This window comes from Streptomyces sp. NPDC097595 (assembly GCF_044761525.1).
Classification (GTDB): Bacteria; Actinomycetota; Actinomycetes; order Streptomycetales; family Streptomycetaceae; genus Streptomyces; species Streptomyces drozdowiczii_A.
In genome coordinates, this window is record NZ_JBIWCN010000004.1 from 225,551 (window position 1) to 279,912 (window position 54,362).

The 54,362-nt window shown below is 70.7% G+C and carries 63 protein-coding genes, 4 tRNA genes and 1 pseudogene (2 of these 68 running past the window's edge); 31 read left to right on the forward strand and 37 right to left on the reverse strand.

The window, feature by feature from the left end; all coding sequences use genetic code 11:
* From rplK to ACIQZN_RS08185, 4 genes are all read right to left on the reverse strand, one after another.
* A protein-coding gene (gene rplK, locus ACIQZN_RS08170; RefSeq protein ID WP_018101261.1) for a 50S ribosomal protein L11 crosses the window boundary here: on the reverse strand, positions 1-351 show its 5' portion. Its footprint begins 84 nt before the window's first position; 351 of the gene's 435 nt are visible here — the first part of the coding sequence; the start codon lies at positions 349-351; the stop codon falls past the left edge of the window.
* A gap of 175 nt (positions 352-526) precedes the next feature.
* A complete protein-coding gene (gene nusG, locus ACIQZN_RS08175; protein WP_018101262.1) occupies positions 527-1,369 on the reverse strand; it encodes a transcription termination/antitermination protein NusG in 843 nt (280 codons plus the stop codon).
* A gap of 71 nt (positions 1,370-1,440) precedes the next feature.
* Complete coding sequence (gene secE, locus ACIQZN_RS08180) at positions 1,441-1,728, reverse strand: preprotein translocase subunit SecE (RefSeq protein WP_018101263.1); 288 nt, start codon at positions 1,726-1,728, stop codon at positions 1,441-1,443.
* A 106-nt stretch (positions 1,729-1,834) separates the two neighbouring features.
* Positions 1,835-1,907: transfer RNA gene (locus ACIQZN_RS08185), tRNA-Trp, on the reverse strand.
* A gap of 225 nt (positions 1,908-2,132) precedes the next feature.
* Between ACIQZN_RS08185 and ACIQZN_RS08190 the strand changes: the two genes are divergently transcribed.
* Positions 2,133-3,359: a pyridoxal phosphate-dependent aminotransferase gene (locus tag ACIQZN_RS08190; protein ID WP_026171281.1), complete on the forward strand. Its 1,227-nt coding sequence runs from the start codon at positions 2,133-2,135 to the stop codon at positions 3,357-3,359.
* A 124-nt stretch (positions 3,360-3,483) separates the two neighbouring features.
* Positions 3,484-4,506 carry an adenosine deaminase gene (locus ACIQZN_RS08195; protein WP_403989489.1) on the forward strand — a complete coding sequence of 341 codons (1,023 nt, stop codon included), beginning with the start codon at positions 3,484-3,486 and terminating at the stop codon, positions 4,504-4,506.
* Positions 4,507-4,509: 3 nt separating this feature from the next.
* Here the strand turns inward: ACIQZN_RS08195 and ACIQZN_RS08200 are convergent, their stop codons facing one another.
* The gene (locus ACIQZN_RS08200) at positions 4,510-5,109 is read right to left on the reverse strand and encodes a TetR/AcrR family transcriptional regulator (RefSeq protein ID WP_403989491.1); all 600 of its coding nucleotides are present in this window, start codon (positions 5,107-5,109) and stop codon (positions 4,510-4,512) included.
* An 87-nt stretch (positions 5,110-5,196) separates the two neighbouring features.
* Between ACIQZN_RS08200 and ACIQZN_RS08205 the strand changes: the two genes are divergently transcribed.
* Positions 5,197-5,832, forward strand: coding sequence for an NAD(P)-dependent oxidoreductase (locus tag ACIQZN_RS08205; protein WP_403989493.1), 636 nt, complete (start codon positions 5,197-5,199; stop codon positions 5,830-5,832).
* 26 nt (positions 5,833-5,858) lie between these two features.
* Here the strand turns inward: ACIQZN_RS08205 and ACIQZN_RS08210 are convergent, their stop codons facing one another.
* The 8 genes from ACIQZN_RS08210 to ACIQZN_RS08245 form a co-directional block, all read right to left on the reverse strand.
* Positions 5,859-6,914 (reverse strand): UDP-N-acetylmuramate dehydrogenase, encoded by a 1,056-nt coding sequence (locus tag ACIQZN_RS08210; protein ID WP_403989495.1) that lies wholly within the window; start codon positions 6,912-6,914, stop codon positions 5,859-5,861.
* A 71-nt stretch (positions 6,915-6,985) separates the two neighbouring features.
* Entirely contained in the window at positions 6,986-8,440 is a 1,455-nt protein-coding gene (locus ACIQZN_RS08215) for an MFS transporter (protein WP_403989497.1), read from the reverse strand.
* A gap of 77 nt (positions 8,441-8,517) precedes the next feature.
* Positions 8,518-9,066 carry a TetR/AcrR family transcriptional regulator gene (locus ACIQZN_RS08220; protein WP_403989907.1) on the reverse strand — a complete coding sequence of 183 codons (549 nt, stop codon included), beginning with the start codon at positions 9,064-9,066 and terminating at the stop codon, positions 8,518-8,520.
* 139 nt (positions 9,067-9,205) lie between these two features.
* On the reverse strand, positions 9,206-9,634 hold the full coding sequence (locus ACIQZN_RS08225; RefSeq protein WP_403989499.1) for a MaoC family dehydratase: 429 nt from the start codon (positions 9,632-9,634) through the stop codon (positions 9,206-9,208).
* The gene (locus ACIQZN_RS08230; RefSeq protein ID WP_018101272.1) at positions 9,634-10,086 is read right to left on the reverse strand and encodes a MaoC family dehydratase N-terminal domain-containing protein; all 453 of its coding nucleotides are present in this window, start codon (positions 10,084-10,086) and stop codon (positions 9,634-9,636) included. The genes ACIQZN_RS08225 and ACIQZN_RS08230 overlap by 1 nt, the downstream gene beginning before the upstream one ends.
* 133 nt (positions 10,087-10,219) lie before the next feature.
* Complete coding sequence (gene rpmG, locus ACIQZN_RS08235; protein WP_003956487.1) at positions 10,220-10,384, reverse strand: 50S ribosomal protein L33; 165 nt, start codon at positions 10,382-10,384, stop codon at positions 10,220-10,222.
* Positions 10,385-10,472: 88 nt separating this feature from the next.
* Positions 10,473-10,545 (reverse strand) — tRNA-Met (locus ACIQZN_RS08240).
* Positions 10,546-10,589: 44 nt separating this feature from the next.
* A tRNA-Thr gene (locus ACIQZN_RS08245) sits at positions 10,590-10,662 on the reverse strand.
* A gap of 214 nt (positions 10,663-10,876) precedes the next feature.
* Here ACIQZN_RS08245 and ACIQZN_RS08250 point away from each other — a divergent pair.
* The 4 genes from ACIQZN_RS08250 (at position 10,877) to ACIQZN_RS08265 (ending at position 14,943) form a co-directional block, all read left to right on the forward strand.
* A complete protein-coding gene (locus ACIQZN_RS08250; protein ID WP_403989501.1) occupies positions 10,877-12,136 on the forward strand; it encodes an amidohydrolase family protein in 1,260 nt (419 codons plus the stop codon).
* A 34-nt stretch (positions 12,137-12,170) separates the two neighbouring features.
* Positions 12,171-12,827 (forward strand): SDR family oxidoreductase, encoded by a 657-nt coding sequence (locus ACIQZN_RS08255; RefSeq protein ID WP_403989503.1) that lies wholly within the window; start codon positions 12,171-12,173, stop codon positions 12,825-12,827.
* 629 nt (positions 12,828-13,456) lie between these two features.
* Positions 13,457-14,197, forward strand: coding sequence for an SLATT domain-containing protein (locus tag ACIQZN_RS08260; protein ID WP_403989505.1), 741 nt, complete (start codon positions 13,457-13,459; stop codon positions 14,195-14,197).
* 71 nt (positions 14,198-14,268) lie between these two features.
* Positions 14,269-14,943, forward strand: coding sequence for a hypothetical protein (locus ACIQZN_RS08265; protein WP_403989507.1), 675 nt, complete (start codon positions 14,269-14,271; stop codon positions 14,941-14,943).
* A gap of 90 nt (positions 14,944-15,033) precedes the next feature.
* Here ACIQZN_RS08265 and ACIQZN_RS08270 read toward each other — a convergent pair whose 3' ends face one another.
* The gene (locus ACIQZN_RS08270; protein ID WP_403989509.1) at positions 15,034-15,666 is read right to left on the reverse strand and encodes an AAA family ATPase; all 633 of its coding nucleotides are present in this window, start codon (positions 15,664-15,666) and stop codon (positions 15,034-15,036) included.
* A 41-nt stretch (positions 15,667-15,707) separates the two neighbouring features.
* Positions 15,708-16,466, reverse strand: coding sequence for a GntR family transcriptional regulator (locus ACIQZN_RS08275; protein WP_403989511.1), 759 nt, complete (start codon positions 16,464-16,466; stop codon positions 15,708-15,710).
* A gap of 434 nt (positions 16,467-16,900) precedes the next feature.
* Between ACIQZN_RS08275 and ACIQZN_RS08280 the strand changes: the two genes are divergently transcribed.
* The 12 genes from ACIQZN_RS08280 (at position 16,901) to ACIQZN_RS08335 (ending at position 26,246) form a co-directional block, all read left to right on the forward strand.
* Positions 16,901-17,167 (forward strand): DUF6284 family protein, encoded by a 267-nt coding sequence (locus ACIQZN_RS08280; RefSeq protein ID WP_403989513.1) that lies wholly within the window; start codon positions 16,901-16,903, stop codon positions 17,165-17,167.
* Positions 17,164-17,769: a hypothetical protein gene (locus tag ACIQZN_RS08285; protein ID WP_403989515.1), complete on the forward strand. Its 606-nt coding sequence runs from the start codon at positions 17,164-17,166 to the stop codon at positions 17,767-17,769. Before ACIQZN_RS08280 ends, ACIQZN_RS08285 begins: the two co-directional genes overlap by 4 nt.
* Positions 17,766-18,056, forward strand: a complete 291-nt coding sequence (locus ACIQZN_RS08290; RefSeq protein ID WP_403989517.1) for a DUF6303 family protein — start codon at positions 17,766-17,768, stop codon at positions 18,054-18,056. The genes ACIQZN_RS08285 and ACIQZN_RS08290 overlap by 4 nt, the downstream gene beginning before the upstream one ends.
* A complete protein-coding gene (locus tag ACIQZN_RS08295; RefSeq protein ID WP_403989519.1) occupies positions 18,053-19,054 on the forward strand; it encodes a DUF2637 domain-containing protein in 1,002 nt (333 codons plus the stop codon). Before ACIQZN_RS08290 ends, ACIQZN_RS08295 begins: the two co-directional genes overlap by 4 nt.
* Positions 19,051-19,380 (forward strand): RRQRL motif-containing zinc-binding protein, encoded by a 330-nt coding sequence (locus ACIQZN_RS08300; protein WP_403989521.1) that lies wholly within the window; start codon positions 19,051-19,053, stop codon positions 19,378-19,380. The genes ACIQZN_RS08295 and ACIQZN_RS08300 overlap by 4 nt, the downstream gene beginning before the upstream one ends.
* 15 nt (positions 19,381-19,395) lie before the next feature.
* Positions 19,396-19,869 carry a hypothetical protein gene (locus ACIQZN_RS08305; protein WP_403989523.1) on the forward strand — a complete coding sequence of 158 codons (474 nt, stop codon included), beginning with the start codon at positions 19,396-19,398 and terminating at the stop codon, positions 19,867-19,869.
* Positions 19,870-20,130: 261 nt separating this feature from the next.
* Complete coding sequence (locus ACIQZN_RS08310; RefSeq protein WP_403989525.1) at positions 20,131-21,900, forward strand: MarR family transcriptional regulator; 1,770 nt, start codon at positions 20,131-20,133, stop codon at positions 21,898-21,900.
* Between the two features lie 87 nt (positions 21,901-21,987).
* Positions 21,988-22,902: a bifunctional DNA primase/polymerase gene (locus ACIQZN_RS08315; RefSeq protein WP_403989527.1), complete on the forward strand. Its 915-nt coding sequence runs from the start codon at positions 21,988-21,990 to the stop codon at positions 22,900-22,902.
* A gap of 158 nt (positions 22,903-23,060) precedes the next feature.
* Positions 23,061-23,252, forward strand: a complete 192-nt coding sequence (locus tag ACIQZN_RS08320; RefSeq protein ID WP_403989529.1) for a hypothetical protein — start codon at positions 23,061-23,063, stop codon at positions 23,250-23,252.
* Positions 23,249-24,406 (forward strand): DUF3631 domain-containing protein, encoded by a 1,158-nt coding sequence (locus ACIQZN_RS08325; RefSeq protein ID WP_403989531.1) that lies wholly within the window; start codon positions 23,249-23,251, stop codon positions 24,404-24,406. Before ACIQZN_RS08320 ends, ACIQZN_RS08325 begins: the two co-directional genes overlap by 4 nt.
* Before the next feature lie 205 nt (positions 24,407-24,611).
* The gene (locus ACIQZN_RS08330; protein ID WP_403989533.1) at positions 24,612-24,800 is read left to right on the forward strand and encodes a helix-turn-helix transcriptional regulator; all 189 of its coding nucleotides are present in this window, start codon (positions 24,612-24,614) and stop codon (positions 24,798-24,800) included.
* 66 nt (positions 24,801-24,866) lie between these two features.
* Positions 24,867-26,246 carry a tyrosine-type recombinase/integrase gene (locus ACIQZN_RS08335; protein ID WP_403989535.1) on the forward strand — a complete coding sequence of 460 codons (1,380 nt, stop codon included), beginning with the start codon at positions 24,867-24,869 and terminating at the stop codon, positions 26,244-26,246.
* A gap of 173 nt (positions 26,247-26,419) precedes the next feature.
* Here ACIQZN_RS08335 and ACIQZN_RS08340 read toward each other — a convergent pair.
* Positions 26,420-26,501: transfer RNA gene (locus ACIQZN_RS08340), tRNA-Tyr, on the reverse strand.
* 191 nt (positions 26,502-26,692) lie between these two features.
* Between ACIQZN_RS08340 and ACIQZN_RS08345 the strand changes: the two genes are divergently transcribed.
* From ACIQZN_RS08345 to ACIQZN_RS08355, 3 genes are all read left to right on the forward strand, one after another.
* A complete protein-coding gene (locus ACIQZN_RS08345; RefSeq protein ID WP_403989537.1) occupies positions 26,693-27,181 on the forward strand; it encodes a YajQ family cyclic di-GMP-binding protein in 489 nt (162 codons plus the stop codon).
* Positions 27,182-27,325: 144 nt separating this feature from the next.
* Positions 27,326-27,832, forward strand: coding sequence for a methylated-DNA--[protein]-cysteine S-methyltransferase (locus tag ACIQZN_RS08350; protein WP_403989539.1), 507 nt, complete (start codon positions 27,326-27,328; stop codon positions 27,830-27,832).
* 13 nt (positions 27,833-27,845) lie between these two features.
* Complete coding sequence (locus ACIQZN_RS08355) at positions 27,846-28,505, forward strand: alpha-ketoglutarate-dependent dioxygenase AlkB family protein (RefSeq protein WP_403989541.1); 660 nt, start codon at positions 27,846-27,848, stop codon at positions 28,503-28,505.
* A gap of 2 nt (positions 28,506-28,507) precedes the next feature.
* On the opposite strand, the gene ACIQZN_RS08360 is transcribed toward ACIQZN_RS08355, so the two are convergent.
* From ACIQZN_RS08360 to ACIQZN_RS08425, 14 genes are all read right to left on the reverse strand, one after another.
* Entirely contained in the window at positions 28,508-28,780 is a 273-nt protein-coding gene (locus ACIQZN_RS08360) for a GlsB/YeaQ/YmgE family stress response membrane protein (RefSeq protein ID WP_403989543.1), read from the reverse strand.
* Between the two features lie 90 nt (positions 28,781-28,870).
* The gene (locus tag ACIQZN_RS08365) at positions 28,871-29,263 is read right to left on the reverse strand and encodes a YccF domain-containing protein (RefSeq protein WP_073964479.1); all 393 of its coding nucleotides are present in this window, start codon (positions 29,261-29,263) and stop codon (positions 28,871-28,873) included.
* Complete coding sequence (htpX, locus tag ACIQZN_RS08370; protein WP_403989545.1) at positions 29,260-30,123, reverse strand: zinc metalloprotease HtpX; 864 nt, start codon at positions 30,121-30,123, stop codon at positions 29,260-29,262. The genes ACIQZN_RS08365 and htpX overlap by 4 nt, the downstream gene beginning before the upstream one ends.
* A gap of 194 nt (positions 30,124-30,317) precedes the next feature.
* A complete protein-coding gene (locus tag ACIQZN_RS08375) occupies positions 30,318-30,782 on the reverse strand; it encodes an MscL family protein (RefSeq protein ID WP_403989547.1) in 465 nt (154 codons plus the stop codon).
* A 116-nt stretch (positions 30,783-30,898) separates the two neighbouring features.
* Positions 30,899-32,416, reverse strand: a complete 1,518-nt coding sequence (locus ACIQZN_RS08380) for an NADH-quinone oxidoreductase subunit N (protein ID WP_403989549.1) — start codon at positions 32,414-32,416, stop codon at positions 30,899-30,901.
* Positions 32,413-33,963, reverse strand: coding sequence for a NuoM family protein (locus ACIQZN_RS08385; protein ID WP_403989909.1), 1,551 nt, complete (start codon positions 33,961-33,963; stop codon positions 32,413-32,415). The genes ACIQZN_RS08380 and ACIQZN_RS08385 overlap by 4 nt, the downstream gene beginning before the upstream one ends.
* 27 nt (positions 33,964-33,990) lie before the next feature.
* Complete coding sequence (locus ACIQZN_RS08390; protein ID WP_403989551.1) at positions 33,991-35,991, reverse strand: NADH-quinone oxidoreductase subunit L; 2,001 nt, start codon at positions 35,989-35,991, stop codon at positions 33,991-33,993.
* A complete protein-coding gene (gene nuoK, locus ACIQZN_RS08395) occupies positions 35,988-36,407 on the reverse strand; it encodes an NADH-quinone oxidoreductase subunit NuoK (protein WP_403989553.1) in 420 nt (139 codons plus the stop codon). Before nuoK ends, ACIQZN_RS08390 begins: the two co-directional genes overlap by 4 nt.
* Positions 36,407-37,003 carry an NADH-quinone oxidoreductase subunit J gene (locus tag ACIQZN_RS08400; protein ID WP_403989555.1) on the reverse strand — a complete coding sequence of 199 codons (597 nt, stop codon included), beginning with the start codon at positions 37,001-37,003 and terminating at the stop codon, positions 36,407-36,409. Before ACIQZN_RS08400 ends, nuoK begins: the two co-directional genes overlap by 1 nt.
* Complete coding sequence (locus tag ACIQZN_RS08405) at positions 37,000-37,629, reverse strand: NuoI/complex I 23 kDa subunit family protein (protein ID WP_403989557.1); 630 nt, start codon at positions 37,627-37,629, stop codon at positions 37,000-37,002. The genes ACIQZN_RS08400 and ACIQZN_RS08405 overlap by 4 nt, the downstream gene beginning before the upstream one ends.
* On the reverse strand, positions 37,629-38,597 hold the full coding sequence (locus ACIQZN_RS08410) for an NADH-quinone oxidoreductase subunit H (protein WP_403989559.1): 969 nt from the start codon (positions 38,595-38,597) through the stop codon (positions 37,629-37,631). The genes ACIQZN_RS08405 and ACIQZN_RS08410 overlap by 1 nt, the downstream gene beginning before the upstream one ends.
* Positions 38,594-39,394, reverse strand: coding sequence for an NADH-quinone oxidoreductase subunit C (locus tag ACIQZN_RS08415; RefSeq protein WP_403989561.1), 801 nt, complete (start codon positions 39,392-39,394; stop codon positions 38,594-38,596). The genes ACIQZN_RS08410 and ACIQZN_RS08415 overlap by 4 nt, the downstream gene beginning before the upstream one ends.
* Positions 39,391-40,011: an NADH-quinone oxidoreductase subunit B gene (locus ACIQZN_RS08420; protein ID WP_403989563.1), complete on the reverse strand. Its 621-nt coding sequence runs from the start codon at positions 40,009-40,011 to the stop codon at positions 39,391-39,393. The genes ACIQZN_RS08415 and ACIQZN_RS08420 overlap by 4 nt, the downstream gene beginning before the upstream one ends.
* Positions 40,002-40,424 (reverse strand): NADH-quinone oxidoreductase subunit A, encoded by a 423-nt coding sequence (locus tag ACIQZN_RS08425; RefSeq protein WP_376455720.1) that lies wholly within the window; start codon positions 40,422-40,424, stop codon positions 40,002-40,004. The genes ACIQZN_RS08420 and ACIQZN_RS08425 overlap by 10 nt, the downstream gene beginning before the upstream one ends.
* A gap of 244 nt (positions 40,425-40,668) precedes the next feature.
* Between ACIQZN_RS08425 and ACIQZN_RS08430 the strand changes: the two genes are divergently transcribed.
* The 8 genes from ACIQZN_RS08430 to ACIQZN_RS08465 all read left to right on the forward strand — a co-directional run bounded on the left by ACIQZN_RS08430 (position 40,669) and on the right by ACIQZN_RS08465 (position 49,974).
* Positions 40,669-41,868, forward strand: coding sequence for a sensor histidine kinase (locus tag ACIQZN_RS08430; protein WP_403989565.1), 1,200 nt, complete (start codon positions 40,669-40,671; stop codon positions 41,866-41,868).
* 125 nt (positions 41,869-41,993) lie between these two features.
* Complete coding sequence (locus tag ACIQZN_RS08435; protein ID WP_403989567.1) at positions 41,994-43,349, forward strand: sensor histidine kinase; 1,356 nt, start codon at positions 41,994-41,996, stop codon at positions 43,347-43,349.
* 147 nt (positions 43,350-43,496) lie between these two features.
* A complete protein-coding gene (locus tag ACIQZN_RS08440; protein WP_026171285.1) occupies positions 43,497-44,156 on the forward strand; it encodes a response regulator transcription factor in 660 nt (219 codons plus the stop codon).
* Positions 44,157-44,394: 238 nt separating this feature from the next.
* Positions 44,395-46,350 carry a 2-oxoacid:acceptor oxidoreductase subunit alpha gene (locus ACIQZN_RS08445; protein ID WP_403989569.1) on the forward strand — a complete coding sequence of 652 codons (1,956 nt, stop codon included), beginning with the start codon at positions 44,395-44,397 and terminating at the stop codon, positions 46,348-46,350.
* The gene (locus ACIQZN_RS08450; protein WP_403989571.1) at positions 46,343-47,401 is read left to right on the forward strand and encodes a 2-oxoacid:ferredoxin oxidoreductase subunit beta; all 1,059 of its coding nucleotides are present in this window, start codon (positions 46,343-46,345) and stop codon (positions 47,399-47,401) included. Before ACIQZN_RS08445 ends, ACIQZN_RS08450 begins: the two co-directional genes overlap by 8 nt.
* A gap of 144 nt (positions 47,402-47,545) precedes the next feature.
* Positions 47,546-48,406: an SDR family oxidoreductase gene (locus ACIQZN_RS08455; RefSeq protein ID WP_403989573.1), complete on the forward strand. Its 861-nt coding sequence runs from the start codon at positions 47,546-47,548 to the stop codon at positions 48,404-48,406.
* A 117-nt stretch (positions 48,407-48,523) separates the two neighbouring features.
* Entirely contained in the window at positions 48,524-49,528 is a 1,005-nt protein-coding gene (gene rarD, locus ACIQZN_RS08460; protein ID WP_403989575.1) for an EamA family transporter RarD, read from the forward strand.
* Positions 49,516-49,974, forward strand: coding sequence for a VOC family protein (locus ACIQZN_RS08465; protein ID WP_403989577.1), 459 nt, complete (start codon positions 49,516-49,518; stop codon positions 49,972-49,974). The genes rarD and ACIQZN_RS08465 overlap by 13 nt, the downstream gene beginning before the upstream one ends.
* Before the next feature lie 49 nt (positions 49,975-50,023).
* Here the strand turns inward: ACIQZN_RS08465 and ACIQZN_RS08470 are convergent, their stop codons facing one another.
* From ACIQZN_RS08470 to ACIQZN_RS08495, 6 genes and pseudogenes are all read right to left on the reverse strand, one after another.
* Positions 50,024-50,647 (reverse strand): peptidoglycan-binding protein, encoded by a 624-nt coding sequence (locus ACIQZN_RS08470; RefSeq protein WP_403989912.1) that lies wholly within the window; start codon positions 50,645-50,647, stop codon positions 50,024-50,026.
* A gap of 24 nt (positions 50,648-50,671) precedes the next feature.
* A pseudogene (locus tag ACIQZN_RS08475) lies at positions 50,672-50,929 on the reverse strand (peptidoglycan-binding protein); the annotation flags it as partial.
* 39 nt (positions 50,930-50,968) lie between these two features.
* Positions 50,969-52,048, reverse strand: coding sequence for an N-acetylmuramoyl-L-alanine amidase (locus ACIQZN_RS08480; RefSeq protein ID WP_403989579.1), 1,080 nt, complete (start codon positions 52,046-52,048; stop codon positions 50,969-50,971).
* A gap of 32 nt (positions 52,049-52,080) precedes the next feature.
* Positions 52,081-52,551: a peptidoglycan-binding protein gene (locus ACIQZN_RS08485; RefSeq protein ID WP_403989581.1), complete on the reverse strand. Its 471-nt coding sequence runs from the start codon at positions 52,549-52,551 to the stop codon at positions 52,081-52,083.
* 160 nt (positions 52,552-52,711) lie between these two features.
* Positions 52,712-53,113 (reverse strand): peptidoglycan-binding protein, encoded by a 402-nt coding sequence (locus ACIQZN_RS08490; RefSeq protein WP_403989583.1) that lies wholly within the window; start codon positions 53,111-53,113, stop codon positions 52,712-52,714.
* 231 nt (positions 53,114-53,344) lie between these two features.
* Positions 53,345-53,497, reverse strand: coding sequence for a hypothetical protein (locus tag ACIQZN_RS08495; RefSeq protein WP_403989913.1), 153 nt, complete (start codon positions 53,495-53,497; stop codon positions 53,345-53,347).
* On the opposite strand from ACIQZN_RS08495, the gene ACIQZN_RS08500 reads away from it, so the two are divergent.
* Positions 53,427-53,654: a hypothetical protein gene (locus tag ACIQZN_RS08500; protein WP_403989915.1), complete on the forward strand. Its 228-nt coding sequence runs from the start codon at positions 53,427-53,429 to the stop codon at positions 53,652-53,654. The two genes, ACIQZN_RS08495 and ACIQZN_RS08500, sit on opposite strands and share 71 nt — an antisense overlap.
* Before the next feature lie 299 nt (positions 53,655-53,953).
* Here ACIQZN_RS08500 and ACIQZN_RS08505 read toward each other — a convergent pair whose 3' ends face one another.
* Positions 53,954-54,362, reverse strand: the final stretch of a protein-coding gene (locus tag ACIQZN_RS08505; protein WP_403989585.1) for an IS200/IS605 family accessory protein TnpB-related protein. The gene runs 1,220 nt beyond the window's last position; only the last 409 of its 1,629 coding nucleotides appear in the window; the start codon falls outside the window, past its right edge; the stop codon is at positions 53,954-53,956.

Consider the following 54,362-nt stretch of genomic DNA (forward strand, 5'->3'; position numbering starts at 1 on the left):
GGGGAGCTTCGTCGTGGCGATCTCGCGGACCTGGGCAGCCGTCAGCTTGGCGACCTTGGTCTTGTGCGGCTCGCCGGAGCCCTTCTCCACACCCGCGGCCTTGAGGATCAGCTTGGCGGCCGGCGGAGTCTTGGTGATGAAGGTGAAGGAGCGGTCCTCGTAGACCGTGATCTCCACCGGCACGACCATGCCACGCTGCGACTCGGTCGCGGCGTTGTAGGCCTTGCAGAACTCCATGATGTTGACGCCGTGCTGACCCAGTGCGGGGCCGACCGGCGGGGCCGGGTTCGCCGCACCGGCGTTGATCTGGAGCTTGATAAGCCCCGTGACCTTCTTCTTCTTGGGAGGCATGTGCTCTCTCCGGGTCCTAGTGAGAGTTTTCGCCTTCATCCGGTCATCCGGATGCAGGCATACCGCACAACGATAACGGGTATAGCCGTGCGACCAAAAACCAAGCAGGTCAGACCGGCTGCGAGAGCCTGTCTGACCTGCTCGGTAGGCATGTGTCCAGAAGCGGGCGGAAAGCTCAGTTCTTCTGGATCTGGTCGAAGCTCAGCTCGACCGGGGTCTCGCGACCGAAGATCTCGACCAGGCCCTTGACCTTCTTCGAGTCGGCGTTGATCTCGTTGATCGTCGCCTGCAGCGTCGCGAACGGGCCGTCGGTGACGGTGACCGAGTCGCCGACCTCGAAGTCGAGGACCTCGACGGTGACCTTGCGGGCCGGAGCCGGCTTGCCCTCGGCCTCGGCGGCCTCACGGGCGGCCTTCTCCTCGGCCTCCGGAGCGAGCATCTTGACGATCTCGTCCAGCGTCAGCGGGTACGGGTCGTAGGCGTTGCCCACGAAGCCGGTGACGCCGGGGGTGTTGCGGACGACGCCCCAGGACTCGTTCGTCAGGTCCATGCGCACCAGGACATAGCCGGGGAGCTTGTTCTGGCGGACGTTCTTGCGCTCGCCGTTCTTGATCTGGACGATTTCCTCCTCAGGCACCTCGGCCTGATAGATGAACTCCTCCACGTTCAGCGAGACGGCGCGCTGCTCCAGGTTGGCCTTCACACGCTTCTCGTAACCGGCGTACGTGTGGATGACGTACCACTCGCCCGGCAGCCCGCGGAGCTCCTCGCGCAGGGCCGTGACGGGGTCGACGGGCTCGGCCGGCTCGGCCTCCTCCTCGTCGGCCGCGTCCGCGGTCTCCTCGGCGGTGTCCTCGGACGCCTCGTCGCCGGCCTCGGGGGCCTCGTCGGCGTCGGCGGCTTCGGCCTGGTCCGACTCCTCGGCGTCCGCCGCCTCGACGATGTCGAGCTCGTCCTCGGCGGACTCGAAGGCGCCCGCCGTCGGCTCGACGGCGTCGTTCAGGTTCGGGTCAGACACGATGGCTTCTTCCTGGATACAGATGGGTGGAACATGCGAAAGGGGCGCCCATCAGGCGCCCTTCGCGTGGATCAGCCAAAAACGTACTTGATGACCCGCGCGAAACCGAAGTCAATCACGGTTACGAGGCCGATCATGACGACGACGAACGCAATCACCACAGTGGTGTACGTCGTCAGCTGGTTGCGCGTCGGCCAGACGACCTTGCGGAGCTCCGCGACGATCTGGCGGTAGAAGAGCGCGAGACGGCCCAGAGGGCCCTTCTTGCCGCGCTTGCCGCCCTTCCGAGTCTTCTTCTTCGACTCGGGGGCCTCGTCCTCGGCATCAGGCTTGTCGATGGAGCCCACGGCGTCCGTCACGCTTCTCACCTGATTCCGGGTCGTGGCCGTGCCGCGCCCGGTGGAGCCGCACGGCGGTGCATTGAAGTACGTACATGCGCACACATCCTGGCGAAGGAGTGTGTAGCAGGGCCGGAGGGACTTGAACCCCCAACCGCTGGTTTTGGAGACCAGTGCTCTACCAATTGAGCTACGACCCTTTGTGGATTCCACCAACCTACCGCATGTTCCCGGATGACCCGAGTGCAGGAACGGTGCGGCTGGTGAAGGCCAACGACAGGAGAGTGTACGTGCTCAGCGGCCCGGCGTCGAACAGAAAGCTGCTGATCGCTCCTGGTCGCTTCCTGTCCGCATGCTGTCCGAGTGCTGTCCGGTCCCTGAAACCCCCGTGCCGACGCGGAAAACGGTCTGCGAGCATGGGGGCCATGAGCGCTGCTACTTCTCCGTCCGAGAGCCGGGTCTCCGCCCGCATCGGTGCCATCTCCGAGTCCGCCACCCTCGCCGTCGACGCCAAGGCCAAGGCCCTCAAGGCCGCCGGCCGCCCGGTGATCGGCTTCGGTGCCGGTGAGCCCGACTTCCCGACCCCCGGCTACATCGTGGACGCCGCCGTCGAGGCGTGCCGCACCCCGAAGTACCACCGCTACACCCCCGCGGGCGGGCTCCCCGAGCTCAAGGCCGCCATCGCGGAGAAGACGCTGCGCGACTCCGGTTACGAGGTCGACGCCTCCCAGATCCTGGTGACCAACGGCGGCAAGCAGGCGATCTACGAGGCGTTCGCCGCGATCCTCGACCCGGGCGACGAGGTCATCGTCCCGGCCCCGTACTGGACCACCTACCCCGAGTCGATCCGGCTGGCCGGCGGCGTCCCGGTGGAGGTCGTGGCCGACGAGACCACCGGCTACCGGGTCTCCGTGGAGCAGCTTGAGGCCGCCCGTACCGAGCGTACGAAGGTCGTCCTGTTCGTCTCCCCGTCGAACCCGACCGGCGCGGTCTACAGCGAGGCCGACACCGAGGCGATCGGCCGCTGGGCCGTCGAGCACGGCCTCTGGGTGATGACCGACGAGATCTACGAGCACCTGGTCTACGGGGACGCGAAGTTCACCTCGCTCCCGGCCGTCGTGCCGGAGCTGCGCGACAAGTGCATCGTGGTCAACGGCGTCGCCAAGACGTACGCGATGACCGGCTGGCGCGTCGGGTGGATCATCGGCCCCAAGGACGTCGTGAAGGCCGCGACCAACCTCCAGTCGCACGCCACGTCCAACGTCGCCAACGTCTCGCAGGCCGCCGCGCTGGCCGCCGTCTCCGGGGACCTGGACGCGGTCGCCGAGATGCGCACCGCCTTCGACCGGCGCCGCCGGACCATCGTGAAGATGCTCAACGACATCGACGGCGTGTTCTGCCCCGAGCCCGAGGGCGCGTTCTACGCGTACCCCTCGGTCAAGGACCTGCTCGGCAAGGAGATCCGCGGCAAGCGCCCGCAGACCTCGGTGGAGCTGGCCGCACTGATCCTGGACGAGGCCGAGGTGGCGGTCGTCCCGGGCGAGGCGTTCGGCACGCCGGGCTACCTGCGCCTGTCGTACGCGCTGGGCGACGACGACCTGGTCGAGGGCGTCTCGCGGCTCCAGAAGCTGCTGGGCGAGGCGAAGGCGTAACCCGGCCCTCTTCCCGATAAGGCGGCCCCCGATGTCCGAATCGGGGGTCGCTTTCGCGTTCGACGGGGCACTCGATGGGGAAAGCGGCTACCGCGCCGCCCCGTCCGTGCGGCAGGATCTTGCAATGGAACGTGATGTACGGCTGCTGCCCAAGGCCCACCTGCACCTGCACTTCACCGGGTCGATGCGGCCCACGACACTGCTGGAGCTCGCCGACAAGTACGGGGTGCGGCTGCCCGAGGCCCTGACCGGCGGCGAGCCGCCCAAGCTGCGTGCCACGGACGAACGGGGCTGGTTCCGCTTCCAGCGGCTGTACGACATCGCCCGGTCCTGTCTGCGGGCCCCCGAGGACATCCAGCGCCTGGTGCGCGAGGCCGCCCGGGAGGACGTGGCGGACGGATCCCGCTGGCTGGAGATCCAGGTCGATCCCACCTCGTACGCGCCCCTGCTCGGCGGTCTGATCCCGGCGATCGAGATCATCCTGGACGCGGTGGACGCCGCCTCGCGCGAGACCGGGCTGCCGATCCGGGTGGTCATCGCGGCGAACCGGATGAAGCACCCGCTGGACGCCAGGACCCTCGCGCGCCTCGCCGTGCGGTACGCGGACCGGGGCGTCGTCGGCTTCGGGCTCTCCAACGACGAACGGCGCGGCATGGCCCGTGACTTCGACCGGGCGTTCGCCATCGCCCGGGAAGGCGGTCTGCTGGCCGCTCCGCACGGCGGCGAGCTGTCGGGCCCGTCCAGCGTCCGGGACTGCCTGGACGACCTCGACGCGGCCCGCGTGGGGCACGGCGTGCGCGCCGCCGAGGACCCCCGGCTGCTGCGGCGGCTCGCCGAGGCGGGGGTGACCTGCGAGGTGTGCCCCGCGTCCAATGTGGCGCTCGGCGTCTACGAGAAGCCCGCCGATGTCCCCCTGCGCACTCTGTTCGACGCCGGGGTGCCGATGGCCCTGGGCGCGGACGACCCGCTGCTCTTCGGCTCCCGGCTGGCCGCGCAGTACGACCTGGTGCGCCGCCACCACGCGTTCACCGACGAGGAACTGGCCGAGCTGGCCCGCCAGTCGGTGCGCGGTTCGACGGCGCCGGAGCCGGTGCGGGCGGAGCTGATGGCGGAGGTCGACGCGTGGCTGGCCGGTCCCACGGCCTGAGCCTCAGCCGGCGAGGCCGTTGAGCAGGGTGCGGGCGAGGGCCGCCGCGAAGTCGTCCAGTGGCTGGGGCGGTTCGCCGTTGCCCGTGGCGTCGTAGGCGAAGGCGCGCTGGGCGCAGGCGCCGAGGAGCAGTGAGGCGGCCGCGTAGGTGTCGGCGTCGGGGCGGACGCGACCTGCGGTCTGTTCGGCCCGCAGATACGTGTCGACGCCGCGGATGGGCAGGTGGGGGCCGGTGCCGAGCTCGCGCATGGCCGCGTCGTGGCGCTCCTTGAGCCTCGGTTCGGCGTACAGGGAGGCGGCGATCGGGAAGCTCTGCTCGTAGAAAAGGGAAGCCTGGCGGGCGATGTCGGTGAGGTTCTCCTCGACCGACCGCTCCCCCGCGCCCGGGTCGGCGATGAGCTCGCGCAGGTCGATCCTGGGCAGCCGTTCCTTGAGGACCACCACGAACAGTTCCTCCTTGCTGAGGAAGTTCTTGTAGAGCGCGGCCTCCGAGCAGCCGGCGGCTTTGGCGATCTCCTTGGTGGTGGTCCGGGCCAGGCCCTTGGTGAGCATGAGCTCGTGGGCGGCGTCGACGAGGCGGACACGGGCCGGCTTCTGCTCCATGAGCACTCCCATATGGCTTGACGGGTGAGTGATTACCCACCCACTCTAGAGGTGAGTGAACACTTACCCACCTCGAAGGGGTGTGCCATGAAGCTCACGGTTTTTGGTGCGACCGGCGGTATCGGGCAGGAGATCGTCCGCCAGGCGGTGGCGGCGGGGCACGAGGTCACGGCGGTGGTCCGCGATCCCGCCCGGCTCGCGGTCCCGCTCTCGGACGTCACGGTGCACACGGCCGCCCGGGTCGACGACCCGGAGGCGCTGCGGGAGGCGGTGGCCGGCCGGGACGCGGTCCTCTCCGGCCTCGGGTCCAGGGGCCGGAAGGCCGACGGGATCGCCGAGCGGCTGACCCGCGCCGTGCTGACGGCCATGGAGGCGGAGGGCACCCGGCGCCTGCTGGTGGTCAGCGCCGCCCCGGTCGCCCCCACACCCGCCGGCGAACCGCTGCTCGACCGGATGATGCTCTCGATGATCGGCGCGGTCCTCAAGGAGGTGTACGCGGATCTCACCGCGATGGAGGCGGCACTGGCGGCCTCGGCCACGGACTGGACGTCGGTGCGGCCGCCCAAGCTGACGAACGGGCCCCTGACGGGCACCTACCGCACGGTCGTCGGCGGCAACCCGCGCAGCGGCCGGTCCATCTCCCGGGCCGACGTGGCCCACGCGATGCTGGCCCTGATCGGCGACCAGGCGACGGTGAAGCAGGGCGTGGGCGTCGCGTACTGAGGGCGCGGGGCGCGGGCCCGGTCGCGCTACAGGCTCACGCCCACCGTCACCGGTTCGTTGACCAGGGTGACGCCGAAGGCCGCGTGCACCCCCGCCACGACCTCGCGCGCCAGGGCGAGCAGGTCCTCCGTGGCCGCCGCGCCCCGGTTGGTGAGGGCGAGCGTGTGCTTGGTGGAGATGCGGGCGGGCCCGGTGCCGTAGCCCTTGGTGAAGCCGGCCCGGTCGATGAGCCAGGCGGCGGAGGTCTTGGTGCGCCCCTCACCGGCGGGGAAGGCGGGGGGCGTGACGTCCGGGCCGAGCCGGTCGGCGACCCGGGCCAGGAACGCGTCGAACTCGGCCTGTTCCAGGATCGGGTTGGTGAAGAAGGACCCGGCCGACCAGGTGTCGTGGTCCTCGGGGTCCAGCACCATGCCCTTGCCGGCGCGCAGCCGGAGCACGGTTTCACGGGCCTCGGCGGCGGGAACGCGCTCGCCCTCGCGGACGCCCATGGCCCGCGCGGTCTCCGGGTACTTCAGGGGCGCCGAGAGCCCGCCGGCCTCCTCCAGGCCGAAGCGGACGCGCAGCACCACGTACCGGTCGGGTTCGGCCTTGAAGCGGCTGTGCCGGTAGGAGAACGCGCACTCGGAGTTGGGCAGGACGACCGTTTCGCGGGTGCGCCGGTCGTAGGCGACGACCTCCGTGATGGTGGCGGACACCTCCTGTCCGTACGCCCCGACGTTCTGGATCGGCGTCGCGCCCGCAGAGCCGGGGATGCCAGCCAGGCATTCGAGACCCGCGAGACCGGCTTCCACGGTGCGGGTGACGGCGTCGGTCCAGACCTCCCCGGCGGCCAGTTCCAGGGAGCCGCCGTCGAGGACGAAGCCCTTGGTGGCGATCCGCAGGGCGGTGCCCTCGAAGCCCTTGTCGCCGATGACCAGATTGCTGCCGCCGCCGATGATCAGGAGCGGGGTGCCGCTGTCGTCGGCCTCGCGCACGGCATCGATCACCTCGGTGTCCGTGGTGGCCGTGAGGAGCCGGGTGGCGGGGCCGCCGAGCCGGAAGGTGGTCAGGGGGGCGAGGGGGGCGTCGTGGAGTTCCTGCACGGGGACAAGGGTACGGTCCGTGGCCCCGCCGGACGGCGGGGCCACGGACCGTGTGGCGTGTACGGGGTGCGTCAGGCGGGTACGGAGACCGGCTCCTCGGCGCGGGCCTCGGGCTCGGCGGTCCCGGCGGCGGCCTCCTGCGTACCGGCGGCGCGGCGGCCGGGGATCATCAGGGCGACGAGCGCGGCGAGGGCGACGACTCCGGCACCGATCCAGACGGCGGGCACGGTGCCGTCGGTGAAGGACTGCGCGGACTCCAGGCCGCCCTGCGAGGCGAAGACGGTGGTGAGCACGGCGACCCCGAGGGCGCCGCCGACCTCGCGGAGGGCGTTGTTGGCGCCGGACGCGATGCCCTGGTCACCGGGGCGGACGCTGGACATCACCAGGCTGGCGGCCGGGGCGAAGTACAGGGCCATCCCGATGCCGCCGATGATCAGGCCGGGCAGCTGCGACACGTAGGACGCGTCCGGGGCGATGACCAGGGCGAAGAGGGCGAGGCCCACCGCCTGGAGGGCGAGCCCGGTCACGACCACCGGACGGCCGCCGAAGCGGTCGGAGAGGATCCCGGCGATGGGGGCGACGAGCATCGGCATGCCGGTCCAGGGCAGCATCCGCAGCCCGGCCTCGGTCGGCGAGTAGCCGAGGACGCCCTGGAAGTACTGGCTGAGCAGGAAGATCGCGCCGAACATCCCGAGGTACATCAGCAGGCTGGCGATGTTGATCCCGAAGAAGCCGCGGTCCCGGAAGAGCCGCATGGGGAGCATCGGCTTGCGGCCCCGGAAGCCGTGGCGGACGAAGGCGCCGATGAGCGCGATGCCGGCGATGAGGGAGGTCAGGACGGTCGGGCTGGTCCAGCCGTCGGCGTTGGCGTTGACGAGGCCGTAGACGATGCCGAAGAGGCCGCCGCTGACGAGGAGGGTGCCGGGGACGTCGAGCCGGGCGCCGGGGGCGTACGACTCCGCGAGGCGGAAGCGGGCGAGCGGCAGCAGGAGCAGGCCGATCGGGACGTTGAGCCAGAAGATCCACTGCCAGGAGATGTGCTCGGTGAGGCTGCCGCCGATCAGGGGTCCGCTGGCCACGGCGAGGCCGGTCGCGGCGCTGAAGATGCCGAGCGCCATGCCCCTTCGGGCGGGTGCCACGGCGGCCGTGAGCAGGGTGAGCGTGAGCGGCATCATGATCGCTGCACCGACGCCCTGGACGGCGCGGAAGGCGATGAGTTCGTTGATGCCGGGCGAGAGGGCGGCCGCGGCGGAGGCGCCGGTGAAGACGGTGAGGCCGGTGAGGAAGAGCCGGCGGCGGCCGAAGCGGTCACCGAGGGCGGCGCCGAACATCAGCAGGACGGCGAAGGTGAGCGTGTAGGCGTTGACCGTCCACTCCAGCTCCTCCATCTCTCCGCCGAGGCTCTCGCGGATGGACGGCAGGGCGGTGGTGACGACGAGGTTGTCGAGAGCCGCCATGAAGCCGGCGACGCTGGTGATGACGAGGGCCCAGGCCGCTCCCGCGCGGCCCTTCGATTGCTGGTTCACTGCTCCCCCTGAGGGTTAGTTATTGATGACTAACTTTTCCGGGCAGAAAACCGGGCGGAACCCGGGGTCGAACGCGTTCAGGAGACCGGCTGGGCGGAGGCGTAGAAACCGGACCAGATCCGGTGTCCGGCCGGGAAGCCGAGCGAGGTCAGCGTGTTGGCGAGCATGCCGTACGCGAGGAACTGGGTGGTCTCGTTGGCCTCGGCGCCGAGCGCGAGGTTGACGGAGTCGAAGAGCTCCAGCCAGCCGGCCCGCACCGATTCGCCGAATTCGTGGTCCCCGGCGGCTTCGGCGGCGGCGACGGCCGCGTACATCTGCATCTGCATGAGCAGCTTCTCGGGGTCGTCGGCGATCAGCTGCTGGTAAGCACTGGCCATGGCGTGCAGCGCTTCTTCACCGTGCAGCCCGTCGGCCGCCTCGGCGAAGACCCGCCGGGTCTCTTCGAGGCAGCGCTCGGCCGCCGCGAGGAACATCGCTTCCTTGTTGGGAAAGAGCCGGAAGAGGTACGGCTGCGAGACACCCACCCGCTGGGCGATCACCGCGGTGGAGGTCGCGCTGTACCCGCCGCGGGCGAACTCGGTGATCGCCGCACGGATGACGCTCTCGCGCCGCTCATCTGCACTCATCCTTGCCATGCCCATAAGTTAGTACTCAATCACTAACTTCGTCAAGCGGGGGCGCCGAGCGAGGTTGCGAGGGGGTACGCGTAAGGGGCACGGCCCCATGGACCGTGCCCCTTACAACGCGTCGCGTCGCCCGTCGTCCCTAGGCGAGCTGCACCACGGCCCGGGACATACCCAGGACCTTCTTGCCGTCGCTCATGACCGTCAGGTCCACCCGCACCCGCCGGTCGTCCAGCAGGGCGCCCACCTTGCCGCTGACCTCGATCAACGCGCCCTTGTCGTCGTCCGGGACCACGACGGGCTTGGTGAAGCGCACCCCGTACTCGACCACCGCGCCCGGGTCGCCGGTCCAGTCCGTGACCACGCGGACCGCCTCGGCCATGGTGAACATGCCGTGCGCGATCACATCGGGCAGCCCGACCTCGCGCGCGAAGCGCTCGTTCCAGTGGATCGGGTTGAAGTCGCCCGAGGCGCCCGCGTACTGCACGAGCGTCGCCCGGGTGACCGGGAAGGACCGCGCCGGCAGCTCCGTACCGACCTCGACGGACTCGTAACTCACCTTCGCCGTCATCACGCCTCCTCGGCGGCGCGCGCCACCAGCTTCGTCCAGGCGGTCACGACCAGCTCACCGGACTCGTCGTGGACATCACCGCGGACGTCCAGGATGTCGTTGCCCGCCATCGACTTCACGGCCTCGATGGTCGAGACGACCGACAGCCGGTCGCCGGCGCGCACGGGGCGGACGTAGACGAACTTCTGGTCGCCGTGCACGACCCGGCTGTAGTCCAGACCCAGCTGGGGGTCCTCGATGACCTGGCCGGCGGCCTTGAAAGTGATCGAGAACACGAAGGTCGGCGGCGCGATCACATCGGCGTGGCCGAGCGCCTTGGCGGCCTCGGGGTCGGTGTACGCGGGGTGGGCGTCGCCCACGGCCTCGGCGAACTCGCGGATCTTCTCCCGTCCGACCTCGTACGGCGCGGTGGGCGGATAGGTCCGTCCCACGAAGGACTGGTCGAGCGCCATGAACTCGCAACCTCCTGATGAAAGAACGACTGGGCCGGCCTGTGGCGGCGTCCGGCACCATTCAACGCCAAACCCGCCGCACAACGACGCGAGGCCGCCCCCCGAAGGGGACGGCCTCGTGTACGAGCCTGATTCAGCGCGTTTCGCGGTGCGCAGTGTGCGAGTTGCAGCGCGGGCAGTGCTTCTTCATCTCAAGACGGTCCGGGTTGTTACGCCGGTTCTTCTTGGTGATGTAGTTCCGCTCCTTGCACTCCACGCAGGCCAGCGTGATCTTCGGGCGGACGTCGGTGGCAGCCACGTGAGTGCTCCTTGGACGGACGATGAACGGATGAACGCATAAAAGAGTAGCCGATCGAAGGACCGACCCCACAATCGGCTACTTTTAGTAGCGGTGACCGGACTTGAACCGGTGACACAGCGATTATGAGCCGCTTGCTCTACCGACTGAGCTACACCGCTTTGATGACTGGGCCCCCCGCCGAAGCGGGGTTTCCGATCACCAGAGCCCCAATGCGGAATCGAACCGCAGACCTTCTCCTTACCATGGAGACGCTCTACCGACTGAGCTATTGGGGCGAGCGATGAAGACATTACACGCTCGGTCGCCGATCGCCCAAATCCGTTTCGTGGGGCTCGGCCAACCCGGGCTCGTACCCCGCTCCGGGCACCCTCACACCGCTGATCAGCAAGGCGGCACCGGTACGACTATTGCGCTCCTCCTCCGACCGGACCGCCCACGCCCCTAGGCTCTACTCACTCTGCGTGATCTTGACCCCTTCCCAGGAGCACGATGCCCGACAGCCAGCCGCAGCGGCCCGACGACCACGCGGCCGACACCACCGGCGGCCCGGAGACCTCGGCCCTGACGCTCTGCGGCGCCCGCCTCACCGACGGCCGCGTCGTGGACGTACGGGTCTGCGGCGCCCGCATCGAGGCCGTCGGCACCGCGGGCAGCCTCACCGCCGCCCCCGGCGCCCGCGTCGACCTGCGCGGCCACCTCCTGCTCCCCGCGCCCGCCGAGCCGCACGCCCACAGCGACACCGCCCTCACCGCGGACGGCCCCGGGCCCGCCTCCGAGCGGCCCGAGGACATCCAGCGGCGCGCCACGGAGGCCGCGCTGCTCCAGCTCGGCCACGGCGCGACGGCCCTGCGCTCGCACGTGCGGATCGGCGGCCCCCAGGGCCTGGCTGCGCTCGAAGCCGTCCTCCAGGCCCGGCGCTCGCTGCGCGGCCTGGCCGACCTGACCCCGGTCGCCGTCCCCCGGCTGCTCACCGGCGTCGCCGGGGCGGGCAACCTGGCGATGCTCCGCGACGCGGTGAAGATGGGCGCCGGCGCGGTCGGCGGCCGCCCCGACCTCGACCCGGACCCGACGGGATACGCGGAGGCCGTCCTCGAAGTCGCCGCCGAGCACGGTTGCCCCGTGGACCTGCACCTGGACGGCGACGACCCCGCCCGGCTCGCCCGGTTCGCCGCGCTGGCGGGCGGCCTGCGCCAGGAGGTCACCATCGGCCCCTGCGCCGGACTCGCCCGCCTCCCCGCCGACGTCGCCGCCCGGGCGGCCGAACAGCTGGCGGCCGCCGGGGTGGGCGTCACCTGCCTCCCCCAGGGCGGCTGCTGCGGTACGGAGCACCGGGGCGCCGCCCCCGTACGGCTGCTGCGCGAGGCCGGGGTGCGGGTCGCCGCGGGCAGCGGGGCCCTGCGCGATCCGGCCAATCCGGTGGGGCGCGGCGACCCGCTGGAGGCGGCGTTCCTGCTGGCCTCGCAGGGCGGCCTGCGCCCCGAGCACGCCTACGCGGCGGTGTCCGCCGAGGCCCGGCACGTGATGGGGCTCCCCGAGGTCCGCGTCGAGGCGGGCTTCCCGGCCGAGCTCCTCGCCGTACGCGGGGAAGGGCTGGCCGGGGCGCTGTCGCTGGCGTACAGCCGGATCGTGGTGCACCGGGGGCGGGTGGTGGCCCGGACCAGCGCGGTGCGCGAGTACTGCGACTCGGAGGCCGGCGGCGGGCCCGGTCTTCCCCGCCAGGGACGGCCGGAATCCACCGGCGGGCCGTGAGCGTCGCGGCGCGCTCCGGCGTACCGTCGGTCGTATGCGCATTGTCATCGCAGGTGGACATGGTCAGATCGCGCTGCGGCTGGAGCGGTTGCTCGCCGCGCGCGGGGATGAGGCGGCCGGCATCATCCGCAACCCCGGACAGAGCGACGACCTCAGGGCGGTGGGAGCCGAGCCCGTGGTGCTGGATCTGGAATCGGCCACGGTCGACGCGGTCGCCGAGGTCCTGCGGGGCGCCGACGCGGCGGTCTTCGCGGCCGGGGCGGGCCCCAACAGCGGCACGGCCCGCAAGGACACGGTGGACCGGGGCGCGGCCGTGCTCTTCGCGGACGCGGCGGAGCGGGCGGGGGTGCGGCGTTACCTCGTGGTCTCGTCCATGGGCGCGGACCCGGACCACGCCGGGGACGAGGTGTTCGACGTGTATCTGCGGGCCAAGGGCGAGGCGGACGCGGACGTGCGCTCCCGCCCGGCCCTGGACTGGACGATCCTGCGCCCCGGGATGCTCACCAACGACGCCGGCACCGGCCAGGTCCTCCTGGCCGCCTCCACGGGCCGGGGCCCGGTCCCCCGCGACGACGTGGCGGCGGCCCTGGTCGAGCTCCTGGACACCCCGGCCACGGCGGGCCTGACCCTGGAACTGATCTCGGGCAACGTGCCGTTGACGGTCGCGGTGAAGGACATCGCCGGCAACTGACCGCCCCAACGAAGAAGGCCCCCGTTCGAAGAACGGGGGCCTTGCTTGTGGCGGCGCCAGGGTTCGAACCTGGGTAGGCTGAGCCGGCAGATTTACAGCGGGCTCCCTTCGTGCCTCCCCACCAGGGCGTTCCAGACTCCGTAGCCGCGTCGGGGGACGTGTGGGGGACAGCCTCTCGACTCAGCCCCCCGCTCGCTCAGCCCAGCACGCTCCAGCAATCTGCCTTCTGGCCCCCGAGAGCGAGTCTGGGCGCGTGAGAGCACTGCATGCGTGGGAGGCGCCCGCAGGGAGTTGGGACGAGTGGCGGGGTGGGCCAACAAGCCGAACCTCGGGGGATCAACAGTCTCACTCGCTAGTGCCGCGAGGAATCTACCCAAAGCAGGCGCCCCAGGTGTCCACAGCTGGCAGACTGCGCGTCGCAGCGGCCAGGTCTTCGTCACCCGGGAAGCACGTGCGCTTCAGCTGTCTCCCCACAGAGCCCGACAGCTGCTCTGCGGCGATCGCACAGGAGGTTCACGTAACTAATGCCAGTCCCCGCAACTTCCCCAGCTGGCGGGAATACAACCGACGAATTGATTCAGCACCGACGAAATGTAGCCGACCTCCGGCGGCGAATAAGAAATCGCCGTATGCAAGTTCTTGGTTTGTATTGCACTCCTGCGCTTTGCGTCTTCGTGATTCTTTCATGGATTGCCGCGAAGAATACCATCTGGCTGAACCGGGATATGCCAGATTCGGCCCATGGCGCCTTTTTCGCCATCGCGGCAGCCCTGGCCGGCTCCAGCGCCTTCCAATTTGCTCTCGAATTTACGTCAGAATTCTGGGACTGGGAAGACGAAAGGACTTCAGTCGCTCAACTCCAGTTGGAACTCGAGCTCTCCGAGGAACGACGAATCCTCGAAGCGAGGAGACTCACACCTTCACCTGTGGAGCGGCAGGCGTCCTACAAGGAAAGAACCCCCGTTGAGGTGGAACGCCTGAGGAAGGAGTCCCGCCACTACCGCCGCGTGCACCTTTGGATGCAATGGCTCCTCTTTGTCTGTTCAGCAAGCGTCACCGCAATTACCGCATGGTACGACCCTCCCCAACCCGGTAAGGGCGCTCTCATTTTCTTGGGGTTCACCATCACGGTAATCACTGCCGCCACTGGTTACTTCAAGCCCCGAGAGCGCGCCTTCAATCTGCAGCAGACGGCAGACAGTATTGAACAGCACGTCACCGCGCTGGACCTTGGAATTTCTCCCTACGCACAGACGGACTCCGCCAACCTGGAACTCTTTGCAACCACAGTTGAAAACATTCGAATTGAACAAAGGAAGCGTGAGCAACAACTCGACCAACCCCATCAGGGACAACAAGAGGTCGTCTAACAAGCCATTGGGGCGAAATGTCTTCCCGATTCGCAAGTGACCGAATCAGCGGTTCCGTGTGGGTTCTCATCATGGGTCTCACCGCAGACGCGTCAGCTGCCGCCTTTTTCTTGCTGTCAGCAGATGTGCAAGCATGGCTGAAGGAGAACTATTCTTCCGTTTCGATTGCTGCGCTACTGCTTGTTGCCGTCACGATTACTCTAGCCAACTCGCTAATGGCCGACCGTGCCGAGATGGGTAGGCTACGGGCCGAGGTGGCCACACTGAATGACTTGTTGGCCACACCGAGCCGCCACGACATTGAGATGTTTTCAGCAGTCAGCGACCAAGCGTCTCCTCAAGGCACCCATATTGTTTGGCTGAGAGAACACTTCCTAGCATCACACGCTAACACTGAAGCATTCCATGAATTCGAAAAAATGATCAAGTTTTTTCAACGAGAGCCGCGAGGCTTCGATAATGTCGATCTCAATGGCGCATACCGCGAGTTCCTGAGCACCGGCCGCGAATTGGTCGAAAAAATGGAGGCTCACATGTGGTACGAGGGAAGCGGGTGCACGCGCCTGGAAATTCCACGAGAATGGCAACTAACCCAACCCGAAAGATGGCAGCAAGCAATTACCGAGATAGCGGAGTGTCGCGACTCATTCATGACTGCTTACGACAGCCTTTTCCGGATGGCCCAAAGCAAGCATTTCATGAGCCCTCTCTCTGTGTCCCCCTCGCCAAGTAGCTCCGCTACATAAACTAAGGAGTTGGCACAGCCCCGGCTCAGGTTATCATTTCCAACGCTTGGAGCAGAGGAAGGAGAACTCTGCTCCAGCACCTGGGAAGCGTCAAAGGCCAGCAGCTCCCAGCGCCTCGATCACCGCGGCGGCGTCGCCCTCGTATACCAAGTGCGGCTCGTCCGGCGTGGGCGGTATGAACCGATTTCTATACCGCTGGAGGTCGCTTTCCGCGAAGTAGATCGCGTTCGCGTCGTTCGCGTGGAATTCGTTGCGCTTGCTGACCCTCGCCCACAGTTCTTCATGGCTGGCAGCGAGGTAAACGAGCACAGGAACCGCGCCGGCGTCGGTGGCGATGGCCTGCCATTTGGCGCGATCCTCCGGGGTCCAGAAGCCGTGGTCCACTACGACGTCGTGTCTGGCCTTGAGCTGTGCGCGGAGGTCGGCCGCCACGTCTTCGAGCACGGGTCGTTCCAGCGTGGGGAAGACGCCCCGAGGGAAGTCGACTCCGTAGACGCCGTGTCGACGGAACATCTCCTCGTCCGGGCACAGGCGGACGAACCCGCGATCCGTCAGGGCGCGGGACAGCGTGGTCTTGCCGGAGCCGGGAAGTCCGGCCATTAGCACGCAAAGCGGGGACCGCGTTGGTGTTGGTTGCGTCATGGCTCGTGAGATGACTGCTGCCTCGGTTTCGGTTCCTGGCTCCATGGTGCCGCCGGGCCTGGCCGCGAGCGAGGCGGCCACTCGCCCTTCTTGCTCGTTCGGGGGTGTGGTGTTCGCGCCGGTCACAGGGCGACCTCCGTCTCGGTGCGCCACGTACGACCTGGAGCACCGAGGTCGACGCCGTACTCCACGACGGTGTCCTCGCTGTCGAGGAACTTCGCTGTCATCACGACCACGGGATCGGCCGGCAGGTCATCCAGGTCCAGTTCCAAGAGCCGCGCGTGCTCCGGCGTGAGGCGGCTGGACGATGCCGTGTCGATGCGGCGAGTGATCGGGTGGCCGGTCGCGTGCGCGATGAGCTGGAGTGACGTGCCCCCCGTCAAGCGCTCGCTCTCAGTCAACTGCGGCACCAGCTTCCCGTACCGGGCGGGAATCCACGACGTGCTGTGAGCGACGATGCCGTGCCGGTCCCGGTACACGCGGCTACGGCGTACGACCTTCGAGCCGGGCTTGACGTCCAGGGCCTGCGCCACATCGGCAGGCGCAGGTACTACGGCTGCCTGGTGCGAGTCGGAACGTTCGCCCGTCCCCCAGCTGGAGCCGGTACGGCGTCCCCGGTCCTGTCGCTGGGCGCCCGAGGACATCGGGGCCGGCTGGTCCAGGACTTCGGTGCCGATTCCGTGGATGCCTCGGACAAGGCCCTCGCTGCGCAGCTTCCGCAGGGCCTTCTCCGCCGTCGCGGTGCTCACCTTCCACTCTTCGGCGAGGTTCTTGATGCTCGGCAGGAGCTTCCCCGGCAGCAACTCGCCGGACGAGATCAGCTCTGAGTAGTGAGCGGCAATCTTTGCGTAAGGGGCCCGATTGTCGGCCTGGCCTGCCATTTCGCTTGCTCCTTCGCGTGAACATCCCTGAGGTTCCCTACCTTACTGCTTGACACCACAGGGAACCCTAGGGAACCTTAGGGATGTGCCCGCCGGTCGGATCTATTGAGCGGAGGGCGCCCGACACACCTGTGTCCGCCGCCCGGAGGGCTCCGTGAAACGGGCTCCAAGGAAGCGCCAGTTCTTTCACAACTAAATGGGGATCACGCCGCCTCTCCTCGGCCAAGTAGGCGGCCACACGGGCTCTCCGTGTGAGTACAGCGCGATTTGCTCTCTCCGCAGCGTTCGAGCTGCGGCCGGTTGCCTCCGCCGCACGTCTCGTACGTGCGGCGCTGAGGGGAGCCGGATCACCGACTTCGACGGCGGGCGGCTCCGGTGCGGGAACACCGGAGCCGCTGTTCGGGCCGTCTCGCCTGCCAGGGAGAAAACGACCCATGAAGACCATCGCAGCACTTCAGGACCTTGTTACGGCCGCGTCGCTCGACTTCGAGCCGCCGGCCGCCGAGCTGGACGCGATCGAGCAGGAGATGCCGCTCATCCGGGCGGAGGTCGAGCTGCTGGACGCGCAGATCATGACCCTCGACCGCCCGGCCAGTGAGCTGGACGTACGGCGTATCCGCCGGGCCCGGAACCGGGTCATGGCCGCCCGCCGCGACCTGAGCAACCGCACCGTCACGGTGCAGCCGGGCGGTGCCGCATGAGCGCCATGCAGACCGCGCCGAAGCCGGAACTGCTCCAGGACCACCGGGGCGAGCCCAAGCCGTGGGCCGCATCGGACCTGGACTGCGCGTCGGAGCGACTGGCCGGCTCGTTCCACGAGGCCGGGCACGCGGTGGTGGCCATGACCTACGGCATCCACGTCGTCACCAGCGAGATCATGACCTGGACCCACGAGGGCGTCTGGAGCATCACCGGTTCCACCGAGCTGGACGTGGACCGGGTCGGTGCGTGGCAGTACGCGGCGATGTGCGCGGCCGGGGCGGTGACGGAGGTTCAGTACCTGCTCATCGCCGGGCTGTGGACGCCGAAGCGGGCGCTTGCCTGCGCGGCCGTGCACGACCGGGAACAGGCCGTCGATGTCCTCGCGCACTACGGCGCCTGCCTGGGCCGCACGCACGTTCCGGCCGGTGGCCGGTCGTGGGCGCAGGTGCGCGGCATGGCCCGGCGCCGGATCGCCTACCACTGGCGGGAGATCCGGCTGGTCGCCGAGGCGATGAACGAGCGCACCCTCCTCACCGGGGCCGAGATCGCCGACCTGACCGGTCTCACCAACCCGCCCCGGCCCGAGGGCGGTGCGGCATGACGACACCTGACACCTTCACCGCCCAGATGGCCATCGCCCGCAGCACCGGCCGTTGGCGCCTGTACGTGGTGATCTACGGCGAGCTGGTCTTCGAGTGGCCCGAGTACGTCTTCGACGGCGCCACGGTGCCGACCGTTCAGGACCGTTCACGGGCCCTGGACGCGCTCGGTTACACGCCCGTCGACGGCACGGTCTGGGACTGGACCGAGGACCACGTCCCCGGCGATGACCCGGCCGGCCCGGTCTACCTGATCGCGTCCGCGCGGGTGCGGGAGGTGGCGTCGTGAACGATGTTCAGATCCGTTCAGCGGAAAAGGCACTGTCGGCCGGAACGTGGCTGATCGTCGGCGGAGCGATGCTGTATTCGATCCTCACGGTCACCCCGCTCGCGGCCCGCCACACCCCCGAGGGCTGGCGGTGGACGGCCCCGATCCTGCCCCTGGTCGTGGACGCCGCCGTCATCATCGTGGTCCGCCTGGGCGCCACCCTGGCCCGCCTCGGCGGGCACGGCGGAGGGTGGCCCGTCGTCCTGCGGTGGATGACCGGCGTCATGACCCTCGCCCTGAACGTCGCCGACAGCGTGCTGAAGAAAGACCTGGTCGGGGCGTCCGTCCACTCCGTCGCCCCGCTCCTGCTCATCGTCACGGCCGAAGCCGGGCTCGCGTACCGCCGGGCCATCACAGACGCCCAGCAGGCACGCGAAGCCCAGCTCAAGGCCGACCGCAAGGAGCGCGAGCAGGAAGCCGCCGAACGCCGCGAGGCGCAGGAGCGGCGGGCCCGTGAGGAGCGCGAGCACACCGCCCAGTTGGCACGGGAGCAGCGTGAGCACGAAGCCCTGCTGGCCCGTGAACAGACAGCGCGTGAGGAAGCGGTGCGGCGTGAGGAGCGTGAGCGGGCAGAGGCCCGGGAGCGTGCTGAGCGGGAGGCTCGTGAACGCCGTGAACGCGAGCGTGAACAGCAGCGCGCTGAGCGTGAACGCCTTGAACGCGAGGCCGTCCAGCGCCGCGAGCGCGAGCGTCTGGAGCGCGAGCAGGCCGAGCGCCGGCAGCGTGAGGAGCGGGCGGAGCGTGAGGCCCGTGAACGCGAAGCACTGCTGTCCGGTGGGCCGGTGAACACCAAGCTGCCCGAGGAGCGGGCCCGTCAGATCGTCACCGCCGCTCACGCCTGCGGCCTGCCCGTGCGCAACGCGGCGGAGCTGTGCGGGTGGTCGGTCGGCTGGGTCTCCACCCGCTACCAGGAACTGCGCGACGCCACCGCCCCCGCTCTTGAGGGTGTCTCGGCATGAGCGGCCTGCCCACCTACCGGTGGCGGCTCGCTCCCGAGGGCCTGGCCACCCGGCGTCAGCTCCGCGCGATGGGGCTGCGCCCGGGCGGTCAAGACGTGGCCGCGGAGGTCCGGCGGCCCCGGCGGCGCCGTGAGCCGCTGGTCGCCTACCTCTACCGCATCGACCTCGCCCGCCCGGTACGGCCCATGACCCCGGGCCGTACCGCCGCCCTCGCCAAGGCCATGCGCGCCCGTCGCACCTGCCCCGTCTGTCAGCGGGATGCGGGGTACTGCATCCCTCGCTCGCTCGGTGCCTGCGTGCCCTGTGCGGACTCGCAGGCTGCCTGACCTGGAAGGATCGTCATGGACCCCCTCGTACAGGTCCCCACGGGCCGGCCGACTTTCCCGGACGTGCCCATGACCGGCGTCGTGCAGTTGCACGGCGAGCAGTCCGGGACGGTTGTCTACGTCCCGGGCCCCGGCGGGAGCATGGTCGCCGTGCTCCGCGAGCATCTGCCGACCGCTCCCGCGCCGCTTCCGCCGCGTGACCTGACTCCGCAGCCGCTGTTCGACCCTCGTGCCCAGCGCATCGCCGCCGGTGGCCTGCTCGTCGGGGGCGCCGGTTACGGCGGGGGCCAGTTGCTCATCGGCGCGGGGCAGGCCGTGTCCGCGCTCGCCGGGCTCGGCTCCGTCGCGATGTGGGCGGCGGTCGCGGTCGTCGCCTCACGGCTCGCCCCGGCCGTGCTCGGCACCTCACGGGCCACGGTCCACCACCACACGACCACGATCACGAACACCAACCGTTGGTTCGGCCGCTCCCACACCCACACCCACTGAGCCCCGGAACGGCCGTGCGGCCCGCAGGGCGCTTAGACCCCCTCGCGGGTGGTCTGAGACCCCCGGTGCCCTGAACGGTCGTCAGGGGCCCCGTAGAAACGCAGCGTGACAGGTTTCCGGCGCCTCGCGCGCACACGCGTAGGGGCCCTGCCGGAAACCAGGAAACCGGAAACTCCGCAACTCCGCGTACATGCGCCTCCGCGTGGGGGCGGGCCGTGCAGGGCCCGCCCCCACCGACTCACCACCACGGAAAGAGGGCACATGAGTCACCCGTCAGCCTGGCAGACGCACCGCCAGTACGCCGCCACCGCCTCACGCTGGACCGCCACCCGGTGGGCCAAGGAAGCCGAACGCCGCCGCAAGCTCCGCTCCGAGCGCAAGCCGCTCGTCCGCGACGCCCGTAAGGCCGTGGCTACCGCGCGGGCCATGGACCCCAACGGGCTCACGACCGCCGTGCACACCGCCGAACGCGCGCTCAAGTCCGCACAGCGCGCGGTCCCCGACCCGCTGTGGCTGTTCGCGTCCAAGTCCGCGATCGTCGCCGCCGTCGGCGCGTACGTCGGGCTGCCGCTCGTGCCCGACCGGGTGTGGATGTGGTCGGCCGTCGCCGTGACCGTGGCCGTGGTCGGCGCGCTCGTCTGGGCCGTCGTCCACCGCCCCGCAGCTTCGGACCTCGTTCCGACCGCTGAGGAGAGCGCGTTGCTCAAGCGGCTCCAGCCCGAGCACTGGCGCGAGCACGCCGAACAGCGCGGCCTGGCTGGCACGCTCACCGCCCGGCCCGACTTGACCGAGTCCGGGATCGTCGTCGCGGTCCGCCTCGACGGCCAGTGGACCACCACCAAGCTGCGCGCCGCCGAGGACCACGTCCGTGCCCTGCTCGGTGCCCGCACCGACCTGCGGATCCAGACCAAGGCCGGGAAGCGCGGCGGGTGGGCGGAACTGACCCTGCGCACCCGCTCCGCCGCCGATGGCGACGACATGCTGTGGGCGCCGGACCGGTCCTCGCTCGGCATCGACACCGTCACCGGCGACCACGTCACCGTGCCCCTGGGCGAGCGGCTACTGATCGCGGGCCGCTCCGGCGCCGGCAAGTCCGTCGCCTCCCGCCCGCTGCTGTTCGACGCGTCCGAGGGCGACACGAACGCGCTGGTCATCATCGACCTGAAACGCGTGGAAGGGCGGTTGTGGGACCACCGGGCCCGCGTCGCCTCCACCCCGCACGAGGTGATCGCGGTGGTGGACGAGCTGGAAGAGGAGATGCAGGACCGCCTCGCCGTGCTGCCCAAGGGACAGGACACCTGGACCCCCACCCCGGACCGGCCCAGGATCACCGTCGTCGTGGACGAGGGTGCCGAAGTCGTCACCGCCGCCGACAAAGTCCCCTTCCCCGAGATGGACGACGACGGCAAGACCAAGGTCCGCAACCGCAGCGCCCTGCCCGGACTGGAGTCCATCGCCCGCATGGGCCGCGCCGCGTGCATCGACCTGTGGTGGATGACGCAGAAGCCCACCATCAACGACGGCATCCCCAAGCAGATCGCCCCGCAGATCAGCGTCTCCATCTGCCTCGCCGTCCGCACCCCCGCCGAAGCCCGCGTCGTCCTCGGTGAGGACGCGCAGGCCAAGGGCTGGAACGCAGACGAACTCCCCGCCCCCGGCGTCGCCCTCATCCGCGACGGCAAACGCAAGCCCGACCCGGTCAAGGTCCGCTACATGGACAAGGCCGTTGTCATCGCCCTGCCCGCACGCACCCCCTGGACCCGGACCCACACCGCACCGGCCGCCACCGGGGCACCGGCGCTCACCCTTGTGAAGCCCGCACCGGAACCGGTCGCTACGGGCGTGGACGGTGCGGACGCTCGCATCCTCGACGCCATCACGGCCGCCGGGGAACCGGTGCGGCAGAAGGACCTGGCCGAGACCACGGGCCTGTCCAAGGGCACCGTCTCCAAGGCCGTCAAGCGCCTCACCGCCACCGGGCACGTCACCCGCCGCCCGGACGGCGGACTCACCGCTGACAAGGCGGCCTGATCCCCTAACCAGTGAGGACGGCCCCCGTCTCGCCAAAGCCGGGGCCGCCCTCATCCAGCACTGAGTAAGAGAACTGGAGACACCAGCATGACCCAACCCACCACCGCGCGGCCAGCTCTGCTCGCCGCCGCCTTAACCGCCGCGGAGCGCGGCTGGCACGTCTTCCCCCTCCGCCCCGGGGGCAAGCGGCCCGCCCTCCACGGCGAGCAGGCTTGCCCCCGCACCGGCACCTGCGCCGCCGGTCACGTGAAGTGGGAGCAGCGGGCCACTACCGACCCGGACCGCATCCGCGCCGCCTGGTCGGCCGGGCCGTTCAACATCGGGCTGGCAACGGGCCCGTCCGGGCTGGTCGTCCTGGACCTCGACAAGCCCAAGCCCCGTATGGACGCGCCTGACGGCGCGGCGAACCTCGCGGCGCTCTCCGAGCGCGCCGGGCAGCCGGTGCCCCGCACCCGCACGATCCGGACCGCGAGCGGCGGACAGCACCTGTACTTCTCCGCCCCCGCCGCCGCCCGACTCCACAACACCGCCGGAACCCTGACCCCGCTGGTCGACACCCGGGCATGGGGCGGGTACGTCGTCGCCGCCGGCAGCATCGTCAACGGCCACCGCTACGAAGTCGACGGGCCCGCGCTCATCAGCCCCCTGCCCGGTTGGCTCAAGCAACTCCTCATCCCCGCTCACCCCCGGCCGCCCGCAGCGGTGCCCGCCGCTGCTCCAGTGCCGCTGCGGGCCCACCGTTACGCGGAGACCGCCCTCCAGCGTGAGCGCGAGACCGTCCGGGCCGCCGGGCAGGGCAGGCGCAACGCGACCCTGCTCGCGTCCGTACGGGCAGTGGGCCGGTTCGTGGCCTGGGGCGACCTTCCCCGCCACGTAGTCGAAGCGGCTTTTCAGGAGGAGGGCGAGGCGGTCGGGCTTACCGCGGCCGAGTGCCGCGCCACCATCGCTTCGGCCCTGTCCTGGTCCATCCGCACCTGCCGGCCACGACCGGCGGCAGCATGACCACCGGACCCACCCCCCACCTGAAAAGCCTTCCCGCGCCCTCCACCGGGCCCCGCTCCGCCGAACCCGCAGGGCGCGGCCCCGGCGGTAGCGCGCCGAAGGTCGTCGGCCGTCAGGCCGTCCCCGTTGCTGTTCGCCCTGACCCGCACACGATCACCGTGACCGGCATCCAACCCGGCCTGACCGTACGCGGACTCGGCCGCAACCAGATCCCCGTCGCCGACTGGCTGTGCACCTGCGGCCACTTCGAGCGGGCCCGGGGACGGAACGCCGTCACTAACCTCGCCACCCGCGCCCGGGTCGGCCAGTGCCCCCACACCGAACCCGTAGTGAGCAGGAGTGCAGCATGACGACCAAGCCCATGGCTCCCATCGACGGGGCCGCTCTGCTCGATGACGTGGAAGCCTTCCATCGCCGCTTCAACGCCTTCCCGTCCGAAGCCGCCTACGTGGCCGTGGCCCTGTGGGACGCGCACACGCACCTGCTCGACTGCTTCGACTCCACCCCGCGCCTCGCGTTCCTCTCGCCCGAGCCGGGGAGCGGCAAGACCCGTGCGCTCGAAGTCATCAGCACGCTGGTCCCCCACCCCATGCACGCCGTCAACGCCTCCCCGGCCGCGCTCTTCCGTGCGGTGGCCGACGAGGCGGGGCGGCCCACGGTCCTCTTCGATGAGATCGACACCGTCTTCGGCCCCAAGGCCAAGGACAACGAGGATCTGCGCGGCCTGCTCAACGCCGGGCACCGCAGGAGCGGTGTCTCCTACCGGTGCGTCGGGGACGGCGGAACACAGACGGTCGTGGCCTTCCCCTCGTACTGCGCCGTGGCCATGGGAGGGCTCGGCTCCCTGCCCGACACGATCCTGGCGCGCTCCGTGATCATCCGCATGCGGCGCCGCGCCCGTAACGAGCGCGTCGAACCCTTCCGAGCCCGCATCCACGAACCCCAGGGCCACGCCCTGCGCGATCAACTCGCCACATGGGCCAGGGAGGTACGTCCCCGCGTCGACGGGGCGTTCCCCGACATGCCGGACGGCATCACGGACCGCCCCGCCGACGTGTGGGAACCGCTGCTCGCCGTCGCCGACGCGGCCGGCGGAACCTGGCCCGACCGGGCCAGGCAGGCATGCGTCGACCTGGTCACCGCCGTGAACGAGGACGACCGCGCCTCGCTCGGAGTCAAGCTCCTCACCGACCTGCGCGACCACGTCTTCCCCGGCGAGGACACCGTCTCCACCGTCGAAATCCTGCACCTGCTCAACGGCTTGGAGGAGTCCCCCTGGGGGGACCTGGACGGCCGCCCGCTGAACGCGCGCGCCCTCTCCAAGACGCTCAAGGAGTACGTCACCGCCAAGAGCAAGCCCATCTCACCTCGCCCGCTCCGCATCGGCGGACAGATCGTCAAGGGCTACCACCGCGACGACCTCACCGACGCCTGGAACCGGTACTGCCCCCCGCCCCCGGAATGCCCGGTTACATCGGTTACACCCCTCCCACTGGACTCCTGACCTGCGACGCACCCGTAACCGATCGGGGCGGTGTAACCGGAACATCGTCGGTTACACCGCCCCGCCACACCTCCGCCTGTAACCGCACGCCATCGGTTACACCTCGCCTATCGGTTACAGAAAACAGGCCCCTGACCTGCGACGTAACCGCAGTAACCGATGTAACCGCACACCTAGAGCCGACCTGCGCGAAGGAGTAGCACCCATGGCCCGCCCTCAGATGCTCAAGCTCCCCGAAGTGCTCGCCGAACTCGGCATGAGCCGCGCCGCCTTCTACCGCATGCGTGCCCGCCGTCAGGGTCCCCGCCTCATCAAGCTCCCGAACGGCCAGATCCGCGTACGCCGCTCCGACCTGGACGCGTGGTGGGCGCAGTGCGAGGAGACCGCCGCCTGACCTTTCCCTGACGCACCGACCACCGAGGGCCCGCCACTCCGGCGGGCCCTCTCCTTATGGAGAACCATGCCTCTCACGTACGACGTAAGCCTCTACTCGCTTGAAGTCCGCCGCGAACGCCCGAAGCCCTACCGGGTGCGCTGGCGGGTCGGACAGCGCAAGCACTCCAAGAGCTACCAGCTCAAGGCGCAGGCCGACGGCCGCCGGTCCGAGCTGATGTCCGCCGTCCGGCGCGGCGAGCAGTTCGATGAGGAGCTGGGGCTCCCCGCGTCCGAGATCCGCGCGATGCAGGGCTCCATCACCTGGTACGAGCACACCCGCGCGTACATCGACCGGAAGTGGGCCGCCGCGCCGGCGAAGTCGCGGAAGAACTACGCGGACGCCCTCGCGACCATCACGCCGGCGCTCATGAAGACAAGGGTCGGGCGCCCGGACACGGCGACGCTCCGCAAGGCCCTGTACGGGTGGGCGTACAACCGGAACCGGTGGGACGACGAACCCCCGGCGGACGTGGCGCACGCCCTGCGCTGGGTGGCCAAGAACTCGTACCCGGTCTCCGCGCTCGAACAGTCCGCCACCGTACGGCTCGCCCTGGACGCGCTCGCCCTCAAGCTGGACGGCAAACCCGCCGCTCCTCGCACCGCACGGCGCAAGCGGGCCTGCCTGAGCGACGTGCTCGGGCTTGCCGTCGAGCAGGGCTACTTCTCCACACCGGTCAACCCGCTCACCACCGTGAAGTGGGCGGCCCCGAAGACCGCCGAAGAAGTCGACCCGGACAGCGTCGCGAACCCCCGCCAGGTCCGGGCGCTGCTCCGGGGCGTACGCGAGCAGGGCCCCCGCGGTGAACACCTCGAAGCGTTCTTCGGCTGCCTGTACTACGCCGCCATGCGGCCGGCCGAGGCGACGGCGCTGCGGCTCCCCCAGTGCCACCTGCCGGAAACCGGCTGGGGCACCCTGACCCTCCGGCAGGGCTTCGTACGGGTCGGGAAGGGCTGGACCGACGACGGCCAGGCTCACGAGGCCCGGCACCTCAAGGCCCGGGCGGTGGAGGACTCGCGGCCCGTGCCGATCCCGCCGCACTTCGTGCGGACGCTCCGACAGCACATCGCCGCACACGGCACCGCCCCGGACGGGCGACTGTTCCGGACCAACCGTGGCGGCCTGCTCCAAGAAACCGGGTACGGCGAGGTGTGGGCGCAGGCCCGGGCGGACGTACTCACGCAGGAGGAATCGGCGTCACAGCTCGCCCGGCGGCCGTATGACTTGCGCCACGCCGGGGTGTCCTTCTGGCTCAGCTCCGGAGTGGACCCGATGGAGTGCGCGCGGCGCGCCGGCCACACGATCGCGGTCCTCTTCCGGGTCTACGCCAAGGTGCTCGCCCGTACACAGGACCGGGCGAACCGGCGGATCGATGAAGCCATGCGGGAGTGGAACGAACCCGAGTAGCCCGCCCTCCCCCGGGGGACGTCTGGGGGACACGCCCTGGTCGGAGCTGGGATTCGGGCGGGATCAGGTGAGACAAGGTGGCGTTTCGGGCGCCTGACGCTCCCGGGTCGCCACAACGAGAAAACCCCTTCCGACCTGCTGAAACAGCAGGTCGGAAGGGGTTTCACTTCCAGTGGCGGCGCCAGGGTTCGAACCTGGGTAGGCTGAGCCGGCAGATTTACAGTCTGCTCCCTTTGGCCACTCGGGCACACCGCCAAGGGATGCCGCCTTCGAGTCCCGGTTTCCCGTGGTGCTCTCTGGCAACGACGTAAACAATACCTGATGACCGAGGGTGCTACGCCACCGGATTGTTCGGAGGCCCGGGCGGTCTCGGGTGGCTAGGCTTTACGCGGCCGCTGCGCCAGGTACGCACTTTCCAGCACCCCCGATCCAAGGAGCCACACGTCATGGCCGACTCCAGTTTCGACATCGTCTCGAAGGTCGAGCGGCAGGAGGTCGACAACGCCCTCAACCAGGCCGCCAAGGAGATCTCCACCCGTTACGACTTCAAGGGCACGGACGCGTCGATCGCGTGGTCCGGCGAGAAGATCCTGATGCAGGCGAGCGGCGAGGAGCGGGTCAAGGCCATCCTCGACATCTTCCAGTCCAAGCTGATCAAGCGCGGGATCTCGCTGAAGTCGCTGGACGCCGGTGAGCCGCAGCTGTCCGGCAAGGAGTACAAGCTGTTCGCCTCGATCGAGGAGGGCATCTCGCAGGAGAACGCCAAGAAGGTCGCGAAGATCATCCGCGACGAGGGCCCCAAGGGCGTCAAGGCCCAGGTCCAGGGCGAGGAGCTGCGGGTCACCTCGAAGAGCCGGGACGACCTTCAGGCCGTGCAGGCGCTGCTGAAGGCCCAGGACTTCGACTTCGACGTGCAGTTCACGAACTACCGCTAGAGCGTTGGTCCGGGCACGGAACCTCTCGTTCCGCGCCCGGACTGCATGTCCGAATACCGCCGGTTCCGGCGGTTCGGACGCAGCAGACTGGTCCGTGGCGGCCGGCGTTCCGGCCGGTCGTACGGACGAGGAGAGGGACCGGTCATGACCATGTACGCGACGCTCGACAGCCCGCTGGGTGAACTGCTGCTGGTCGGGGAAGAGGCCCCCGGAGCGGCGGGCATCGCGCTCGTCTCGCTCTCCGTGCCCGGTCAGAAGGGCGGCACCGTCGTCCAGGACGGCTGGGTGTACGCGCCGGAGGCGTTCTCGGGGGCCGCCGCCCAGTTGCGCGAGTACTTCGAGGGGCGCAGGACGCGCTTCGACCTGGTGTACGCGCAGGGGCGGGGCACCGAGTTCCAGCGGCGGGTCTGGGACGCGCTGGACGCCGTTCCGTACGGCGAGACGGTCTCGTACGGGCAGATCGCCGCGCGCGTCGGCGCGAGCGGTGCCGGGGTGCGGGCCGTGGGCACGGCGATCGGGCGCAATCCGCTGCTCGTCGTGCGGCCGTGCCACCGGGTGATCGGTGCGGACGGCGCGCTGCGCGGGTACGCGGGCGGTCTTGAGCGCAAGGAACGGCTGCTGGGGCTCGAAGGGGCCCTGGCGGGGCGTTGACGGGCGACCGCTGATGGACGGGCTCTTCCCCAGGTCGCGCGCCGTCATCGCGCCGGGGGCCGTGCATGTGCCCGACTGGCTGTCGCCGGAGCGGCAGCGGGAGTTGGTGGTGGCGTGCCGGGAGTGGGCGCGGGGGCCCGTGCCGCTGCGGCACACGGCGTTGCCGGGTGGCGGGGTCATGTCGGTGCGGACGGTGTGCCTCGGGTGGCACTGGCAGCCGTACCGCTATGCGCGTACCGCCGACGATGTGAACGGCGCTCCGGTGGTCCCGTTCCCGGGCTGGCTCGCGGAGTTGGGGCGGGCGGCGGTGGCGGAGGCGTACGGGCCGGGCGGCGGCTCGGAGGCGTACGCGCCGGATGCCGCGCTGGTCAACTTCTACGACGGCACGGCCCGGATGGGCATGCACCGGGACAACGAGGAGCGGTCGGAGGCGCCCGTGGTGTCGCTCAGCATCGGGGACACGTGTGTCTTCCGGTTCGGCAACACCGAGGGCCGGGGCAGGCCGTGGACGGACGTGGAGCTGGCGTCCGGGGATCTGTTCGTGTTCGGCGGACCGTCGCGCCGGGCGTTCCACGGGGTGCCGGTGGTCCGGCCCGGCACCGCCCCTCCCGGTACGGGGATGAGCGGTGGCCGGCTCAATGTGACGTTGCGTGAAACAGGGTTGAACGGCTGACGTCAGCGTCGTTCGCGGGAGTTGCCGAAGAGCAGGCGGTAGGCGATCAGCAGGACCAGGGAGCCGCCGATGGCCGCGACCCAGGTCGCCGGGTCGAAGAAGTCCTTGGAGATCTCGCGGTCCAGGAAGCGCGACGATATCCAGCCACCGAGGAACGCGCCGACGACCCCTATGAGCGTGGTGCCGATCAGGCCGCCGGGGTCGCGCCCCGGCAGCAGGATCTTGGCGATGACGCCCGCGACGAGCCCGAGAATGATCCAGCCGATAATGGTCATGCGTGCGAACCTACCCGTCCCTCTGTCCTGGAATCCAAGACGCCTGGGACGGGCGGGCGGTTGCGTGCGGCGGCCTGCGGGCCGGAGGGCCTACCAGCCGGCGAACTGCTCGTCGGTGTCGACGATCTCCTTGCCGAACGGCATCAGGGACACCGGGATCAGCTTGAAGTTGGCGATGCCCAGGGGGATGCCGATGATCGTGAGGCACAGGGCGATGCCCGTGGTGATGTGACCGAGCGCCAGCCACCAGCCGGCGAGGATCAGCCACAGCACGTTGCCCACGCAGGATGCTCCGCCCGCGTCCCGGCGGTCGACCACCCGGTGCCCGAAGGGCCAGAGGGCGTAGACGCCGATCCGGAAGGCCGCCAGGCCGAAGGGGATGCCGATGATCGTGATGCAGAGCAGGACTCCCGCGAGCAGATAGCCGAGGAACATCCAGAATCCGCAGAGGACCAGCCAGATGACGTTCAGAATGGTTTTCACGGGCGAGGACCTGCCATCCGTTCGAGTCGGGCGATGCGCTCCGCCATCGGCGGGTGGGTCGAGAACATCTTGGACATCCCCTGCCCCGCGCGGAAGGGGTTGGCGATCATCATGTGGCTCGCGGTCTCGATCCTGGGCTCCGGGGGCAGCGGGAGCTGCTGTGTCCCGGCCTCCAGCTTCCGCAGGGCACCGGCGAGAGCGAGCGGGTCGCCGGTGAGCCGGGCGCCCGAGGCGTCCGCCTCGTACTCCCGGGAACGGCTGACGGCGAGCTGGATGACGGACGCGGCGAGCGGGCCCAGGATCATGATCAGCAGCATGCCGAGGAGGCCCGGGCCCTCGTCGTCGTTGGAGCGGCCGACCGGTATCAGCCAGGCGAAGTTGACCAGGAACATCACCACGGAGGCGAGCGCTCCGGCGACCGACGAGATGAGGATGTCCCGGTTGTAGACGTGGCTCAGCTCGTGGCCGAGGACGCCGCGCAGCTCGCGCTCGTCCAGGAGGCTCAGGATTCCCTCGGTGCAGCAGACCGCCGCGTTGCGCGGATTGCGGCCGGTCGCGAAGGCGTTGGGGGCCTGGGTCGGGGAGATGTAGAGCCGGGGCATGGGCTGGCGCGCCGAGGTGGAGAGCTCGCGGACCATCCGGTAGAGCTGCGGCGCCTCGAATTCGCTCACGGGGCGGGCGCGCATGGCCCGCAGCGCCAGCTTGTCGCTGTTCCAGTAGGCGTACGCGTTGGTGCCGATCGCCACCACGAGGGCGACGAGCAGCCCCGTACGGCCGAAGAAGCTGCCGATGACGATGATGAGTGCGGACAGGCCCCCGAGGAGTACGGCGGTTCTCAGCCCGTTGTGCCGGCGGTGCACGGTACGCCCTCCAAATCGTGCAGCAGGGGAGCCCTTGGCGGGTGGGGCCCCACCGCTCAGTGGAGCCTCCCTTACTGGTCAACGCCAGGCGGCGGGAGCGAGTTCCCTGGTCCGGACGGCCCGACGGCCCAGGCCGGCCCCGCTGTACGCGTGGGGGCGGGCTCTGGGCCGTCCGGGTGGAGGTGTGACCGTGCTCAGCGCTGGACGGGGAGCTTGGCGAGCTCCAGGGCCGCCGGGTCGGGCTCGACCTCGCTGGTGCAGTGGGCGCAGCGGGAGGCGATGGCCGGGATCTCGGTGTAGCAGCGGGGGCAGTCGCGCAGGGCGGCCTTGATGTCGACCGGTTCGTCGGCCTTCTTGGCGGTGAAGCGGTCCTGGACCTTGGCCATCGGCATGACGACGCAGAAGTACAGGACGGCGGCGGTGATGATGAAGGCGATAGCGGCGCTGATGAACAGGCCGTACGGGAATTTCACGCCGTCGACCTCGTAGAACGCGTGGCTGAAGTCGCCGGTGCCGCGCGTGATGACGCCGATCAGCGGCACGATGAAGGCGTTGCTGAACCCGGTGACGACCGCGGTGAACGCGGCTCCGACGGCGAGACCGACCGCCATGGAGATGACGTTCCCGCGCAGGATGAAGTCCTTGAACCCGCTCAGCACTGCTCTGGCTCCTTGTGGTGATGAGAACGTCGTACGCGTTCCAAGGGACCGACCTTGCCCTGTGCGGGCGGCCGGGGGCAAGCCGATCTTGTCACCTTTCGAACAGGTGAACGAGATCAGAAGAGATTGACGGAGGCGAATCTCAGGACGGTCTGCGGGGCGCCCGACAGGACGACTCCGGCGGCCGCGGTGAGGACGATCGCCGCGGTCAGGGGCGCCGGGACGCGGTGCCGTACGGCGGGCGCGGCCTCTTCCCCGTCCTCGGGCGCGCGGAACAGGGCGGCCGTCCACTGGAGGTAGTAGTAGAGGGCGACGACGACGTTCACGGCCATCACGACGGCGAGCCAGCCGAGGCCCGCGTCGACGGCGGCCGAGAACACCGTGACCTTGGCGAAGAGCCCGATGATCCCCGGCGGCAGCCCGGCCAGGCAGAGCAGGAAGAACGCCAGCGCGAGGGCGGCCAGGGGCCGGGTGGCGTACAGGCCCCGGTAGTCGTCCAGCCGGTTGCCGGGACGGGTACGGGCGACCAGGGCGGCCACCGCGAACGCGCCGAGGTTCACGACGGCGTACATCAGGGCGTACGCGACGGTGGAGCCGATCCTGCGCTCCCCCGCGTACGCGGCGGCGGCGACGGGGACGAGCAGGTACCCGGCCTGGGCGACGGAGGACCAGGCGAGCAGGCGTACGGCGCCGCGCGCGCGGGAAGCGCTCTGGCGCAGCGCGGCGACGTTGCCGACGGTCATCGTGAGCGCGGCGAGGACCGCGAGGGCGGGGCCCCACACGTCCGCGTAGGCCGGGAAGGCGATCACGGTGACGAGGATGAGGCCGGTGAAGCCGACCGCCTTGCCGACGACCGAGAGGTAGGCGGCGATGGGCAGCGGGGCGCCGACGTAGGTGTCGGGCACCCAGAAGTGGAAGGGCGCGGCGGCCGTCTTGAAGGCGAAGCCGACCAGGGTCAGCGCGACGCCCGCCCCGGCGAGGGTGGAGAGCTGGGGGTCGACGCGGCCGAGGCGCCCGGCCAGGTCCGTGAGGTGGAGCGTGCCGGTGGCCGCGTACACGAAGCTGACGCCGAGGAGCATCACGGCGGTGGCGGTCACGGAGGACAGGAAGAACTTCAGCGCGGCCTCGGAGGAGCGCCGGTCGCCGCGCTTGATGCCGACGAGGGCGAACGCGGGCAGGGAGGCCACTTCGAGGGCGATGACCAGCGTGGCGAGGTCCCGCGACGCGGGCAGCAGCGCGGCGCCGGCGGCGGACGAGAGCAGCAGGAACCAGAACTCGCCGGCCGGGAACTTGCGGGTGTCGCCGATCGAGAGCAGCGCGGTGAGCAGCGCGCCGCCGAGCACGAGGGCCTGGATGACCAGCGTGAAGTGGTCGGCGGTGTAGCTGCACGCGTGGCTGCCGCTGGTGAGGCAGAAGGTGGAGCGGTCGCCGTCGTGGAGCGGGATGATCAGGGCGAGCGAGGCGACGAGCCCGGCGACGGCCCCGTAGCCGAGGAGCGGTTTGCGGGCCTCGGTGACGAAGAGGTCGGCGACCAGGACGACGAGGGCGACGGCCGCGGCGGTGAGCGGGGGCGCGATGGCGAGCCAGTCGACGGACTGGACGAGGCTGGTGGCGCTCTCGGCCGCTGTGGTCACGACTTGCCTCCTGCGAGGAGCTTCTGCACGGCCGGGTCAGTGAGGCCGAGGAGGACGGCGGGCCACAGGCCGGCGAGGACGGTGAGGGCCGCGAGGGGGGTCCAGGCGGCGCATTCGTAGCTCTGGACGTCGGCGATCTGCCGCGGTTCGTCGCGGTGGGCGCCCATGCAGACGCGGCGGACCACGATCAGCAGGTAGGCGGCGGTGAGCAGGGTGCCGAACGCGGCGATCGACATGAACGTCAGGAAGGCGGGCCGGCTGAGCCCCTCGGCCGGGTCGAACGCGCCGAACAGGGCGAGCATCTCGCCCCAGAACCCGGCGAGCCCCGGCAGCCCGAGCGAGGCGACCGCGGCGAACGCGAGGAGGCCGCCGAGGCGGGGCGCGCGGCCGTAGAGCGCGGCGCCGGTGGCCCCGGCGAGGGTGTCCAGGTCGGCGGTGCCGTAGCGGTCCTTGACCGCGCCGACCAGGAAGAACAGCAGGCCGGTGATGAGCCCGTGGGCGATGTTGGCGAAGAGCGCGCCGTTGACGCCGGTGGGGGTCATGCTCGCGATGCCGAGGAGCACGAAGCCCATGTGGCCCACGGAGGAGTACGCGATGAGCCGCTTCAGGTCGCCCTTGGCGCCGGGCCGGGCGAGGGCCAGGCAGGCGAGCGATCCGTAGACGATCCCGGCGGCGGCGAAGGCCGCGAGGTACGGGGCGAAGGTGTGCATCCCGTCCGGGGCGACCGGCAGCAGGATGCGGACGAAGCCGTACGTGCCCATCTTCAGCAGGACGCCCGCGAGGAGCACGGAGCCCACGGTGGGGGCGGCGGTGTGGGCGTCGGGCAGCCAGCTGTGCAGCGGCCACATCGGGGTCTTCACGGCGAGCCCGATCCCGATCGCCAGAACGGCGGTGACCTGCACGGACGAGGTCAGCCCGCGGCCGTTGTCAGTGGCGAGTGCCACCATGTCGAAGGTGCCGCTCTTCAGTCCGATGAGGAGCAGGCCCAGCAGCATGACGACCGAGCCGAGCAGTGTGTAGAGGATGAATTTCCAGGCGGCCGCCTGCCTCCCCGCACCGCCCCATCGGGCGATCAGGAAGTACATCGGGATGAGCACCATCTCGAACGCCAGGAAGAAGAGGATCAGGTCGAGGACGGCGAAGGTGGCGAGGGTGCCGGACTCCAGGAGGAGGACCAGCGCGACGAACGCCTTCGGGGAGGGGCCTTCGGGCAGCTTGAAGTAGCTGTAGAGCGCGCAGAGGAAGGTCAGCAGCGCGGTCAGGACGAGCAGGGGGAGCGAGATGCCGTCGATGCCGAGGTGGATGCGCACGTCCAGCGCCGGGATCCAGCTGATGTCGGTCGTGGCCTGCATCTTCGACGGGTGGTCGTGGTCGAAGCCGGCGGCCAGCACCAGGGTCGCCAGGAGGATGACCCCGCTGACGGTCACGCCGTGGCGGAGCACGGCCTGGTCGGGGCTGCGGCCCTTCAGCCCGGGCGGGGCGGGGAGCAGGGCGGCGACGGCCCCGATGAGCGGGCCGACGACGACGAACGCCAGAAGGAACTGCATCACGGATGCGCTGATATCGATCACGGCTCAGGACCCCGCGTTGACGTTGGCGTAGACGACGGCGGCGACCGCCAGGACCAGGGAACCGGCCAGCAGTGCGCTGAGGTAGCTCTGCACGTTGCCGGTCTGGGCGCGGCGGACGGCCGTGCCGAGCCAGCGTGCGCCGGTGGCGGAGCCGCGTACGTAGGTCTCGACGACCTCGCGGTCCAGGAAGCGGACGAGGCGTGCCGCGGCCTGGACGGGGCGGACGAACAGCGCCGCGTACAGGGCGTCGAGGTGGAAGCCGGTGGCCGCGTGGCGGTGGAGGGGGCCGAGCAGCAGGCGTCCGGGGTCGGCGGGGTCGGGGGCGTCCCCGACCGGGCCGTAGGCGGCGGTGCGGGCCTCGATGGCCTCGATCTCCACGAGGGCCGGTTCGGCGTCCGGGTGGGCGACGACCGAGCCCATGGGGACGCGGGCGGCGAGCGCGGTCGTGTGGCGCCAGGCCCCGTAGGTGACAAGGCCGCCGACGAGGCCGACGCCGGTGGACAGCACGGCGGTGGTCAGCGAGGGGACGAGGCGGTGGCCGTCGAACCAGTCGCCGATGACGCCGACGCTCAGCCCGAGGGCGATGGTCGGGACGGCCAGGACCCACAGGACGGCGGTCATGGCGGCGGGCTGCCTGCCGTGGTCGGGGGCCTCGGCGCCCCGGCCCCGGAAGGCGAGGAGCCAGAGCCGGGTGGCGTAGGCGGCGGTGAGCACGGCGGCCAGCAGCCCGGCGACGAGGACCGTCCAGCCGGCGGCGGCCGGGGCGACGTGCCGGTCGCCGAGGGCGGTGTGCTCGGCGGCGACGAGGACGGCTTCCTTGGAGAAGAAGCCGGCGAACGGGGGGATGGCGGCGAGCGCGAGCAGCGCGACGGTCATCGTCCAGTAGGCGTCCGGGATGCGGCGGGCGAGGCCGCTCATCCGGGACATGGCGGCCAGTGAGTTGGTGCCGGCGGCGTGGATGACGACGCCGGCCGCGAGGAAGAGGACCGCCTTGAAGGCACCGTGCGAGACGAGGTGGAAGACGGCGGCCCCCCGGTCGCCGACGGCCAGGGCGCCCGACATGTAGCCGAGCTGCCCAATGGTCGAGTAGGCGAGGACGCGCTTGATGTCGTCCTGGGCGAGTGCGGCGAGCCCGGACCCGATCATCGTGACGGCCGCCATCACGGCGAGGACGACCAAGGCCGCGCCGGACGCGGCGAAGACGGGGAGGAGCCGGGCGACGAAGTAGATGCCGGCGGCGACCATCGTCGCCGCGTGGATCAGCGCCGAGACGGGGGTGGGGCCGGCCATGGCGTCGGGCAGCCAGGTGTGCAGGGGGAACTGCGCGGACTTGCCCGCGACCCCGGCCAGGAGGAGGAGCGCGATGAGGGTCGGGTGATCGAGGCCGCCGTGGGCGACGGCGGCCAGGATGCGGGTGATGCGGAAGGAGCCGGTGTCGGCGGCGAGCGCGAACAGGCCGATGAGGAAGGGGACGTCGCCCAGCTTGGTGACCAGGAACGCCTTCAGGGACGCGGCGCGCGCCTCGGGCGTCTCCCAGTAGTGGCCGACCAGGAAGTACGAGCAGATGCCCATGACCTCCCAGCCGACCAGCAGCACCATCAGGTCGCCGGAGTAGACGACGAGCAGCATCGCGGAGGTGAAGAGGGAGACCAGCGCCGCGTACGAGGGGTAGCGGGGGTCGTCCCGGAGGTACGCGGTCGAGTAGATCTGCACGCAGCTCGCGACCAGGGCGACCAGCACGGCGACGAGGACGGCGAAGCCGTCGAGGTGCAGCGCGAGGTCGATGGGGACGGAGCCGGTGGGGGTGAGCTGGGTCGCCGCGTCGATGGCCCGGCCGCCGCCCTGGCGCGCGGCGACGGTGGCCGCGAGGACGAGCGAGACGAGCGTGGGCAGTACGGCGAGCGGGCGCACGTACTCGGGCGCGGTGCGGCCGAGGAGCAGCCCGGCGGCCGCGCCCAGGAACGGGAGGAGGGGGACGAGGACGGCGAGGGTCGTGGTGGTCACGGGGTGGCCTCTGCCTTCTTTGCCTTCCCTGCCGCAGCAGTGGCCTGGTCTTCGGGTTCGGGGGCGGCGTCGTCCTCGTCGTCGCCGGCCGGGACGGTCTCGGCCTCGTCGGTCTCGGCGGTGTCGCGGAGGCGGTCGACGGCGGAGCTGCCCCGGTTGCGGTAGACGGCGAGGACGATCGCCAGGCCGATGCCGATCTCCGCCGCCGCGATGGCGATGGTGAACAGGGTGAGGGCCTGGCCGGAGTGCAGGCGGTCGCGGAGCCAGACGTCGAACGCGACCAGGTTGAGGTTGACGGCGTTGAGCATCAGCTCGACGGACATCAGCACGAGGATCGCGTTGCGGCGGGCGAGGACTCCGTACAGCCCGATGCAGAAGAGGAGGGCGGCGAGCACCGCGGGATAGGCGAGGTGCATCAGCGCTTGTCCTCTCGGTCCGGGACGGCTGCGGGGGTGGCCTCGGCCCGGCCGCCCTTGCGGGAGAGGACGATCGCGCCGACCAGGGCGGCGAGCAGGAGGACGGAGAGCGCTTCGAAGGGGAGCACCCAGTTGCGGAAGAGGAAGGCGCCGGTGGCCTTCGTGGAGCCCTGGGCGGGCCCGTCCAGGTCGATCCACGTCGTACGGAAGGCGTCCACGACGACCCAGACGAGCGTGCCGGCCGAGGCGGCGGCGACCGCGAGGGCGGCCCACCGGTTCTCCGAGTCGGCGTCCGGGGAGCGGCCGATCGGGGCCCTGGTGAGCATCAGGCCGAACAGGAGGAGGACGACGACGGAGCCCACGTAGATCAGGACCTGCACCCAGGCGATGAACTCCGCGGTGAGCAGGAGGTACTCGACGGCGAGGCCGCCGAGCGCCACGATCAGCCAGAGGGCGGCGTGCACCAGCTGCCGAGTCGTGACGGTCACCAGGGCCGCGCCGAGGGTGGCGATGCCGACGAGGACGAAGGCGACCTCGATGCCGGTCGGGGAGAGGAAGCCGGGGGCCGCCGGGGCGGCCGCGAGGGCGGTGATCATGCGTCGCCCTCCTGCGTCGTGTCGTCCTGCGCCGAGTCGTCCTGCGCCGGGCCGTCCTGCGCCGAGCCGTCCTGCGCCTGCTGGGCGGCCGCTTCCGCCTCCTGCTGGGCGCGGAGCTTGTCCGCCGTCTTGCGGGCTGCGGCGAGTTCCTTCGGTTCCTCGGCGCGCGGGTCGAGCGCGGGCGGTTCCGGGACCGTCCACATCCAGTCGCGCAGCTTGTCGCGCTCGTGGGTGAGGTCCAGGATGTCCGTCTCCGCGTACTCGAACTCCGGCGACCAGAACAGCGCGTCGAACGGGCAGACCTCGATGCAGATGCCGCAGTACATGCAGAGCGAGAAGTCGATCGCGAAGCGGTCGAGCACGTTGCGGCTGCGTTCGCGGCCGCCCGGGGCCGCGGCCGGCACCGTCTCCTTGTGGGAGTCGATGTAGATGCACCAGTCGGGGCACTCGCGGGCGCACAGCATGCAGACCGTGCAGTTCTCCTCGAACAGCGCGATGACGCCGCGGGAGCGGGGCGGCAGTTCGGGCTGCACGTCCGGGTACTGGGCGGTGACGGTCTTCTTCGTCATCGTCCGCAGGGTGACGGCGAGGCCCTTGGCCAGACCTGAGCCGGGGATCGGGGGCACTAGTTGATCGCCACCTTCACGATGCCGGTGAGCGCGATCTGCGCGAGAGCGAGGGGGATGAGGGTCGTCCAGGCGAGCTTCTGCAACTGGTCCTCGCGCAGGCGCGGGTAGCTCACGCGCAGCCAGATCACGACGAACGCGAGGACGCCGGTCTTCAGCAGGGTCCACACCCAGCCGAGTCCGTCGGCGCCCATCGGGCCGTGCCAGCCGCCGAGGAACAGCACCGTGGTCAGCCCGCACAGCACGACGATGCCCGCGTACTCGGCGAGCAGGAACAGCGCGAAGCGGAGGCCGGTGTACTCGGTGTACGCGCCGAAGATGATCTCCGAGTCGGCGACCGGCATGTCGAACGGGGGGCGCTGGAGTTCGGCGAGGCCGGCCACGAAGAAGACCAGGGCGCCGGTGATCTGCCAGGGCAGCCACCACCACGCGAACGCGTCCAGGATGCCGGGCAGCGAGACCGTGCCCGCCGCCATCGCCACCGAGGCGGCGGCGAGCAGCATCGGCAGCTCGTACGCGAGGAGTTGCGCGGCGGTGCGGAGGCCGCCGAGCAGGGAGAACTTGTTGGCCGACGCCCAGCCGGCCATCAGCGAGCCGAGTACGCCCACGCCCATCACGGCGAGCACGAAGAAGATGCCCGCGTCGACGACCTGGCCGACCGCGCCCTCGCCCGGGCCGATCGGGATCGCGACCAGCACGAGCAGATACGGGAGGAGGGCCACGGCCGGCGCCAGGCGGAAGACCTTGCGGTCGGCGCCGGCGGGGACGATGTCCTCCTTCTGCGCGAACTTGACGCCGTCGGCGACGAGCTGGGCCCAGCCGTGGAAGCCACCGGCGTACATGGGGCCCAGGCGGCCCTGCATGTGGGCCATGACCTTGTGTTCGGTCTGGCCGACGACGAGGGGGAGGACCATGAAGACGGCGAAGACGATGACGATGCGGAGGGCGACGTCCAGGGCGTCGGTCACTCTTGATCGCCTCCGTTGTCGGGGGTGTCGGTGTCGGGTCGAGCCGGGGGCTGAGTCTCCTGCGGGTTGCGCCACGGTGCGTCCGTCGCCGGAGGCGACCCCGGCTCCTGCTGGCTCGCCGAGCCCTGGGACGCGCTGCGGCTGCGGCGCGGGCGGGGTTCCGCCGGGGTCGCGTCGCCCGCCGTGCGGGCGCGCCTCGCCGGGCGTGCCGGTGCCGGAGGCAGCTGGCCCTTCAGCGGGCCCCACTCGTTCGGGTCCGGGACGCCCGGCGGGAGCATCGTGCGGCGCTTCGGGCCGCCGTGGTCCGACTCGCCCGGTTCCTTCGCGCCCGGCCAGGCCTTCGCGACGCGGGCGGCCAGCACGAAGTCCTTGCGGAGGGGGTGGCCCTCGAAGTTCTCGGGGAGGAGCAGCGGGACCAGGTTCGGGTGGTCCTCGAAGACGACGCCGAACATCTCGTGCGTCTCGCGTTCGTGCCAGGCGGCCCCCGCGTACACACCGATCGCGGTCGGCAGCGACGGGGCCTCGTGCGGCACGGTCGTACGGACGAGCAGTCGGCGGACGCCGGAGCCGGGCAGGGCCACCACATGCGCGCACACCCGGAAGCCCGTGCCCGGTTCGTCCACCGCGCTCAGCCAGTCGAAATACGTGCAGCCGAGGGTGTCGCGCGCGGTTTCGAGGGCGGACAGCCAGGAAGCGGGCGGGACGTCCACCGTCAGCAGGTCGTACGCCTGCTCGGCCGTCGCGTCCTCGCCGAAGATGTCCGTCACCGCGTCCGGGAGGCGGTCGAAGAGAGTCACTTTCCGTCCCCCTTCACCAGGCCGCTGCGCAGCGCCGCCGTCGAGGGTCGGGCGCCCGCGGCCTCCGCGTAACGCTCCCCCAGCGACTCGCGCGCGATCTTCTCCTGGAGCTTCAGGATGCCCTGGAGCAGCGCCTCGGGGCGGGGCGGGCAGCCGGGGACGTAGACGTCGACGGGGATGATCTGGTCGACGCCCTTCGTGACGGAGTACGAGTCCCAGTACGGGCCGCCGCAGTTGGAGCAGGCGCCGAAGGAGATGACGTACTTGGGCTCGGGCATCTGCTCGTACAGGCGCTTGACCGCCGGGGCCATCTTGTCCGTCACGGTGCCGGAGACGATCATCAGGTCGGCCTGGCGCGGGCCCGGCGCGAAGGGGATGACGCCGAGCCGGATGAAGTCGTGGCGCGCCATGGAGGCGGCGATGAATTCGATGGCGCAGCAGGCGAGTCCGAAGTTGAAGACCCAGAGGCTGTAGCGGCGGCCCCAGTTGAGGACCACCTTCATCGGTTCCGGTGCGAGCCTGGACAGGACGCCCAGGCGCTTCGGTTCCGGGAGGAACGTGGGTACGGCGGCGGGTTCGTCCCCCGCCCCGGCCGACGACGGGCTCGTCACGTCCATTCGAGGACGCCCTTCTTCCATGCGTAGAGCAGTCCCACGGCCAGGAAACCGAGGAAGATGAACATTTCCACCAGCGTGGTCGCGCCGTAGCCCGGCGCCGCGAAGACCGTCGCCCAGGGGAACAGGAAGATCGAGTCGACGGCGAAGATCACGTACAGGAAGGCGTACACGTAGTAGCGGACCTGGGTGTGCGCCCAGCCCTCCCCCACGGGGTCCACGCCGCATTCGTACGTGAGCAGCTTCTCCGGCGTCGGGACCACCGGCCGCAGCAGTCGGCCCGCGCCGAAGGCGACGGCGACGAACAGGACGCCCACCAGGGCGAGGAGTCCGACCACCGAATAGCTGTGGAAGTAGTCCGACGACGCGAGCACCGTCCGCGCCGGTGTCGATGCCGCACCGGGAAGACCCGTCACGTCCGCCCCTCGCTCCCTAGCCCCGTCCGAAGCCCCGTCCACGATCTGTACGCACGGGAGTCTAGGCCCTGTAAAGGACGGGTAAGCAGTTGCGTCGGGCAACGGACGGGGAAGCAGCGGTTGGGCGGGTGGGGCACGAGGGGGTGCGGGTGGGGCACGAGTGGGGCGCGGGTGGGGATATCCCTACTTCACCTCACCCACGAGCCCCATGGCATCCGCCTCGCGCGCCCGGCAGGCTTGGCGTATGACCATGAGCCCCCAGCTGCCCGCCCACGACGGGCCGCCTCCCGTCCGCTTCGCCTTCGGCCGGTGGACGTGGAAGGAGGTCGCGCACCTTCTTTCCAACTTGCCGATGGCGATCGTCGGATTTGTTTACACGGTGTTGATGATCGCGATCGGCGTGGGCCTCGCGGTCACCGTCGTCGGTCTGCCGCTGCTGGCCGCCGGGCTCCAGGGGTCCCGGCTGATCGGCCGGGCCGAGCGCGCCCGCGCCCGCAAGCTGCTGGGCGTCGTGGTCGAGGAGCCGAGCCCGCCGGCCCGGGGCCGCGAGGGCGACGGGTTCTTCGTGTGGCTGTGGACCAGCCTGCGCGACCCGGTCGCCTGGCGGGCGGCCCTGTACTCGTTCATACGGCTGCCGTGGGGCATCCTCACCTTCGCCGTGACGCTCGTCTGCCTCATCGTGTGGCCGGCGCTCCCCTATACGGCCCGGCTGATGGGCAACGGGGACCGGGCCATGGTGCGCGGGCTGCTCTCGCCCTCCGACGACCTGGAACGCCGCATCGCCGAGCTGGAGTCGGACCGGGGCGTGGTGGTCGACACCGCCGCCGCCGACCTCCGCCGCATCGAGCGGGACCTCCACGACGGGGCGCAGGCCCGCCTCGTCGCCCTCGCCATGGGCCTCGGCCTGGCGAAGGAGAAGCTGACCGACGACCCGGAGGCGGCCGCGCGCATGGTGGACGAGGCGCACGGCGAGGTGAAGGTCGCCCTCCAGGAACTCCGCGACCTCGCCCGGGGCATCCACCCCGCCGTCCTCACCGACCGCGGCCTGGACGCCGCGCTCTCCGCGATCGCCTCGCGCTGCACCGTGCCCGTCTCCGTGCGGGTGGATCTTCCGGGGCGCCCGGCGCAGGCCATCGAGGGCATCGCGTACTTCACGGTCTCCGAACTCCTCCAGAACGTCAGCAAGCACAGCGGGGCCCGGACCGCGTCCGTCGACGTGTGGCGCTCGGGCGACCGGCTGCTGATCCAGGTCGGCGACGACGGGCGGGGCGGGGCCTCGATGGACGGCGGTACGGGCATGGCGGGGCTCGCGGAGCGGCTGGACGCCGTGGACGGGGTCTTCGTACTCGAATCGCCCGTCGGCGGACCGACGACCGTCACGGCGGAGCTGCCGTGGCGCGACCGGGGCGCGGAGAAGAGCGCGACGAGGACGCGCAGCGCGTAAGGGGTAGGGAAAACCCCCGGTCCGAGACGGATACCGCCCTCATGGTGCGTCGGCCCGCCGCCCAGCACCCTTGAAGTACAGAACGCACGCAGCTTCACCGACGCGGAAGAAACGGACGGAACCCCATGGCCACGGCATACGGACCGGACACACGGGACCCTCAGCGGTCGGGACGCGGCCTCGGGGACCGTCCCGCGCGGCGGCACGTCCTGCCGGCCGCACTGCGGGCGCCGCTGGAGGGCAGGACCTGGCGCGAGTTCCTCTACCTCATGCTGAGCCTGCCGATCAGCATCGTGCTCTTCACCTTCTCGATCACCATGGTCTCGCTGGGCGCCGGGCTCCTCGTCACCTTCCTCGGCATTCCGGTGCTGGCGGGCGGCCTGGCGATGTGCCGGGGCTTCGGGATGCTGGAGCGGACCCGGGCGCGGACCCTGCTGCGGCTGGACGTCGCCGATCCGGCGCCGGCGCGCGGTCGCAAGGGCGGGCTGCTGTCCTGGACCGGCGCGGTCCTGAAGAGCGGGGTGTCCTGGCGCCACCTGCTGTACGCGCTGCTGCACTTCCCGTGGGCGGTCTTCGCGTTCTGCGTCGCGCTGACCCTCCAGGCGTGGGGCTGGGCGGCGCTCACCTACCCGCTGTGGCACTGGTTCGTGCCCTCGCACACGGGCGTCTCGGGCATCCAGCTGTACGGGGACACCCAGCACGAGGTCTACCTCGACTCGGGCGTCGATCTCGCGCTGACCGCCGGGCTGGGTCTGGGCATCGTCCTCGTCACCCCCTGGGTGATCCGGGGCCTGGCGACCGTCGACCGGCTGATGGTGGCGGGCCTGCTGAGCCCGTCCCGGCTGGCGGAGCGCGTCACGGAGCTGGAGTCCGACCGGGGTGTCGTCGTGGACACCGCCGCCGCCGACCTCCGCCGCATCGAGCGGGACCTCCACGACGGGGCGCAGGCCCGCCTCGTCGCCCTCGCCATGGACCTGGGCCTGGCGAAGGAGAAGCTGACCGACGACCCGGAGGCGGCCGCGCGCATGGTGGACGAGGCGCACGGCGAGGTGAAGGTCGCCCTCCAGGAACTCCGCGACCTCGCCCGGGGCATCCACCCCGCCGTCCTCACCGACCGCGGCCTGGACGCCGCGCTCTCCGCCGTCGCCTCGCGCTGCACCGTGCCGGTCACGGTGGAGGTGGACCTCCCGTACCGGCCGGCGCAGGCCATCGAGGGCATCGCGTACTTCACGGTCTCCGAACTCCTCCAGAACGTCAGCAAGCACTCCGGGGCCACCCGCGCCTCGGTCGACGTGTGGCGCACGGAGGACCGCCTCCTGCTCCAGGTGACCGACGACGGGCGCGGCGGCGCCGACCCGGCGTCGGGCAGCGGGCTCGCCGGTCTCACCGAGCGGCTGGACGCGGTCGACGGGGTCCTGGTGGTCGACTCCCCGGTGGGCGGCCCGACGAAGGTCACGGCGGAGCTGCCCTGGCGCGGCTGACCGCGCGTCCACTGCACGGCACGGCACCACTGAGGTCAACCCCGCGAACGCTCGCGACGTCAATGGCGTTACTGGGATGCTGGACGGCGTACGGGCCGTACCGGCAAAGCGAGCAGCGGGGGAAACAGCGTCGTGGTGGAGGACAGGGTGCGCGTGGTCATCGCCGAGGATTCGGTACTGCTCCGGGAGGGACTGACCCGGTTGCTGACCGATCTCGGGCATGACGTCGTCGCGGGCGTCGGGGACGCGGAGGCGCTGATCAAGACGATCGGCGACCTCGCCGGGCAGGACGCGCTGCCGGATGTGGTGGTCGCGGATGTGCGGATGCCCCCGACCCACACCGACGAGGGCGTCCGGGCGGCGGTGCGGCTGCGCCGGGACTACCCGGGGATCGGGGTGCTGGTCCTCTCGCAGTACGTGGAGGAGCAGTACGCCACCGAGTTGCTGGCCGGGTCCAGCCGGGGCGTCGGCTATCTGCTGAAGGACCGGGTCGCCGAGGTCCGGGAGTTCGTGGACGCGGTGGTCCGGGTGGCGCAGGGCGGGACCGCGCTGGACCCGGAGGTGGTGGCGCAGCTGCTGGGCCGCAGTCGGAAACAGGACGTCCTTGCCGGGCTGACGCCGCGTGAGCGCGAGGTGCTGGGCCTGATGGCGGAGGGGCGTACGAACTCCGCCGTGGCCAAGCAGCTGGTGGTGAGCGACGGGGCGGTCGAGAAGCACGTCAGCAACATCTTCCAGAAGCTGGGCCTGGCCCCGAGCGAGGGCGACCACCGCCGGGTGCTCGCGGTGCTGACGTATCTGAACTCCTGACACGGCACCACCGGCCCGGGCGCGGGTCCGACGGGGATCCGGGCGGCTGGTGGATCATGACGGAACAGCGCCGGGAAACGTCTCAGCATCCACTACGCCAACGTGCCGAAACGCGTCTCAAATTGCCGTCCATCATGTGATCTGCCGGAGGTAGGCGACCCTTACGGACGTAGGGTGGGCGGGGGACCTCCGGCGGGCCGGACGGTTCCGAGCCGCCGTGCCGAGGGAGGTCCAGTAAGTGACCAGCCAGGTCAGTAGCCCAGCCGAGCAGGCCGACGATGCCAGCGAGGCGCTCGTAGGGGGACAGCGTGCCCCCCAGTCCGCAGCCGCGGGAAGCGGCGAGAAGGAAGTCCGCCGCCTGGACCGGGTCATCATCCGTTTCGCGGGTGACTCGGGTGACGGGATGCAGCTGACGGGTGACCGGTTCACCTCGGAGACGGCGTCCTTCGGGAACGATCTGTCCACGCTGCCGAACTTTCCCGCCGAGATCCGCGCCCCCGCAGGCACCCTGCCGGGGGTTTCGTCGTTCCAGCTGCATTTCGCCGATCACGACATCCTGACCCCGGGGGATGCGCCGAACGTGCTGGTCGCGATGAACCCGGCCGCGCTGAAGGCGAACATCGCGGACGTGCCGCGCGGGGCCGAGATCATCGTGAACACCGATGAGTTCACGAAGCGGCCGATGGCGAAGGTCGGCTACGGGACCAACCCGCTGGAGGACGGCTCGCTGGAGGCCTACAACGTCCATCCGGTGCCGCTGACCACTTTGACGATCGAGGCGCTGAAGGAGTTCGGGCTCTCCCGCAAGGAGGCCGAGCGCTCGAAGAACATGTTCGCGCTCGGGCTGCTGTCCTGGATGTACCACCGCCCGACCGAGGGGACCGAGGCGTTCCTGCGGGCGAAGTTCGCGAAGAAGCCGCAGATCGCCGAGGCGAACGTGGCGGCCTTCCGGGCCGGGTGGAACTTCGGTGAGACGACGGAGGACTTCGCCGTCAGCTACGAGGTCGCCCCCGCCTCACAGGCCTTCCCCACCGGCACCTACCGGAATATCTCGGGGAACCTGGCCTTGGCCTACGGGCTGATCGCCGCCGGCCGGCAGGCGGACCTGCCGCTCTACCTCGGCTCCTACCCGATCACGCCGGCCTCGGACATCCTGCACGAGCTGAGCCGGCACAAGAACTTCGGCGTGCGCACCTTCCAGGCCGAGGACGAGATCGCGGGCATCGGCGCCGCACTCGGCGCCGCCTTCGGCGGTTCGCTTGCGGTGACGACGACGTCGGGGCCGGGTGTGGCGCTGAAGTCGGAGGCCATCGGCCTGGCGGTGTCGTTGGAACTGCCGTTGCTGATCGTGGACATCCAGCGCGGCGGGCCGTCGACGGGGCTGCCGACGAAGACGGAGCAGGCGGATCTGCTTCAGGCGATGTACGGGCGCAACGGCGAGGCGCCGGTGCCGATCGTGGCCCCGCGCACGCCGGCCGACTGCTTCGACGCCGCCCTGGACGCGGCCCGCATCGCCCTGACCTACCGCACCCCGGTCTTCCTGCTCTCCGACGGCTACCTCGCCAACGGCTCCGAACCCTGGCGCATCCCGGAGCTCGACCAGCTCCCCGACCTGCGCGTCCAGTTCGCGAGCGGCCCCAACCACGAACTCGCCGACGGCACCGAAGTGTTCTGGCCCTACAAGCGCGACCCGCAGACGCTGGCTCGGCCGTGGGCGGTGCCGGGGACGCCGGGTCTGGAGCACCGGATCGGCGGTATCGAGAAGCAGGACGGCACCGGCAACATCTCCTACGACCCCGCCAACCACGACTTCATGGTCCGCACCCGCCAAGCCAAAATCGACGGCATCCACGTACCGGATGTCGAGGTCGACGATCCGGCGGAAGCGAAGACACTGGTCCTGGGCTGGGGTTCGACGTACGGGCCGATCACGGCGGCCGTGCGCCGCCTGCGCGCCTCGGGGCGGAGCATCGCCCAGGCCCACCTGCGTCACATCAACCCCTTCCCCAGGAACCTGGGCGAGGTGCTGGGGCGTTACGACAAGGTGGTCGTCCCCGAGATGAACCTCGGACAGCTCGCCACCCTCATCCGCGCCACGTACCTGGTCGACGCCCACAGTTACAACCAGGTCAACGGCATGCCGTTCAAGGCCGAGCAGCTCGCCACCGCGCTTGAGGAGGCCATCGATGCCTGAGACCAACGAACTGCTCCAGCTCGTCCCCAAGGCCGAAGCCAAGCAGACCATGAAGGACTTCAAGTCCGACCAGGAAGTGCGCTGGTGCCCCGGCTGCGGCGACTACGCCGTCCTCGCCGCCGTCCAAGGCTTCATGCCCGACCTCGGCCTGGCCAAAGAGAACATCGTCTTCATCTCCGGCATCGGCTGCTCCTCCCGCTTCCCGTACTACATGAATACGTACGGGATGCACTCCATCCACGGGCGTGCCCCGTCCATCGCGACCGGCCTGGCCACCTCACGGCGCGACCTGTCCGTCTGGGTCGTCACCGGCGACGGCGACGCACTCTCCATCGGCGGCAACCACCTCATCCACGCCCTGCGCCGCAACGTCAACCTCAAGATCCTCCTCTTCAACAACCGGATCTACGGCCTGACCAAGGGCCAGTACTCCCCCACCTCCGAACTGGGCAAGATCACCAAGTCGACGCCGATGGGCTCCCTGGACGCCCCGTTCAACCCGGTGTCGCTGGCGATCGGCGCGGAGGCGTCATTCGTGGCGAGAACCGTCGACTCCGACCGCAAACACCTCACCAGCGTGCTCCGCGCCGCCGCCGACCACCCCGGCACCGCACTCGTGGAGATCTACCAGAACTGCAACATCTTCAACGACGGCGCCTTCGAAGTCTTCAAAGACAAGGACCAGGCCCAAGAGGCCGTCATCCGCCTCGAACACGGCCAGCCCATCACCTTCGGCACAGACGGATCGAAGGGCGTCGTACGCGACTCCCTCACCGGCGACCTCCAGGTCGTCACCGTCACCGAGGACAACAAGGCACAGATCCTCGTCCACGACGCCCACGCCCCCAGCCCCACCACAGCCTTCGCACTGTCCCGCCTCGCCGACGCCGACACCCTCCACCACACCCCCATCGGCGTCCTGCGCAGCGTCGAACGACCCGTCTACGACACCACCATGGCCGAACAACTCGACACCGCCGTCGAACGCCACGGCAAGGGCGACCTCGCCGCACTCCTCGCCGGAAACGACAACTGGACCGTCGTCGGCTGACGCCTAGCTCCGAAGCGCGCCGGACCTGCCCTCGCGGGCGGGTCCGGCGCGCTTTTGCATGCCCCGACCTGCACACTTTCTTTTAGTTAGCGCAGTCTGTAGGGTAGTGAAAGAACGAAGAGAACAAACGAGGAGGAACCCCCCATGAGCATCGTCGTCACCGGAGCCACCGGAGCACTCGGCCGTCTCGTCGTCGAGCACCTGCTGACCACCGTCCCCGCCTCCGAGGTCGCCGCCGTGGTCCGCGACAAGGAGAAGGCCGCCGGCCTCGCCGCCCGGGGCGTCGAGCTGCGCGTCGCCGACTACGACCGCCCCGAGACCCTGGCGGCCGCCTTCCACTCCGGCGACCGGGTCCTCCTCATCTCCGGCAACCAGGTCGGCAGCCGCGTCGCCCAGCACACCGCGGTCATCGACGCGGCCAAGGCGGCGGGCGTCGCCCAGCTCGCGTACACCGGCATCCTCGGCGGCCCCGAGGCCGACTTCACGCTGGCCGACGAGCACCGCGCGACCGAGCAGCTGATCCTGGACTCCGGCCTGCCGTACACCTTCCTGCGCAACGGCTGGTACACGGAGAACCAGACCGAGAACCTGGCCCCGGTCCTGGCGCACGGCGCGGTCGTCGGCAGCGCGGGCGAGGGCAGGATCGCCTACGCCACCCGCGACGACTACGCGGCCGCCGCGGCCGCCGTGCTCACCGGCGAGGGCCACCTCAACCGCGCGTACGAGCTGAGCGGCGACACCGCCCTGTCCTACGCGGAGTACGCGGCCGAGGTCGCGAAGGCCACCGGCAAGGAGATCGTCCACAACGACGTCCCGGCCGCCGTCCACCAGGAGATCCTGACCGGCGCCGGGCTGCCCGAGGGCTTCGCGGCGATCCTGGTCGACGTGGACCAGGCCGTCCGGCGCGGGCGCCTGGCCGGCACCAGCGGCGACCTGGCCCGCCTGATTGGCCGCCCGACGACCCCGGTCGCCGACACCGTCGCCGCCGCGGTCGCCGCGCTCTGACCCGTAACCCACCCGGTGTCATGACCGTCTGACGATACGGGCATGACACCGGGGCCCCGGCGGCGCTACCTTCATGTGGTTGACGGTCGTACGACCACCACCCACCAGGAGGGGCCCGTGCAGGGGACGAATGACCAGCGGGCCGGACTCCTCTCCGGCTTCGCCGCGTACGGAATGTGGGGCATCGTCCCGCTGTACTGGCCGCTGCTGAAGCCGGCCGGGGCGGTCGAGATCCTGGCCCACCGCATGGTGTGGTCGCTCGGGGTGGTGGCGGTCCTGCTGCTGGTCCTGCGCCGCTGGGCCTGGATCGGCCCGCTGCTGCGGCAGCCGCGCAAGCTGGGGATGCTCTCCATCGCGGCATGCACGATCACCGTCAACTGGGGCCTGTACATCTGGGCCGTCAACAGCGGCCATGTGGTCGAGGCGTCCCTCGGCTACTTCATCAATCCGCTGGTCACCATCGCCATGGGCGTCCTGCTCCTGGGCGAGCGGCTGCGCCCGGCGCAGTGGGCGGCGGTCGCCACCGGCGTCGTGGCGGTGCTCGTGCTCGCCATCGGTTACGGGAAGCCGCCCTGGATCTCGCTGATCCTGGCGTTCTCCTTCGCGACGTACGGCCTGGTCAAGAAGAAGGTCGACATGGGCGGCCTGGAATCGCTCACCGTCGAGACCGCCGTGCTCTTCCTGCCCGCGCTCGGCTATCTGATCTGGCTCGGCGCGCAGGGCACCTCGACGCTGACCTCCGAGGGCGCCGGGCACACCGCGCTCCTCGCCTCGACCGGTGTGGTCACGGCGGTACCGCTGATCCTCTTCGGGGCCGCCGCGATCCGCATCCCGCTGTCGACCATCGGGCTGCTCCAGTACATGACCCCGATCGCCCAGTTCCTGCTGGGCGTCGCCTACTTCCACGAGGAGATGCCGCCGGAGCGGTGGGCCGGGTTCGGCCTGGTGTGGGTGGCGCTGATCGTCCTCACCTGGGACGCGCTGCGGACCGCGGGCCGCAACCGGGCCCGGGCGCAGGCCGCCCGGCTCGCCGCGACGGCGACGGCCGCACCGGCGGGCGGGGAGCGGATCGAGGTCGCACCCGGCAAAAACCCCGGCCCCGGGACAGAATGCCGGTCATGACCCTTGAGTGGAAAGTCGTCATCGACGCCGCCGACCCGCACGCGCAGGCCGGCTTCTGGGCTCAGGCCCTCGGCTACGAGATCGAGGACAACAGCCCCCTGATCGAACGGCTCCTCGGCGTCGGGGCCGTACCGGAAGCGCTCACCACCACCGCGCACGGCCGCCGCGCCTGGCTCGACCTGGCGGCGGTCCGGCACCCCGACGACCCGTACGACGAGGACAGCGGCGCCGGACACGGCCGCCGGCTCCTCTTCCAGCGCGTCGCCGAACCGAAGACGGTGAAGAACCGCCTCCACCTCGACCTCCACGCGGGCCCGGAGCGCCGCGAGGCCGAGGTGGCGCGGGTGGTCGGCCTGGGCGCGAAGGTCGAGCGCGAGGTCGAGGAGCCGGGGGGCCGCTGGACGGTGCTCACGGACCCCGAGGGCAACGAATTCTGCGTGCAGTAGACGCGCGAAGGGGGGCCGGGCCACCTGGCCCGGCCCCCCTCCGGCATTCCTAGCCGACGAAGGTCACGTCCCAGTGGCTGCCCTCGTCCGCGTAGATGTTGCCGGACGGGGCGGTGTAGAGCGCGGCGCCGTCGCTGCGGGTGCCGGTGTGCGTGAAGGTGCCGGTGATGTGGCTGGTCAGGCAGGCCACCCGCTGGAAGTCCAGCTTGTAGCCGTTGCCGTGGCTGTACGTGCCCGACGCGTGCCCGGTCTCGGTGCCGCCGGTGATGGTGAGCGTGCAGCCGCCCACCGCCTGCTTCAGCGCGACCGCCCCGTTGGCCGTGGTGGCGCGCAGCCCGTCGAACGAGGTGCAGGTGCTCTTGGTGCGGTCCGAGCAGTTGCCGGAGGAGACCCAGCCGATACCGGCCGCGTTGAACTGTGCGGCGGCCTGGGCATGCGTCAGGGTGCCGCTGCCGCCGCCACTGGACCCGGAGCCGGAGAGCAGCGCCTCCCAGGTGGCCGGGCCGACGATGCCGTCGACCGGGCTCAGGCCCTTGGACTGCTGGAACGCGCGCACCTTGGTCTCGGTGCCGGAGCCGAAGGCCCCGTCGACCGTGAGCCCGGCGCCGTACTTGTTGAGCTGGACCTGAAGGGCCTTGACGGCCGAGCCGTTGCTGCCGTTGCTGACGGTCACGACGAGCTTCGGCCAGGAGGCGGGGCCGACCGCGCCGTCCGCCGACAGACCGTTGGCGCTCTGGAAGCTGCGGACACTGCTCACGGTGCCGGGGCCGAAGTCCCCGTCGGCGGTGGTGCTGAAGCCGCGCGCGGTCAGCAGGTGCTGGACGGTCGTGACATCGGCGCCCTTGTCGCCGCTCTGCACGACGGGCCAGCCGGCGGCCTGGGCGGCCGGGACGACGAGCAGGGTGGCGAGGAGTGCGGCGAACACCGCGGTGATGACGGACGCTGCGCGTCTCATGAACTCTTCTCCTGTGGGATGGGGTGGGGAAAGTTGGGGCTACGCGACGAGCCGGCTCCACGTACGGGCGTCCACGACGCCGTCCGCGGGCAGCGACCGGGTCGTCTGGAACCGGGCCACGCTCGCGGCGGTCCCGGGCCCGAAGGCGCCGTCGACGTCGGTCGCGATGCCGTGCGCCGCGAGCTGGCGCTGCGCGGCCTCCACCGCGACGCCGGAGTCGCCCTGCCGGGCGGGCGCGGCCAGCTGGTTCCAGGTCTGGAGACCCGCGACGCCGTCCGGGGTCGCGTGCATGGTGTTCTGGAAGGCGAGCACCGCGGCCTGCGTGGCGGGTCCGTAGTCGCCGTCCGCCGTGAGCGCGGCGCCGTGCCCGTTCAGCAGGAGCTGGAGCGTACGGACGCGCTCGCCGGTGTTCCCGGTGGCGAGCACGGGCCACACGGGCGGGGTCGCGTCGCCGCCGATGCGGGCCGCCACGTCCTGGCGCAGCTGCGGCAGCAGGGCGTAGAGGCGGTCGCCGGGGCACTCGGTGCTGTTGAAGTCGCGGTGCCCGTAGATCTGGTACGCGGGAAGCCCGTACTGCCGGCAGATCTGCGCGCACAGGTCCACCAGCGCGGCGTACTGCACGCTGCGCGGGTCGACCGTGGTGTACGTGCCCTCGTTCTCGATGCCGATGGCCACCGTGTTCTGCCCGGTGCAGTGCGCCGACTCCACCTGCCGCGTCCCGCCCTGGAGCGCGGCGAGGCTGCCGTGCCGGCCCTCCATCACGGTCGCGCCCCGGCTGATGGTGAAGTGCTGGCCGGTGTCGATCCAGTGCTCCGTGTCCATCTGGTACGCCTGGATCGACCGGGCCAGCGCGAAGGCGTGGGCCTGCGAATAGTCCGTGGAGTTGGGGTCCGCGGTGTGGTGGACGATGATCTTCTGCGGCCGCGTGGCCAGGGTCTTCACCGGACTGCTGGGCTGCCGGGCGCCCCAGGCCGCGCAGTCGGCGATCACGGGCCCGGTCGCGGCGCGCGCCCGGCCCGGCACGGCGAGCGGCAGCAGCGCGGCGGCGCCGAGCGCGAGTGTTCCGGTGAGTACGGCCCTGCGGCGCGGGTACGGCTGGGGGCGGTCGAGCGCGGTCATGCGGGGTTCACCTTCTGCTCGGGGGTGGTTATTCAGGAGCTGGTGGGCAGGGCGTAGTAGCAGGTGGTCAGCCACTCGTGTGCCTTCGGCGCGATGACGTCCAGCATCGCGTCGCCGGTGTTCGGGCCGACGACGCCGTCCACGTCGAGCGGGATCGGCTGGCCGTTCTCGCCCACGGCCCACGGCACCACCCGCTGAAACTTCCGTACGGCGTCCTCGGTACGCGGTCCCCAGACGCCGTCGACCGTGACGCCGGCCTGCACGTCCTTGGCCAGGTTGACGGCGATCTGGACGCACTTGACGGCGGTTCCGGTATCCCCGTACGCGACATAACCGGCGCTCGCGGACGCCTGGGCCGGCCCGGCGAGGGCGACGGCGGACAGGGCGGCGACGGTGACGACGGCGGCGCGGACGGACTTGGGCAGCGTGAACATGGCGATCTCCTGAAGGGGTGCGACGCCCCGGACGGGGCCGACACCGATGAACCTAGGAAGCGCCGCCACCGTCCCTCCACGCTTTCCCGTCCCGGGAGCCCGGCGGCCGTCCCGACGGCCCGGTCCGGGATGCCCGTGGGACGCCGTGGCGCCCGCACCGACCTGCGGGGATGCGGGCTTACGGGGCTGGGGGCGCCGGTTCTCCGCACGGGACGGCGGGACGGCCGGTTCAGTGGGTGGTGGGCAGCGCGGCGGAGCAGGTGCTCTTCCAGCCGGGCGCCTTCTCCGCGATGTAGGCGAGCATCACGTCGCCCGTGTACGGGCCGACGACGCCGTCCGCGGTGAGGAAGATCGGGTCCCCGTGGACCGGGTCCGTCCCCCAGATGTTGATCAGCTGGAACGTCTTCACGGCGGTCTCCGTGCGCGCCCCCCAGATGCCGTCGACCGCGATGCCGGCCTGCACGTTGGACGCGTTGACGGCGGTCTGCACGCACTTGACGGCGGTTCCGGTATCCCCGTACGCGACATAACCGGCGCTCGTGGACGCCTGGGCCGGCCCGGCGAGGGCGACGACGGACAGGGCGGCGACGGTGACGACGGCGGCGCGAACGGCCTTGGGCAGCGTGAACATGGCGATCTCCTGAAGGGGTGCGACGCCCCGGACGGGGCCGACACCGACGAACCTAGGGAGACCGGAGACCGTCCCACCCGCGTCCCCGTCCCGGGAGCCCGACGGACCGCTCCGGGATGCGCGTGGGACGCGGCTACGCATCCGCTGACCTGCGGTGATGTGAGGCTACGGAGCCGAGGCACGGTCCCCGCCCGGGACGCCGGGACGGGGCGGCGGCGGGCCGCCGGACGCTCAGGCCTTCGGGTCGCCGGACCGCAGCGCGTCGAGCAGCGCGAGGGCGTTCGCGTCACTCCATCCGGACAGCGTGACCAGAATCTTCCCGCCAGGCATCACCTGGTGCAGCCATGGCAGCGGGACGTACCTGACCGAGCAGGTGGCGATCAGGCGGCCGTACGGTCCCGCGTCCGGCGCACCCAGCAAGCCGTCCCCGACGATCCCCGGCGTGCAGATCGGCGCCCTCAACCTCGAAATCGCCCTGACCAACTTCTTCAACCGCATCAACCGCACGATCAAGGAACCCGCCGGGAAGACGTGGGGCTGACGCCCCCGTGTTCCGCCTCCACGTGCCGCCTGCGCAGCACCCGGGCGTCCGTCTCGCGGCTCCCGTCCCGCTCGCTCCGGGCGACGGCCTCCGCGAGGTCGAACTCCTGGCACGTGCGGCACGGTTCGGATTCCCCCGGCGTGCTCACGCGACCTCGCCCCGGCTCCGCGCGTTCTCCCTCGCGGTGCGCGCGGCCAGCCGTTCGGCGGGAGTCGCGTCCCGGGTGTGCTCGGGCCGCACCTCCCACTCCGTGCCGCCCCTGGGCGACCGGAGCGTCCAGTAGGGGCCGGCGACCGTTCCTATTCAGTGAGCAGGAGTGAGTCCTGGACCCATTCCTGTTCGCTGCGGACATCCCGAACGGTTTTGGGTGTCCTGGTTGCCCGCGTTCTCGTCGCGTCCGGTGGCGCGGATCGTGTCCGTGGTCCGGGGATGCGGGGGCGGGTTTCCTCACGTCCTGGGGCACCTGGTGCGGCCTGGACGGTCCGATGCCCGTGCGCATCGCTCTGGTGCGCACGGGGCGGTGTCGTCCGACGCCGGATCGGGTGTCCGAGGGCGCGTCTCCCGATCGCGATACCGGCGGCATCGTGACGGGACATCTTCCGGTGCGGGGTGGCCAGCGGCTTCTGCCAGTGCTGGCCACCCCACATCGAGGTGTAGGCGGGGTCGACCGCGATGATCGCGAGACCGTGTTCGGCCGCCATGGAAACG

Bases quoted from the DNA above. Each gene is read 5' to 3' on its own strand.
- ACIQZN_RS08190 (WP_026171281.1), top strand. From the start codon at position 2,133: ATGAGCGCTGCTACTTCTCCGTCCGAGAGCCGGGTCTCCGCCCGCATC.
- ACIQZN_RS08195 (WP_403989489.1), top strand. From the start codon at position 3,484: ATGGAACGTGATGTACGGCTGCTGCCCAAGGCCCACCTGCACCTGCAC.
- ACIQZN_RS08200 (WP_403989491.1), bottom strand. From the start codon at position 5,109: ATGGAGCAGAAGCCGGCCCGTGTCCGCCTCGTCGACGCCGCCCACGAG.
- ACIQZN_RS08205 (WP_403989493.1), top strand. From the start codon at position 5,197: ATGAAGCTCACGGTTTTTGGTGCGACCGGCGGTATCGGGCAGGAGATC.
- ACIQZN_RS08220 (WP_403989907.1), bottom strand. From the start codon at position 9,066: ATGAGTGCAGATGAGCGGCGCGAGAGCGTCATCCGTGCGGCGATCACC.
- ACIQZN_RS08225 (WP_403989499.1), bottom strand. From the start codon at position 9,634: ATGACGGCGAAGGTGAGTTACGAGTCCGTCGAGGTCGGTACGGAGCTG.
- ACIQZN_RS08230 (WP_018101272.1), bottom strand. From the start codon at position 10,086: ATGGCGCTCGACCAGTCCTTCGTGGGACGGACCTATCCGCCCACCGCG.
- ACIQZN_RS08250 (WP_403989501.1), top strand. From the start codon at position 10,877: ATGCCCGACAGCCAGCCGCAGCGGCCCGACGACCACGCGGCCGACACC.
- ACIQZN_RS08255 (WP_403989503.1), top strand. From the start codon at position 12,171: ATGCGCATTGTCATCGCAGGTGGACATGGTCAGATCGCGCTGCGGCTG.
- ACIQZN_RS08260 (WP_403989505.1), top strand. From the start codon at position 13,457: ATGCAAGTTCTTGGTTTGTATTGCACTCCTGCGCTTTGCGTCTTCGTG.
- ACIQZN_RS08265 (WP_403989507.1), top strand. From the start codon at position 14,269: ATGGGTCTCACCGCAGACGCGTCAGCTGCCGCCTTTTTCTTGCTGTCA.
- ACIQZN_RS08275 (WP_403989511.1), bottom strand. From the start codon at position 16,466: ATGGCAGGCCAGGCCGACAATCGGGCCCCTTACGCAAAGATTGCCGCT.
- ACIQZN_RS08280 (WP_403989513.1), top strand. From the start codon at position 16,901: ATGAAGACCATCGCAGCACTTCAGGACCTTGTTACGGCCGCGTCGCTC.
- ACIQZN_RS08285 (WP_403989515.1), top strand. From the start codon at position 17,164: ATGAGCGCCATGCAGACCGCGCCGAAGCCGGAACTGCTCCAGGACCAC.
- ACIQZN_RS08290 (WP_403989517.1), top strand. From the start codon at position 17,766: ATGACGACACCTGACACCTTCACCGCCCAGATGGCCATCGCCCGCAGC.
- ACIQZN_RS08300 (WP_403989521.1), top strand. From the start codon at position 19,051: ATGAGCGGCCTGCCCACCTACCGGTGGCGGCTCGCTCCCGAGGGCCTG.
- ACIQZN_RS08305 (WP_403989523.1), top strand. From the start codon at position 19,396: ATGGACCCCCTCGTACAGGTCCCCACGGGCCGGCCGACTTTCCCGGAC.
- ACIQZN_RS08310 (WP_403989525.1), top strand. From the start codon at position 20,131: ATGAGTCACCCGTCAGCCTGGCAGACGCACCGCCAGTACGCCGCCACC.
- ACIQZN_RS08315 (WP_403989527.1), top strand. From the start codon at position 21,988: ATGACCCAACCCACCACCGCGCGGCCAGCTCTGCTCGCCGCCGCCTTA.
- ACIQZN_RS08325 (WP_403989531.1), top strand. From the start codon at position 23,249: ATGACGACCAAGCCCATGGCTCCCATCGACGGGGCCGCTCTGCTCGAT.
- ACIQZN_RS08330 (WP_403989533.1), top strand. From the start codon at position 24,612: ATGGCCCGCCCTCAGATGCTCAAGCTCCCCGAAGTGCTCGCCGAACTC.
- ACIQZN_RS08335 (WP_403989535.1), top strand. From the start codon at position 24,867: ATGCCTCTCACGTACGACGTAAGCCTCTACTCGCTTGAAGTCCGCCGC.
- ACIQZN_RS08345 (WP_403989537.1), top strand. From the start codon at position 26,693: ATGGCCGACTCCAGTTTCGACATCGTCTCGAAGGTCGAGCGGCAGGAG.
- ACIQZN_RS08350 (WP_403989539.1), top strand. From the start codon at position 27,326: ATGACCATGTACGCGACGCTCGACAGCCCGCTGGGTGAACTGCTGCTG.
- ACIQZN_RS08355 (WP_403989541.1), top strand. From the start codon at position 27,846: ATGGACGGGCTCTTCCCCAGGTCGCGCGCCGTCATCGCGCCGGGGGCC.
- ACIQZN_RS08360 (WP_403989543.1), bottom strand. From the start codon at position 28,780: ATGACCATTATCGGCTGGATCATTCTCGGGCTCGTCGCGGGCGTCATC.
- ACIQZN_RS08385 (WP_403989909.1), bottom strand. From the start codon at position 33,963: ATGCAGTTCCTTCTGGCGTTCGTCGTCGTCGGCCCGCTCATCGGGGCC.
- nuoK (WP_403989553.1), bottom strand. From the start codon at position 36,407: ATGCACCTCGCCTATCCCGCGGTGCTCGCCGCCCTCCTCTTCTGCATC.
- ACIQZN_RS08400 (WP_403989555.1), bottom strand. From the start codon at position 37,003: ATGATCACCGCCCTCGCGGCCGCCCCGGCGGCCCCCGGCTTCCTCTCC.
- ACIQZN_RS08420 (WP_403989563.1), bottom strand. From the start codon at position 40,011: ATGGACGTGACGAGCCCGTCGTCGGCCGGGGCGGGGGACGAACCCGCC.
- ACIQZN_RS08430 (WP_403989565.1), top strand. From the start codon at position 40,669: ATGACCATGAGCCCCCAGCTGCCCGCCCACGACGGGCCGCCTCCCGTC.
- ACIQZN_RS08435 (WP_403989567.1), top strand. From the start codon at position 41,994: ATGGCCACGGCATACGGACCGGACACACGGGACCCTCAGCGGTCGGGA.
- ACIQZN_RS08450 (WP_403989571.1), top strand. From the start codon at position 46,343: ATGCCTGAGACCAACGAACTGCTCCAGCTCGTCCCCAAGGCCGAAGCC.
- ACIQZN_RS08455 (WP_403989573.1), top strand. From the start codon at position 47,546: ATGAGCATCGTCGTCACCGGAGCCACCGGAGCACTCGGCCGTCTCGTC.
- ACIQZN_RS08465 (WP_403989577.1), top strand. From the start codon at position 49,516: ATGCCGGTCATGACCCTTGAGTGGAAAGTCGTCATCGACGCCGCCGAC.
- ACIQZN_RS08480 (WP_403989579.1), bottom strand. From the start codon at position 52,048: ATGACCGCGCTCGACCGCCCCCAGCCGTACCCGCGCCGCAGGGCCGTA.
- ACIQZN_RS08490 (WP_403989583.1), bottom strand. From the start codon at position 53,113: ATGTTCACGCTGCCCAAGGCCGTTCGCGCCGCCGTCGTCACCGTCGCC.